Here is a 54556-nt window from a genome sequence, read left to right as displayed (position 1 = left end):
CAGCGGCCTGAACGGCGGAGATGTGTACGAACACGTCCTTCGCGCCGCCATCCGGCGTGATGAAGCCGAAGCCCTTGTCCTGGTTGAAGAATTTTACGATGCCCTTGGTGGCCATGGAAGAAGTCCTTTTCCTTCAGTCAATTTGCGTTGCCCGCGCCCCCGAGGGGATGTGGGCATCTCGTCTTCCGCTTGCAAGCGGAAAGGCGTCGAGTGGTCACGATTCGGGGAAAAGACGTCTACGGTGCCGATGCCGGCGGTCCCGGCACGAGGCCGGGCGCAGTGGAAAGTCCAGTCTCCGGGATAGAAATCGCCCGAACGGCGCAAGAAGTGACAGGATTTGCAGAAAAAGGCAAGCGCCTTGTGCGACGCATCAAGGCACGGAGTGTCAGGCTTTGCAAGGCTTTGGCCGGTTCTCGCCACTCCATTCACGCCTCCGGCAGAAAAATCGGGGACGGTCCGTTTCTCGACACAATTTCGTCCCGACCGCGACCGAACGTGCGCGCCGCCGACGAGGCCGGTCGCGGATCTCAGTGGATGACTGTCTCAACGGGGCACCGCGTGCCCGAGGCTTGCACATCTTCGGGATAACGCGCAGGCTTTACCGAAGGTTGGTTCCGTCTTCGCTGGCGATGGCGTAGCCACTGGCAAAGGCGACGGGCCGACATTCCGCATGGAGCGGACGAAGGTCGCCTAGCCTGGACGACTAAGTCGCCTTGGCCGGGCGAATAACCGGGAAGACTGGGCGAAGTGTCGCCCAGAGAATGCGCCGGCTGGCTCGACCGGGTGGCGGAAATGACAGACGAAGTGGGGACAGCGTGATCGACCCTTACGAATTGCTTGGACTGGAACGCGACGCCGACAATCAGGCGATCCGCAGCGCCTATCGCAAGGCGGCGAAATCGGCGCATCCGGATTCCGGCGGCGATCCCGAACAGTTTGCGCGGCTGCAGGTGGCCTATGAGCTGCTCAAGGATCCGGTGCGCCGCAAGGTCTATGACGACACCGGCTACGATCCGCAGCTTGCCGATCCGCGCGACCTCAAGGGGCTGATGATGCTGGAAACGCTGGTCAACGAGTTCATTCTCGACGAGCGCGAGCCGGGTACTTTCGATCCTGTCGCCGCCATGCGGCGCAAGCTCTCCGACGATATCGTCAAGAGCCGCTTCCATATTCTCGAGCTCGAGCGCCACCGCGCCCGCGTGCGCAAGCACCTGGACCGTCTCGGCCGCCGGCCGGAGACCGACGTGCTCGGCTCGATGCTGCGCGCCCGCTCGCGGTCGATCGCCGAGGCAATCAAGAATGCCGACGAGCAGATCAAGACGATCGAGCAGGCCTATGAGATGCTGGAAGGCTACAGCTACGAGCTGGAGGCGCTGGAGATTAAGGCGCACGCGGCCGAATAGCGCCCTCCCGCCTCGCGTGATCGCCGTCCCCGCTGACGGCATTCGCCTTCGCGGCGCCGCTGTGCAGCGGCCCCAGTCGGTGTCATAGTCTCCGTCTGTCCCGGCGGGCGCGGGACCTCCGTTGAGCCTGAGCGAAGGAGAGTGGCATGAGCCGTCGCTTGAACATGCGCGTTGCCTTTCTTCTTCTGGGGATCGTGCTCGCCGCCTACCTCGCGGTCAGCTATTTCCTGGTCCCGGAGCTATGGCTCTTCCACGATGACCGCCGGAAGGTTCCGCTCAATCCCATGGTGACATCCACGGAGCAGGGCATTCCCGGTGATCCGATCAATGTCGGGCTGGTCGGCTCCAAGGAGCAGATCATCCGCGCCTTTAACGCCGCAGGCTGGGATGCCGCCGACAAGGTCACGCTGCGATCGTCCGTCGACATCGGCCTCAGCGTCGTGCTCGACCGCCCGGATCTCGATGCGCCTGTCAGTCCGCTGTTCTACGAGGGGCGCAAGCAGGATCTGGCCTTCGAGAAGCCGGTCGGCCGCAGCGCCGACCAGCGCAACCATGTGCGCTTCTGGCAGACCCCGACGCCTGCCGAGGGCGATGGCCCGCTCTGGCTCGGTTCGGCGAGCTTCGACCGCGGCGTGGGATTGAGCCACGACACCGGCCAGATCACCCACCACATCGGTCCCGATCTCGATGCCGAACGCGATCTGGTGATCGGCGACCTCAAGAAGGCGGGGCAGGTTTCGTCGACCTACGAAGTCCCCGGCGTCGGTGCCACCAAGACCGGCCGCAACGGCGGCGGCGATCCCTATTTCACCGACGGCAAGGCTTTGGTTGGGGTGCTCAGACCGGCAGCAGTGGGCAGCGGCGCGGGGATTGCCAAGTGAGGCTCGGCGGCTCGTGCTGCCTCGCCTTGGGGAGCCAAGCCCCCAGCGCGCCTTTCGACTTACGCCGGCTGCCCCATGAACTGCGACAGCGATGCGAAATCGTCGTGCAGGTGGCCGGCCTCGATCGCCCGGCGGAAGATCGCCTCGTATCCCCCAGTGATCGTGCGGTCGATGCCGCGGGCTTCCATCAGGTCGACCAAATGGTGAAACGCGCTGTAATGCGGCGATACGGACGAGAGCGTTTCGGCATCAGCGTCATAGCGCCCGGCGGCGCTGCGTTTGATGAGGTCGGAGACGAGCCCCTCAACCACCGGCGCCGTCGCCGTCCATTGTCTTGCCAGCACGCCGAGATCGATCGCCTCGGCCCGGCAAACGGCGATCGACTGCAGCGCGCCGAACAATGCGCCCCACATCAGCGCCAGCACGGCGCTGTCGAGCGCATTGGCGAGGCCCGGATCCTCGCCGATGAACTGGACATTGCCGCCGAGGGCGCCGAGCACGTTACGGCTTTCCTCGAAAACACCTGAAGGGCCGGAGACAAGCAGCGTGCCCGCCTCGGTGCCGATGAAGTCCGGCGTCGCCAGGATCGCGCCGTCGAGATAGCGGGCACCCTGCCGCTGCGCCCAGCCGTGCGCCTCGCGGCCACCATCGGGCGTGCCTGACGTGAGTTCGATGATCAGTCTGCCCTCGAGGGCACCGGCGACCTCCTTGTCGCGCAGAAGGCTTTGCGTCGCCTGGTAGTCGCTGACATTGACGATGACGACCTCAGATGCGGCGACCGCATTGCGCACGCTTGCCGCCACCTCGGCCCCGGCGGCAGCGAGCGGCGCCGCCTTTGCCGGCGTGCGGTTCCACACCGTCGTCGGGTGCCCGGCCTTGAGAAGCGCATACGCCAGCGCCGTTCCCATGCGCCCCATTCCCAATACGCTGATTGCAGGTTGCATTCCCAGTCTCCATATCCATGGCGCGGGAAGGGCGCCTGCACCCTTATCCCGCCCTGATTTCCACAGCGACGCGGTTGTCGTCGCGGTTCAGACGTAAGGTGGGCGGCCCGGGTCGCAATACGCACCGGATGGTAAGTGCTTACCGCGACGTAAGGGAGGATGACGTGACGACACCAATGGAAAACTGCGGCTTTGCCACCGCGCTCAGGGCGATCGAGGGAAAGTGGAAGGTCGATATTCTCTGCGAACTCGGCAAGGCCGCCCGCCGCTTCGGCCGCCTGCGCCAGGCGATCCCTTTAATCAGCGAGAAGATGCTGGCGCAGCAGTTGCGTGAATTGGAGGCCGACGGCCTCGTCAGCCGCACCACCTATCCGGAAATCCCGCCAAAGGTGGTGTACGCGCTGACCGAACGCGGCGCGGCGCTGAACGTGGCGGCGGCGGCTCTCTGCAAGTGGGGCGAGGAGTTTGGCGGCGATGACGAGGTGCGGCCGGAGGCGAGGGTGGTTGCTGCGGGCTGACCGGCGGTAGCGTCGCCCGGGTGAAACAGTAGCGGCACCCGCAAACGCGCGCGCCTTTGGGCACGCCCTTATGACCGCGCCCTTATGACCGCGCGCTTGTGTCCACGCCCCTGAGCACCTCCCTCCGGAGCGGCGATCTTAGCGGTCACAGCCCGCTCGCCCCTCATCTCTGTGCTTGTCACAGAGATCTAGCAGCCGCACGTCCGCGCGGCGGGGTATGCCGAGCCGGCACGCTGGGTGCTTGCGCATTCGGGGCAACGCATCCCCTCGCGCCGCCGACGCGGCGCGGCTGGATTCCTGTGACAAGCACAGGAATGAGCGAGGTGGTGACGCGGCCGCGGCACTTCGTCAGATGCCGTTGTGACGCCGAATCTTGTGGCTCCGGGTGCCCGAGATTTCCTGCGCCTGCGGAATTTTCATCCCTGGAATCCGGTTCCCTTGGGGCAACGATCTTCGTAGCGGCAATCCTGTCCACCCTCATCTCTGTGCTTGTCACAGAGATCCAGCCGCCGCGCGTCCGCGCGGCGAGAGATCCCGAGCCATAACGAAGACTTTCTCGTATCGGTCGGCGCATCCCCCGCCGCAGCGCGGCAGGGGGATGCCTGTGACAGGCATGGGAATGCGCGCGGTGGGACGCGTGATCGCCGCGCTACTTCACCACGGCATGGCGCTTGCGGCCAAGCGAGAGCCGAACCGGATGCTCGCCGAGTGAGACGATTGTCTCCGCATCCTCAACGACTTCTCCGTCCAGGCGGACACCGCGCCCGGCGATTGCCCGCCGTGCCTCGCCCTTCGATGAGGCCAGTCCTGCCCGCACCACGAGGTCAACGAGACCTATGCCCTTCAGGCGCTCGGCATCACTCAGCACGACCGTCGGCAGCCCCTCGGCCGCTTCACCTTCGCCGAATGCCTGCCGCGCCGTCGTCTGCGCCCGCCGGGCTGCCTCCGGCCCATGCGCCAGCGTCGTTGCCTCACTGGCGAGGCGCTCCTTCACCGCGTTGAGGGCCGCGCCCTCGGTGCGACCCAGCCTTTCGATCTCGTCGAGCGGAAGATCGGTGAACAGTTTGAGGAAGCGCACCACATCGGCATCCTCGGCGTTGCGCCAGAACTGCCAGTAGTCGTAGGGCGATAGGCGGTCCTCGTTCACCCAGATGGCTCCGGCCGCCGTCTTGCCCATCTTGACGCCCGAGGCCGTCGTCAGAAGCGGCGTGGTCATGCCGAAGACCTCCGCGCCCTCGATGCGGCGCACCAGGTCGACGCCACCGACGATGTTGCCCCACTGGTCGCCGCCGCCGAGCTGCAGCCGGCAGCCGGTGCGGCGGAACAGTTCGAGGTAATCGACCGCCTGCAGGATCATGTAGTTGAACTCGAGAAAGCTCAGGTTCTCCTGCTGCTCCAGCCGCGTCTTGACGCTGTCGAAGGAGAGCATGCGGTTGACGGAGAAATGTTTGCCGACGTCCCGCAGCATGTTGATCCAGGCCATCCGGTCCAGCCAGTCGGCATTGTTGACCATGAGAGCATCGCTCGGCCCGTCGCCGAAGGTCAGCAGCCGCTCGAACACTTTGCGGATGCCGGCGACATTGGCTGATATCTCCTCCTCCGACAGCATAGGCCGCGCCGCCGAGCGAAAACTCGGATCGCCGATCCGCGTGGTGCCGCTGCCGATCAGCACGATCGGCTTGTGGCCCGCCTGCTGCAGCCGCCGAAGCGCCATGATCGGCATGAGATGGCCGACATGCAGACTGTCCGCCGTCGCATCGAAGCCGGCATAAACCGGCACGATCCCGGCCGCAAAAGCGCTGTCGACGCCCGCAAGGTCGGTCACCTGGTTGACATAACCGCGCTCGACCAGCGTCCGGGTGATCGCCGAACGCGGCTGAAAGGCATCGGTGGGGCTGTCGGAATGGGTCATTAGGGCTCTCCATGGCATTGCCGCCAGGGAGCACTGAACAAAACAAAGCCGCCTGACGGCGGCTTGTTTCAAGGCATGATCGAAACGCGCCGCTCCCTATGGAGACGTCGCATAATAGGTGGCAGCGATGAGCGCGGTCTTGATCATCGTTTGGTTGTAGCGGGGAATGGGGGAGGCGGCAAGGGTGGGTGGCCATCGTTAGCCGCTTCAAAGACTTAACCACGCAATGCCCGCTACAACCGGAGGCCGACGCTCTCGTCTGTGGCGGTCTTCATTGGCGCAGGTGCGCTATTTGCTATCTTGGATGTCGGTTTAACACTTCCGGAGCATGTTGGACGAAGAAGTTGAGCGCTAGACGTTCGCAATAAAGTTCGGCCAATTCAGGTTGCGACAGGGCCTTTAAATCGACTGCGTACGAACCGACACTCATAAACTCCAGCAATTTTTCCCTAGTCGACTTCGAGTATGTCTTCAGAAGAAATTCAAATAATTGCAGTGGGTCCTCGATATTGCCGCCGTTCGAGCTTTGCTCTCCGAAAAACAGATCAGGAAACTTTCGGTAGTCGTCCAACTGTTCGCCGGTTAGTTTCTGGGAAAGAATCATATTTTTCCCATCCAGTGTGGTCACGGCCACCATCGCCTCAGATTTGTCTTCATTCACGGCCGCGGCGGTTACCGTGCCAATGGTGCCAGGCGGCTCGCCTAAATCTGAGAACAAATAACTTTCGCCAATCTTGATGTTGAGACCGCTTTCGTCGGAACGAAGCGAACCATCGAATGTATCCGGAAACACCGGATAATCACGGATGGCTCCCATGATTTCATGCCCATCAATGTGCTTCTGCTTAAGATGATAGGTTTCCCTGAGCGATCTGGTGGCCGGCTTACTGAAATCAGATATCCCAAGGCCATAGGCAAGAGCTTGCCTAGCGATGGAAGTTGCTCCCAAATATCTATGAAACGGAAGGTTCGTAACAAAAACGTAGGCGTCGTGGCCTTCCTTTAAATCCCTTTCTTTCGCATCCAAGCGCTTAACAGCCTTGTTAAACCAGTCAGGTAAGGAATCTGGGTTCACTATTTCGGCGTTGAGGTCAATGAAGATCAATCTTTGATCGTAAGCCGGTTTCTGCAATGCAGAGTTCAAGTGCGTCGTTAGATTTCGCGTCGCGTCTCGATCTGTGGCCTTTACTCCATCATTTTTTGACTTCCCCAATATACCCTCGACGGATCGCATCTTGGCCTCGACCCAGTATTTCTGTCCGGTCGTTTGCGATACTGCGGAGAACTCGCAATGCTTCGTGGCATTGTTGGCTTCGTCCTCGAGTTCGAGACGGAAACCGGCGCGCAGCAGAATTCCGGCAACAATGAGTTCGTAGTATGTTCCTTGAAAGTTCTTTTTATCAAGCAGCCTCTTGATGTAGCGCTCTTGAAGTTCAGCGTTGTGTTCAAGAAGATAAAGATTATATGCGGTTCCCATAAAGCATATTATAGCTCCATTCATCAAATATGACTTCACCACCCCTGCCTGACACCCCTTCCTTTCAAGGGATTGGGTCTTGGCTACGGCGTCATACCACTGCATGATTGGGTGGCGTTGAGAGAGTTCTCTTTTTAGTTCTTCATTTGCCCAGTCAGTGCCTAGTTTGATCCTCATGTAGTCAAACAGGAAGTCTAAGAACGTCTTCCACTTAGGAGACTGCAGAAGTTTGTTCCCGACTGCTACGAATCGGCGGTCCCCCAACTTTGCTGAAATAATTCCTTTTCCGCGCCCCTGTTGGCGCTCGCGAAGCTTTTGCTTGGCGGCGGTTCGCCGTGCAGCTTCTGCAGCCACATGAGACGCCTTGCTTGACCCAAGCGAGTCGGGTGCTTCATACGAACCGTGGCACCGCTTGAACTTCTTGCCGCTGCCACACAGACATGGGTGATTTCGCCCGATCTTCACTAAACGCCCACTGTGATCCCATTTCGGTGGCTGAATCGGTGCAGCCTCACGTTGATTCTCGATGCGATAATGTTACCTGTGTATGCGGTGAATAAGAAGAACGATAGCGAAGTATACTCAGCCGCCACCTGCGCGTCGCCTACCGCCCCGGCCGCCCCGTTTTCCCCTTCGTCCGGCCCTTCTGTCGCTTCTCGTCCGCCGGATCCTCGTACGATCCGACGCCCGGCTTTGCCCGCGTGAGGATCGGTTTTTCGGGGACGTGACCGATGACAGGCTTTTCGGTGCGGCCAACGGTCATTTCGTCCAGGGTGTTCCGGCGGAACAGCGACCGGTCCGCGCCGGCGGGTGTCGCGACGTCGCGGCCCATGTCATCGAGGTGGGGTTTCTGGAAGAGGGACTTTTCGTTTTGTTCTGTGCTCACGGCCGCACCGCCCTTTGGGCTGGCCTCCGCACGGGGCGCCGGACGACCGGCGGCGGACGCTTGTCCGCTGCGCTTCGCTCTGTCCGTTCCTTCCTGCGACCTTGCCTCTTCCCGTGCCATCGGGTCGTCCATCGCAGCCAGTTCGGCGGCCTTGAGGCGTTTGATCTCGTCGCGCAGGCGGGCGGCCTTTTCGAAGTCGAGGTCGGCGGCGGCGTCGCGCATCTGTTTTTCGAGCGCGTTGAGGTGTGCCTGCAGGTTGTTGCCGACGAGGTGGCCGGCGTCGGCAAAGCCCTTGCCGGCGACGCCGGAGATGTCGGCGCGGACGTGGTCCTTCTCGTAGACCGAGTCGAGGATGTCGGAGATCTTAGCCTTTACCGATTCCGGGGTGATGCCGTTGGCCTCGTTGAAGGCCATCTGCTTTTCGCGGCGGCGGCTGGTCTCGTCCATGGCGCGCTGCATCGAGCCGGTGATCTGGTCGGCATAGAGGATGACCTTGCCGTCGACGTTACGGGCAGCGCGGCCGATGGTCTGCACCAGCGAGGTCTCGGAGCGCAGGAAGCCTTCCTTGTCGGCATCGAGAATGGCGACGAAGCCGCATTCGGGAATGTCGAGGCCCTCGCGCAACAGGTTGATGCCGACGAGCACGTCGAAAGCGCCGAGGCGCAGGTCGCGGATGATCTCGATGCGTTCCAGCGTGTCGATGTCGGAGTGCATGTAGCGCACGCGAATGCCCTGTTCGTGCAGGTATTCGGTGAGGTCTTCGGCCATGCGCTTGGTGAGCACGGTGACGAGCGTGCGGTAGCCGGCGGCGGCGGTCTCGCGGATTTCGCCCAAGACGTCGTCGACCTGGGTTTTCGCCGAGCGCACTTCCACCGGCGGGTCGATCAGGCCGGTCGGGCGGATGACCTGTTCGGCAAAGACGCCGCCGGATTGTTCCAGTTCCCATGAGCCGGGGGTGGCCGAAACAGCGATCGTGTCCGGGCGCATCGCGTCCCATTCCTCGAAGCGCAAGGGGCGGTTGTCCATGCAGGAAGGCAGGCGGAAGCCGTATTCGGCCAGCGTCGCCTTGCGGCGGAAGTCGCCGCGATACATGCCGCCGATCTGGCTGACGGAGACGTGGCTCTCGTCGATGAACAGCAGCGCGTTGTCGGGGATGTATTCGAACAGCGTCGGCGGCGGCTCGCCGGGATTGCGGCCGGTGAGGTAGCGCGAATAGTTCTCGATGCCGGCGCAGGAGCCGGTCGCCTCCAGCATCTCGATGTCATAGCGGGTGCGCTGTTCCAGCCGCTGCGCTTCGAGCAGACGGCCGCCCTTTTCCAGTTCGGCGAGGCGGTGCACCAGCTCTTCCTTGATCGCCTTGATGGCGCCGTTCAGCGTCGGGCGCGGGGTGACATAGTGCGAGTTGGCGTAGATCTTCACCGATTTCAGATCACCGGTCTTCTGGCCGGTCAGCGGGTCGAATTCGGTGATCGCGTCGATCTCGTCGCCGAACATGGAGATGCGCCAGGCGGCATCCTCCAAGTGGGCCGGGAAAATCTCGATGGTATCCCCGCGCACGCGAAAAGAGCCGCGCTGGAAATCCATGTCGCGGCGCTTGTACTGCTGCGCCACCAGGTCGGCGAGCAGTTGCCGCTGGTCGAGCCGGTCGCCGACGCTCATCTGGAAGGTCATGGCGGTATAGGTCTCGACCGAGCCGATACCGTAGATGCACGAGACAGACGCGACGATGATGCAGTCGTCGCGCTCCAGCAGCGAGCGGGTGGCCGAGTGGCGCATGCGGTCGATCTGTTCGTTGATCGAGGATTCCTTCTCGATGAAGGTATCCGAACGCGGCACATAGGCTTCCGGCTGGTAGTAGTCGTAGTAGGAAACGAAATATTCGACCGCGTTGTTGGGGAAGAAGTTCTTGAACTCGGAATAGAGCTGGGCGGCGAGCGTCTTGTTCGGCGCCAGGATGACGGCGGGACGTTGCGTCGCCTCGATCACCTTGGCCATGGTGAAGGTCTTGCCCGAGCCGGTGACACCGAGCAGCACCTGGCTGCGCTCGCCGGAGGTCAGGCCCTCGACCAGATCGGCAATCGCCGTCGGCTGGTCGCCGGCGGGTTCGTAGTCCGAGACCATCTGGATCTCGACGCCGCCTTCGGATTTCGGCGGCCGGGCCGGGCGGTGTGGCGTCCAGAGCTTGCCGTCCTTGAACAGCGGGTTGCCGCTTTCGATCAGCGCCGAAAGCGCCTCCACCGTGGCGGTGACGCCGGACTTGGCCGTCAGCCTGTCGGCATCTTCCAGCGACACGTCGAGGCCGGCGACCGGGTTGAGGCCGGCGGCGGCGCGGGTCTTCGGGTCGGTCGAGCCGCCCATCGACGTGCCGCGCGCGGACTTGCTGCCGACGATCTCGACCTTGCTCTTCTTCCCGGCCTTCTTCGGCTGTGCTTCGTCATCTGCGCCCGCGGCCTTGCGCGCCGCCTTGGAGGCGGCGATCTCTACCGTCTTGCGGTGCTTGCCGGCCTTGGAGGCGATCTGACGCTGGGTTTCGAAAGCGGAGGCTTCCGCATCCGCCTCGAGCTGCTTCACCCAATCCGAGACGTTGCCGCTGAGCGGGGTGCCGGACAAGGGCGCCTGCGGCGCTTCTTCGAAACCGGACGGCGTGGAGGGCTTCGGCGGGGCATTCTTCGGAGCTTTGGTCATGGCGGGGAATATGGCGAGAGTCCGGTCGAAAGAAAAGGGGCGAGTGAGTACAAAAAGGCAACATTTCGCAGTGCTTCGGCGACAACTTTGCACGCGAAACGGCAGGGGCGTGGCGTTGAATTTGCGGACGACTGGGCGCCCAACGAGTGGCAGCGCCACCACTCGGGCCGACGGCCGGGTCACGCTTGCCTCAACCGCGACGAGCCGGACTGGCTCGTTGATATAACTCTTACGGTTGCGATGTGCCGTTACGTTACTCCAATTGGGCGACAAGACATAAATCCCTGCAGCGTGATAACAATAACACTTTGGAGGGTGCCATGTTCTACTTGCGTGGCGCCGCACTCATCTCGATTTGTGCTGCGTTTTGCCAACCGCTTCCTGTCAGCGCTGCCGAACCTGTCGGCCAGGCGGTGCAGATTCGCACGTCAGTCAGCGGCGCACGCGGTCCGATCGCGGTCAAGGACCCGGTCTACAAGGACGAACGGATTTCGACATCGAAGTCCGGTCTCGGCCAGTTCGTCTTCCAGGATGGCACCAAGCTTGCGGTCGGCTGGGGTTCGTCCGTGGTCATCGACAAATTCGTCTACGATGATGCCAAGTCGGTGAAGAAGCTGACGATCATGGCCGCCAAGGGCACGTTCCGCTGGATCAGCGGCAAGTCCGGGCACTCCGCCTATGAAATCGTCACGCCGGCCGGCACGATCGGCGTTCGCGGCACCGCCTTCGATTTTTATGTCGGCCGCGACGGCACGACCGCTGTCGTGCTGCTCAGCGGCGCCGCAAGCTTCTGTGGCGCCGGCGGCTGCCGGCAATTGACGCAGCGTTGCGACTGCGTCGTCGCCAAGCCGGGCGGCGGCATCAGCGATCCGAGAAGGGTCAGTCGCAATACATTGAAATCGCTAGGCAATGCACAAGCCCTTCCTTTCCTCTCCGGTGGGCAACGACTGTCCGGAGCGCTGGGCTGGGCGGGGGGCGGCTGCAGCCTTGCGGCGGTGTTCCAGGAGGATCTCGAACGCCAACCGCGAACTGTGCAACCCCCCGCCGTCGAAGAAAGGCCTCCCGAGGAAAAACCGAAGCCCGAGGAGAGGCCGCACAAGCCGGAGGAGAAACCTCAGAAGCCGGAGGAAAAACCTCAGAAGCCTGTGCAGGAAGAAGGCTACCGCAATCGCCACTGGGAGATGAAACATCCGGATATCCGCGGCGAGGATGCCAACCACAAGGATGTGCTCGAACATGCCAACGACCATCAGAACAAGGGCCATCAGAAGGGGCGCAGTCATCACAATGACTGACGAACCGGCAGGCCGCCTGACGCTCGGTACCTTTCGCGCACGCCGCCGATTGCCTCCAATGGCCGCGACTGGGCAAGCGGCCATGACCACCTAACTCTTACGATTGCGGCATGGCCTTACCCCGATTGGGCGACAAGACATAAATCCCTGTGACGTGATAACAATAGCACTTTGGAGGGTGCCATGTTCTGCTTGCGTGGTGCCGCACTCATCGCGTTTTGTGCCGTGACATTCAGTCCGACCATCGCCGCCGAACCTGTCGGCCAGGCGGTGCAGATTCGCACGTCAGTCAGCGGCGCACGCGGTCCGATCGCGGTCAAGGACCCGGTCTACAAGGACGAACGGATTTCGACATCGAAGTCCGGTCTCGGCCAGTTCGTCTTCCAGGATGGCACCAAGCTTGCGGTCGGCTGGGGCTCGTCGGTGGTCATCGACAAGTTCGTCTATGACGATGCCAAGTCGGTGAAGAAACTGACGATCATGGCCGCGAAGGGCACGTTCCGCTGGATCAGCGGCAAGTCCGGGCACTCCGCCTATCAAATCGTCACGCCGGCCGGCACGATCGGCGTTCGCGGCACCGCCTTCGATTTTTATGTCGGCCGCGACGGCACCACCGCCGTCGTGCTGCTCAGCGGCGCCGCAAGCTTCTGTGGCGCCGGCGGCTGCCGGCAATTGACGCAGCGTTGCGACTGCGTCGTCGCCAAGCCTGGCGGCGGCATCAGCGATCCGAGAAGAGTCAGTCGCAATACATTGAAATCACTAGGCAATGCGCAAGCCCTTCCTTTCCTCTCCGGTGGGCAACGACTGTCCGGAGCGCTGGGCTGGGCGGGGGGTGGCTGCAGCCTTGCGGCGGTGTTCCAGGAGGATCTCGAACGCCAACCGCAAACTGTGCAACCCCCCGCCGTCGAGCAGCGTCAACCAATACCGCTGATACCCAGGACGCAGCGCCAGGAACAAAGGCAGCGGCAGCAGCAGAGCGGACAGAGCCAGCGGCAGCGGCAGGAGCAGCGCCAGGAACAGGGACAAGGACAGGGTGGCCAACGGCAGGAACAGTCCCAGCGGCAGGAGCAGGAACAAGGGCAGGGCCAGGGCAGCCAACGCCAGGAACAGGAACAGCGGCAGGAACAGTCGCAACAGGGCGGTGGAACGCAGCGCCAGGAACAGAGCCAAAGCCAGAGCCAGACCCAAAGCCAGAATTGAGCGCCGACCGTGTGCGCCGCTGACGGCCTGTCGTTTGCCAACGCTTTCGGCGCAGCGTTCGCGATGCGTCGGCAACGACCTGTCGCTAGGCACAAGCGGGCCGGCGCTCAACCAACGACAAATCAAAGCTTTGCGAACGATCCGAGAGCCCAGGTCGAGGCGATGTGCCGGTCGGTCGTCTGCGGCTGAGGTCCGGCACGTTTCACTCCGCCGGGCGCTTGGCGTCTTCGACCGGCGTTTCGGCGAAATGCTCCGATCGGCGCGACATCCGGGCGTAGAAGCCGACCAGGCCCGGTGCCAGGGCGGCAGACTTCAGCTTCGCTGCGTTGATGATGCTGCGGCTCGAGGTCGCGCGCGTGCGTAGCACCGAGACGAGCCGGTCATGCAGCAGCCGCAATTCCGCGAAGGCGGGCGAGGCGGCGAGGTTCTCGTCTCCGGCGACCGCGAAAAGCCGGGTTCGCGTCGTCTTTCCCTTGAGGCCCAGGCTTCCCGCATCCAGCAGCGCGCAATTCGGCAATGCCTCAGCCGTCGCTTCCGACACGAGCACGTCGAAGTTGACGTCCTTGCAGGCCGCTTCGATGCGGGCCGCGATGTTGACGGTGTCGCCGACCGCCGAATAGTTGAAGCGGGTTTCGGCACCCATGTTGCCGACGCAGGCGAGCCCGGTATGGATGCCGATGCCGATGCGCACCTCATGGCCGGAGCCGAAACCGAATGCGTCTTCGGCATTCAGCCGGGCCAGGGTCTCGCGCATGCCGAGCGCGGCGCGAAGTGCCTTTTGCGGATGGTTGACCACATCGACCGGGGCGTTCCAGAAGGCCATGATGGAATCGCCGATGAACTTGTCGAGCGTGCCCTCATTGGCGAGCACATGGCGGCTCAGCGCGTCGAGCAGCGTGTTGAGGAAGGCGACGACCTCGGTCGGCGTCATGCGCTCGCTCATCTCGGTGAAGCTGCGCACGTCGACGAACATCACCGTCAGCTCGCGGTCGTCGCCGCCAAGGCTCAGCGCATTGCGCGTGTGCTCGATGCGATAGAGCAGCGATGGCGAGAGATAGCGCCCGAAGGCCTGGCGGACCTCGCGTCGTTCGCGATCCGTCACCAGGAAGCGATAGGCGGTGGCGGAGAAATGGGTGATCGAGGCGGCGAGGATCGGCGCCAGCGGATCGACGAGCAGCCCGCCATAGTAGAAGGCGAGCCAGGAGGCTGCGAGCCCCAACACCGTGACCGCGAGGCCGCAGACCAGCGCCACCACGGGGCTGACGAAAGTGGTCAACAGCACGAGCAGCGTGCCGGCCAGTGCGATCGAGAGGATTTCGAGCCCGTCGGCCCAGTCTGGACGCGACAGATAGCGGCCGGAGAGGATCTGCTCGACGATCTGGGCATGGATGGAGACGCCGGGCACGTTCTGCCCGAGCGCGGTGGTGCGCACGTCCTGCAGTCCGGCAGCCGACGTGCCGATGAAGACGATGCTGCCTTCGATCGCGGCGCGAACGTCCGGAGAGGAGGCTTCGTCCGTGAGAACCCGCCGGGCGGAAATGTAGCGCTCCGTCGTGTCCGGCGTGACGTAGAGCCAGAGTTCGCCGGTCGAGGTGAGCGGCACGACGAAGTCGCCGATCTTGACGGCGGTGAGCGTGTTGGCGACGTTGGGTGCTGCGGCGAGCACATAGGTCGAGGCGCCCTGCGCCACGCGCAGCGCCTCCAGGGCGAGGCTCGGGTAGAACTGCTGCCCGTCGCTGAGGAACAGCGGTGCGGCCCGCACCACCGCGGAGGAGGAGCCGGGATTGAGGCTGATATGGCCGAGCCCGGCGGCGTTGGCTTCGAGCTGGGGCCGTAGCGGCGTTGCGGCGTGCAGGCGCGGCGGCGCCTCGGCAGCGGTTTCGCCGGTGAAGGCAAAGCCCGCCTTGACCGACGGCAGGTAACTGCCGTCGTTGGTGAGGCCGAAACCGAGCACGACCGGCTTGTCTTGAATCGCCTGGGCAAAGATCTCGTCATTATCGGGCAGGGTTGCGACGAAGGATGGATCGACGCCGCCGACGTCGCGCACGACCGTGCGCGGCGACAGGCGGTCGGGCTCGGCAAAGAGCACGTCGAAGGCAATCGCTGCCGCGCCCATCTCGGTCAGCCGGTTGGTCAAATTCGCCAGGCGGTCGCGCGGCCAGGGCCATTGGCCGAATTCACGCAGCGACGCCTCGTCGATATCGATCACCTTGACCGGCATGGTCTCGAAGCCGCGCGGCGCGATCCGCTGGTATTCGTCGAAGGTGACGTCGCGCGCCTGCCTCAGAAGCTGCGGATCGTTTGCGCGCAGGACCGTGAAGAACGCCACCACTGTGAGGCCGATGAGAACGCCGAACAGCTGGGCTCGTGTCATGGCGGCCTACGGGACGATGGGCAGGCCCGCCTTGACGAGCCCGTCTTTGAAATGTGCGTGGTCGGCAGGGTCGACATAGCCGGTGAAGAAGCGCCAGTAGCGCGGTAAATCGACAGGCGCGTTGGCGACGGCCTCGGGAACGATCCTGCGGGCTTCCTCGTTGCGGTCGAGCTGGCCAAGGCAGGCGAGCAGAATGACCAGGTTGAAATAGGTGCGGCGCAGGAGCAGCGCCCGTTCGGCGTGACGCAGCGCTTCCTCGTAATTGCCGAGGTGGTAGTGGGCGAGAGCGATGCGGTTGAAGAAGAGGTAGGTCAGCGGATCGTGCGGGCTCAGCCTCAGCGCCTTGTGCAGCGGGTCCAATGCCTCGGCGAAACGGCCGATATAGATGCGCGCCCAACCGAGCGCCATGTGAGCGAGCGCAAAATTGGGGTTGAGATCGATCGCCTGTTGCGCTTCCTGGACCGCGGCATGCGGCCGCCGGGCAGCGAAATTGGCGAGGCACATGACATAGTGGCAATAGGGATCGTGATCCTCGATCACGACGGCGCGCGCAGCCTCCGCCGCCAACTCCGCGCTATCCCGGTCAATGTCGTCGCTGAAGCCGAAATAGCAGCGGGCAAACAGCGAGCGGGCCAGCATCATGTGCGCGCGGCCGAATTCGGGGTCGAGGGCGATCGCGCGGCGTTGCCACTCGATCGCGTCGTCGAAGTGCGCGGCGGAGTCCTGCGCATTATGCAGCAGCGTGCCGCGCATGTGGCATTCGTAGGCGTCGAGATTGTCGCTGCCGCGTAGCAGCGCCCGGCGGTTTTCGCCAATCAGGATCTCCGGCTCGATCGCCGCGACCACATGTTGGGTGATCTCATCCTGGATGGCGAAAATGTCGGCGAATTCGCGCTCGTAGCGCTGCGCCCAGAGATGGATGCCGGTTTCCGCCTCGATCAACTGTCCGGTGACGCGCACGCGCGAGCCTGAGCGGCGCACGCTGCCCTCGACGATGTAGCGCACGCCGAGGTCGCGGCCGATCTGTTTGACGTCGACGGCGCGGCCCTTGTAGGCGAAAGAGGAGTTGCGGGCGATGACGAAGAACCAGCGGTAGAGCGACAACGCCGTGATGATGTCCTCGGTCAGACCGTCGGCGAAGAAGTCCTGTTCGGGGTCGCCGGACATGTTGACGAAGGGCAGAACGGCGATCGACGGCTTGTCGGGCAGGGCAAGCGGCATGCCGGGCAGATCCGGCCTCACCGGGTCCTCATGCCAGTCGACGCGGTGCACCGGCACCGGGCGCGGCATGTTCTTGAGCGCGCGATCGCCAAGCCGGTGCACGGGAAACTCCAGCTTGCCGACGATCTGGTCGTGCAACGCACCGGAGATGCAGATGTCGGCCGGCTTCGCCACCTGCTGCAGCCGCGCCGCCACATTCACCCCGTCGCCGAGCAGGTTGCCGCCGTCGACCACGACGTCGCCGAGATTGAGGCCGATGCGGAACTCCATGCGCCGCTCCGGCGCGAGGTCGGCGTTTCTCCGCTGCAGGGTCCGCTGGATGGCGACCGCTGCCCGAACCGCCTGCACTGCACTCTGGAATTCCGCGACAAGGCTATCGCCAGCGGCGCCGAAGATGCGCCCGCCATGCTCGGTCACAAGGCTTGAAATCGTTGCACAATAGGTGGCAAGCGTTGCGAGCGCACCTTCCTCGTCAATCGCGACAAGGCGACTGTAGCCAGCGACATCGGCAGCAAGGATCACGGCGAGCTTCCGTTCCAAGAGGGCAGCCCCTCCCGCGGCATCTGGTCAGAAGGAAAATAAGCGTAACTTAAATTAGAAAAGTCGAGAAGCATAAATTGCCCCGATTTGTGTCCATTGCTGGGCCGGAGGCGCAAATAGACGGTTCGTGTGGCCTCTACGACAGATTGTGTCCGGCGACGCTTCCCGGCGTGCGGCGATTGTGCAAGTTTCGCAAAGTCAGAACCGCGCGGTCAGGCGTTCGTCATTCAAAGGCCGCGAATTGATCATCGCCTGCCTGCATACGGCCGACAGCAACGTCGCCGTTTTCGAGAATGCTGCGCGCGAACTTGGATTGTCCTCCGCGAACTAGCGCCATACGGTCCGCGCCGATCTGCTGCGCGCGGCGGAGGAAGCGGGCGGCCTGACCGAGGACATCACGCAGCAGACCGCGGCGGTTCTCTCGGCGCTGGCGGCGAAGGCCGACGCCGTGCTGCTGACCTGCTCGACGCTCGGGCCGAGCGTTGTGAGGGCCGGGGTGGCCACTGCCGTCCCGATCCTGCGCGTCGATGCGGCGCTGGCGGAGAAAGCGGCCGCGACCGGCGGCAAGCTGGTAGCGCTTTGCGCGGTGGAAACAACGGTCGCACCAACCACGGCGTTTTTCGCCGCGGCGGCGCATCGTTCCGGCGCTGCCCTCGAGGTTCGCCTTGTCGAGGGTGCTTGGGCGTGTTCAAGGCGGGAAGCCGTGACGGTTACCTTGCCAGAATCGCCCAGGCGGCAGAAGCGGCCTATGAGGATGGAGCCTCCATCGTTGCGCTGGCCCAGGCGTCCATGGCCGGCACCGCCGATCATGTCCGCAACGGACCGCAGCCGCTGTCGAGTCCGGCGGCCGGGCTTGAGCAGGCCATGAATATGATCGCTGACTAGCGATATTCCGTTATCCGGCTAATGATTCTCGGGATTTTGAAGGGCGGCAGCGAACTTCGCGCATCCCCTATGACGGCCTGCGCTGTAGGATGCGGTCGCTATGACCCTGATTCGACCCACACGTGAAGACGATACAGCTTTGCTGCCCGACATAGAGCGCTCCTCCGGCGCGCTTTTTCGCACCATCCCCGACCTGGCCTGGATTGCCGACGACGATGTCCAGTCCGCGGAAGCTCATGTCGACTTCCTGCGCACCGGCCTGTCCCTGGTGGCCGTCGACGAGCAGGATCGACCGCTCGGCTTCCTTTGTGCCGCGAGCGCAGAGGGCGCGCTGCACATCTGGCAGCTTGCCGTGTTGGAGGAAAGCCAGGGCCGGGGGCTTGGGCGCGCCATGATGCTGGCTGCGATCGCGCATGCGCGCGCCCGTTCGCTTGCCACGGTAACGCTGACGACGTTCCGCGATCTCAAATGGAACGAGCACTTCTATCTGACACTCGGCTTCGCTACGCTTGCCGGGGACGAACTCGACGCGCGTCTCGCGCAGATCCTTGCAAACGAGGGCGCTCACGGCATTCCGCCAGAGCGGCGCTGTGCAATGCGCCTGACGCTTGTGTGAGGACGCGCGTCAGCGATCCGCCCGATGCGGCGATGCTGATCTCTGGTCCGGGTTGGGCTTTAGGCCCTCCGGCACAAGGCCTGGTGCGAAGTGGTTCCTCGCCCTTGGCTTGCCGCTCCAGAGCGCCGTGCGTTCAGATGAACGCACTAGGGTCGCTCTAGCACATTGTTTCTAGAGCATCTTTCCGCTTCAAGTGATTCCACTTGAAGCGGGATGCTCTAGCGCCGGACGCCGACGACCTGGCCCCGGGCGAACTGCGAGACCCTGACGCCGCCGGACTGATTGCCGCCGATCAACTGGGCCGTCGACTTCGACATCGCGGACAGGATGCCGACGTGGTAGCCACGACCGGTGCGCACGACGACAATATCGCCGGCGCGCGCATAGGCGAGCTTCACCGGTGCACCGAACCGAAGCCACGAGCGGGCGAAGCCGAAGCTCTGCGGTGGACTGCGGCCGGACTTGCGGGCAACCATGCCCATGAAATGGCCGCACCAGGGGGTACGTGCCGGGTTGATGCCGAGCGCTGCGCGAAGGGTCTTGTTGTTCTTCACCTCGTGCAGGCCTTTGTATTGCTGCGCCTGGGCAAGCATGCCCGCGCTGGCAAGAGATGGCGATAGGAGCGCGACATAGGCAGCCGCAAGAAACGCCAGGACCTTCATGGTCAGGTCTCCTTGACAAGTTGCTGGGTGCGAACGGTCGGGGCGGCCTGGCGATCGCCGGCATGGCACCCGGTTGCTCAACTGTTTCCAATGTTCCCATGGGAAATTTCAGCGGACATGCGCGTGCCCAGCGTCTGATACGCAGCATCGGCGTGTCGGCGAACCGCGCGCAAGGCGCGGAGCCAACTTCACGGCAACCGCCGTTTCGAAGTGTGGTATTCCCCTGCCTGTCCCGTCGGACAGTCGAGCGACATTGCTCATGCGCCAGTACAAAATTGTGGCAAAACCCGTAAAATATTGGGGCATGACTTGCTAAATGACGGAAAAAATGCCGGTTCGTCGTCGATTCGACACCCTGACCGGCAGAAAATCCCGTATCGGCTCGCTCCGAGGCGTCACTTGAGCCAATGGAAGGCCGGCAGGACTTGCGCCCGGGCGGGGCTGCGGGGCATCGTCGGAGCATGATTCGCGCCCCGAGGTTCTCTATGTCCTTCACTCTCTCTCCGGCCTATCTCTGGCCGATTCTTCTGCTCCTGTTTTCCAACGTCTTCATGACCTTCGCCTGGTATGGGCATCTGAAATACACGTCGTCACCGCTCTACATGGCGATCGTGGCAAGCTGGGGCATTGCCTTCTTCGAATATTGCCTGGCGGTGCCGGCCAACCGCATCGGCCATCAGGTCTATTCCGCCGCACAGCTGAAGACGATGCAGGAGGTGATCACGCTTCTGGTCTTTGCCGCCTTCTCAGTTTTCTGGCTGAAGGAGTCGATCGGCTGGAACCATCTGGTCGGTTTCGCCCTGATCGCCTTAGGCGCCTCGTTCATCTTCAAGGGCTAAGAGGCGTCCGGCCGCTGTAGCGGTTAAGACCGCTGCAAACAAAAAGGCAGGGCCCAAGCCCTGCCTTTTGCATTGTTAACGGTCTGCAGCGCGTCGCGCTGGCGTCAGACCATGGCTGCCACGGCCGGCGCGACGTGCGGCCAGACCTCGACCCAGCCGCGATAGATCATGTCGAGCGCGACATAGAGGATGATTGCGAGGCCGATATAGGCGATCCAGTGATAACGGTTGAGCAGCCGGGCGATGAAACCGGCTGCCACGCCCATCATCGCAATCGAAAGCGCAAGGCCGATAACCAGAATCGTCGGATGTTCGCGGGCGGCGCCTGCGACGGCCAGCACGTTGTCGAGCGACATCGAGATGTCGGCGATGACGATCTGGATGGCCGCCTGCATGAAGGTCTTCTGGGGCGCGTTGCTGGCAGCGCCGCCTTCGCCTGCCGCGTTAGCTGCCTGCTGCTCGCGGATTTCGCGCCACATCTTCCAGCAGACCCACAGCAGCAAAATGCCACCGGCGAGCAAAAGGCCGATGATTTCCAGGAGCTGGACCGTGACGCTGGCGAGCGCGATGCGCAGCACGGTTGCCGCGATGATGCCGACGAGGATGACCTTCTTGCGCTGCTCCGTCGGCAGCCCGGCCGCGGCAAGGCCGATGACGACGGCGTTGTCGCCGGCGAGAACGAGGTCGATGACGATGACTTGCAGAAGCGCTGCCAGACCGGCGGCGGTAAAGATTTCCATGATGCGACAGTCCCCCGACGTGCCATGATGCGAGATTCAAATATGTCTAACGGATAAAGCATCGCCTCGCCTCGGGATCAAGGGGCGAGGTGCACCCCCAGGCGGAAAACCTCCGCAGACGATCCGATCGACGGTCTCAATCCAGCAGGTCGAAGGCCCGATACATCCAGAGAAGCTGATAGGCGACCGCAGCGACAACGAAGGCGGCATGGAAGCGCCGATTCGCCGTCCAGGCGGCGGCGATACAGAAGAGGATATAGGCGGTGTTGCGGGCGGGGTATTCGAGACCGTAGGAGGCAAAATACTGCTTGCCCTTCAGCGCGGTGTCGACGAGGTCGACGGCAAAGGCAAGCGCGAGGAAACCGAAGAACCAGGCACGGCGCGACATGAAATAGTGTTCGTAGTCGCTATAGTCCTCGAGCGTCGTCGGGAACAGCATCACGCAGAGGAAGAAGAAGACGCAGCAATAGAGGATGACGAACAGGTAGACACTGACGTCGATCACGGCGAGCGAATGCAGGTGGAACTCCCACCACCAGAAATGCACGAGGAACACGAACATGAACAGGACCCAGCCGAGGTGGATCCAATAGACGCGCGTCTTGCCGGGGTGCTGCACGAAAAGCGCCAGTCCGCTGAGCAGTCTCGCCAGGCTCAGGCTGACGACCATGCCCATGACGGTGCGGATATGCGGGAAGATTTCCGGGTTGGTCGGAACCTGATCCACGGCCGCCGCTCCTATTCCTCCGCCGGCACCGGCTTGGGCTTGCCGTTTTCGTCGAGCGCGACCATGACGAAGATCGCATCCGTCACTTTTTCCATGCGATGCGAAGAGAGATAGCGCTGGGCCCAGGCCTCGACCTTGAGCGTCATCGAGGTGCGGCCGACCTTGACGACATCGGTATAGATGCAGAGCGTGTCGCCGATCTTGACCGGAAGCGCGAAGGCCATCTCCTTGACTGCCGCGGTAACCACACGGCCGCGAGCGCGCTCGGCCGCACGGATACCGCAGGAAAGGTCCATCTGTGCCATCACCCAGCCGCCGAAGATATCGCCGGCCGCATTGGCGTCGCCGGGCATGGCGAGCGTGCGCAAGGTCAGCTCGCCGGTCGGTTTGGTCTGTTCGGTCATGCGGCCTGTCTCCCTGTTGGATGAAAGATGTAACCCGACCGCGCTTGCCGAGGGAAGGCCCGCCGCCGCACAAATGCGAGCAGCATCCCACCGTGCCGTCGCCTTAGACTTTCGAAGGGGTGCTTGAGAAATGTGAAATTTAGGGATCGGTTGTTAGGGGCTTTGCAAAGACCTTTCCTTATCCTGCAGGCTCTTGGAGTGCGGCCGGCCATGCCAGCTGCGGCCAGGTTGCGAAGGGGCGGCGCCGGGAGCGCCGAAGGGGCAGGGGATTGGCAATGAAGAAATTCAGGATCTCGGCGCGTCTCTACGCGCTGGTGGCATTTGCGCTTTTGACCATGGCAGCAGCGCTGACATTCGGTCTGTTTCAGGCGCAGGACAAGCTCGTTGGCGAGCGCAAGGCGATGCTCGCGGCAATGGACGAGAACGCTATCGCGGTGTTCGACGCCTATCACAAGCAGGAGGTGGCCGGCACGCTTTCGCGTGAGGAGGCGCAGAAGCGCGCGCTCGAGGCGATCAAGGCGATGCGCTACCAGGGCAACGGCTATTTCTGGGTCAACGACATGCATCCGACCATGGTGATGCATCCGATCAAACCGGAGCTCGACGGCAAGGACCTCACTGAAAACAAGGATCCGAACGGCAAGCACCTCTTCGTCGAGTTCGTCAAGACCGTCGAAAAGAGCGGCCAGGGCTTCGTCGACTACTACTGGCCGAAGCCGGGCGCTGACGCGCCGGTGCTGAAATATTCGCACGTTGCCGGCTTCAAGCCCTGGGGCTGGGTGGTCGGTACCGGCGTCTATGCCGACGATCTGGCGGCGATGTTCCGCGAACGCGCCTGGCAGGTCGCAGGCATCCTCGCCGCCGCTGCACTCGCCATTCTGATGGCGGCGCTTGCGATCGTGCGCAGCGTCGTGAAGCCGGTCGAGAAGCTGAAGGCCTCGATGCGGGCGATCGCCGATGAGGATCTTTCGTCCGAGGTGCCGGAGACGGACCGCGGCGACGAGATCGGCCAGATGGCCAAGGTGCTGGTGGTGCTGCGCGATTCCGTTCGCGAACGGCTGGAACTGCGTTCACGCGAGGCCGAGCAGCAGGAGCGGCTTAGTTCCGAGCGGCGCGGCAACGAGCAGCGCCAGCGGGCAACGGCGGAAGCGCAAGCGGATGCGATGGAGACCGTCGGTGCCGCGCTCGAGCTCTTGGCAAGCGGCGACCTTACCGCCGAGATCGGCCATATCGCGCCGGAATACGGCAAGCTGAGAGAGGACTTCAATACGGCCGTTGCCGCGCTTCGCGATGTCATCGGCTCCATCTCGCACTCGACCGAGATCGTCACCGCCAGCGCCGGCGACATTTCGGAAGCGGCGAACAATCTCTCGCGCCGGACGGAGCAGCAGGCAGCGGCCCTCGAAGAGACGGCGGCAGCACTTGACGAGATCACTTCGACGGTCCGCCACGCTTCCGAGCGGGCGAACGAGGCGCGCGACATGGTCAACGAGACCAAGGCGAGCGCTGCCAAGTCCGGCGGCATCGTGCGCAATGCCATCGACGCCATGGGGCGGATCGAAGGCTCGTCCGGCCGGATCGGCCAGATCATCGGGGTGATCGACGAGATCGCCTTCCAGACGAACCTGCTGGCGCTCAACGCCGGCGTCGAGGCAGCGCGCGCCGGCGAGGCCGGCCGTGGCTTTGCCGTCGTCGCGCAGGAGGTGCGTGAACTGGCGCAGCGCTCGGCGGGTGCCGCCAAGGAGATCAAGGAACTGATCGGCGCCTCGGTGCGCGAGGTCGGTGCCGGTGTCCAGCTGGTCCGGTCGACCGGCGAAGCGCTGACGGAGATCGAGACGCTGGTCAATCGGGTCAACGAACAGGTGGCCTCCATCGCGACCGCAGCACGGGAACAGGCGACCGGTTTGCAGGAGGTCAATGTCGCCGTCAACAGCATGGACCAAATGACCCAGCAGAACGCCGCGATGGTCGAGGAAACGACTGCCGCAAGCCAGACGCTGGCTGCAGAGAGCCGGGAACTGAAGTCGTTGCTGACAAAGTTCCGGCTGCAGTCCTCGGCAACGCATTCGGCTTACGGCCGCGCCGCCTGATCGCTATAGTCTGGAATTGCACAAGGCCGGCGTGGCATTGCCACGCCGGCCTTGTGCGCTGAAAAGAAGAAATGTCGCGCGGCTGCAACCGAGCTCCACATCGATCCGTGAGCCGGGCATGCCCCCGCCACCTGCGCCCGTGATTGCCGTGCAAAGCAGGCCGCACAGTCTTGACCTTAGGATCGCTGCGGATAGATACGCGAGATGCGGGAGGTGGTTGATGGGGCGTCGCTCCGGTTGCTGACCGTTGCTTTAGAGGGGACATCCATGGCACTTCTCAAACTTCTTCTGACGCGCCCGATCGCCGTGCTGATGCTGGCGCTCGGCTTCCTCTCCGCCTGTACGGTGGTCGTCGACGAGCCGCGTCCAGGCCCGAGGCCGACCCGCCCGCCGGTCTGCACGATGGAATATGCGCCCGTGTGCGGCGAGCGTGGCAATCGCATGCGCACCTTCCCGAATTCCTGCCAGGCAAGGGCCGACGGTTTCAATGTGATCCACCGTGGCGAATGCCGTCCGGACTATCGCCCGCCGGATCGTGAACCGCAGGCCTGCACCATGGAGTACAATCCGGTGTGCGGCCAGCGCGGACGGCGCACGCAGACCTTCTCGAACGCCTGCCAGGCGCGCTCGGAGGGCTTCCAGGTGATCGGCCGCGGCGAATGCCGTCGCGACGATGACCGTCCCTCCGAAGGCCAGTTCTGCACCCGCGAATTCGCGCCGGTCTGCGGCCAGCGCGGCGGCCGCGTGCAAACCTTCTCGAACGCCTGCGAGGCTGGCGGTGCTGGCTTCCGGGTCGTGCATCGCGGCGAGTGCCGCTGATATCCAGCGAATCCGTAGCTGAAAACTTGAAGCCCGCGTCTGACGAAGACGCGGGCTTCTTGCTATCGGCGGTCAGTCGCAACGGCAAGCACCCGCACCCTTGATCGCGGGTATCGGACGCAAGGCTTCGTTTACCGTATTTGAATAAAATGCCCCCGAAATCAGGTCTTTCGACAGCTGTGCCCGGTTTGCGACACAGGCGAAAGGCAGCAATTCGAAGTGCTGCAGCGATCCTTGCGTGCCTCTGGGTACGCCGTTGCGGGGGCGGTGGGGTGATGAGTGGTGGTCTGCTGACCGCCCGAAGGAAGGCGCAGTCCGGTATGGCGTATGTTACTCGTCTCCATCGCCCGCTGACGGCACTCGTTCTGACACTATCGCTTGTCGCCTGTTCGACCGACGACGCGCTTTCGCCGCCGGGCCGCATCGATGGCGGCTCCCGGGTCGGTTCGATCGGGCCCGTGCCGGTCGACGCGGTGCCGCAAGACGAGGTGGCGGCCTATCCCGCTGCAACATCGGCTTCGACGGGCAACGGCAATCCGGACTATGTTGCACCGGCGCAGGCGGCGCCTCAACAAACGCGGCGCTCGCTGCCGATGATCGATAGCGACGAGGCGGTCTCCTCCGGTGCGCAGCCGGCGAATGCGGGTTCCACGGCCATTCCCGATGAAGGCGTCAACATGGATGCCATGCTCGGCGTCGAGCAGCCGGTCGTCGGCCTGGCGCAAGAGCAGAGCAACGAGATCGCCGAGGGCAATGCCAGCCAGCCGGTCGTCGACGGCATCGGCGAAGACAATGTGCGCCAGCTCGGCGGGGCGTCCGGGGCTGCGCCTGCGGACGAGGCGAACCTTGGCTACGATCCGGACCTGCCGCCGCTTTCTCCCGAGAAGGCTGCAGCCGAAGATGCGCAGCGTGCACGCGCCATGGAAGAGCGACGCGCCATTCAGCGGACCCAGGAGCCGGAGCAGGTCGCCTTCCTGCCGCGCGTGCGCAATCCGATGTCGGCGCCCGACTACACCGGCGAAATGCCGGCTTCCGAGATTGCCTGCCGCCAGCGCCTGAAGAAACTCGGCGTGGTGTTCCGTGATATTCCGCGCATCAGCAACGGGCCGTCCTGCGGCATCGACTACCCGATCGAGCTCAGCGGTCTCTCCGGCGGTATTGGCGTGAAGCCGGCGGTCAAGCTCAATTGCGAGGTGACGGAAGCCTTCGCCAAGTGGGTGAAGTACGAACTCGCGCCGTCGTCCCGCTACCGCTACTGGTCGGGCGTCAAGACGATCAAGCCGCTCGGCGGCTATTCCTGCCGCACGATGAATTCCCGCCGCGGCAATCCGATGTCCGAACATGCGCACGGCAACGCCATCGATGTCGGCAAGTTCGTCTTGAAGAACGGCAAGGAAATCGATGTCCGCAAGAAGGGCTTCTTCGCGTTTCGCGAACGCGGCCTCCTGAAGGCTGTGCGCTCCGATAGCTGCAAATATTTCAACACCGTGCTCGGGCCGGGCAGCGACCCGTTCCACAAGGACCATTTCCACTTCGATCTGAGAACCCGCAAGACCGGCTACCGTCACTGCGACTGACGTGGGGTCCGGGACCTTCCTGCTGGCGGCTGCGAAAATGGCATGCGGCAAAAAAAGAGGCCGGCGGGGAGGCCGGCCCAACAACCGGAGCAAAAGGGGGAGTCTCCGGCGTGCAAATCACGAGCGCAAATCAAAAGGGCGATATCGCGCCGCGCGAGCAAATTGCTCGAAGACCATCACCGTTTCGTGACAAGGGAACGGGATTGGTGACGATTCATTCGCAGATCTTTCGCCGGATAACGGATGATGCCTGCATTTGCCCCGGCGCTTAGCCTCCGTCGAAACGCGGTTTCGGGCCTTCGGGCCGGGGGGGCCGAAGTGTCGTCGCTGGCTCGTATTTGCGTTTACTATACCAGAAGTTTTACTGCTGCCTGAGATAGTCCGGGCGGTTGCCCCAAATATGGCGTTTTCATCCCTGTTGCGGTCTCGTTGTAACGATCTGAATTTTCTATATGATTTGACAGTCAACGGACAGGCTAGGGGCGCTAGGGCTGATCGCGCTGTCTTGTTTCGTCTGGTTTATTAATAAGTAATACGATAATATATTACTTCGTATAACAATCACGGATAGTAGTCGGCAAACCGCAGCAAGCATTGGGGCTCCACTCACTCCTAGGGCAACGACAGGAGGAAGTTATGGGAACTGTTATGCAATTTCCGGGGGTGCGCACGGATATGGCCGTGCACGCTGCCGAAGTTTCGAAAATACTGAGAACTCTCGCCAATCGAAATCGTCTGTTGATCGTGAGTGCTTTGCTGGAGGGTGAGCACTCGGTGGCGGCACTCGAAGAGAGCCTGAGCATTCGCCAGCCGACCCTCTCGCAGCAATTGACGGTGTTGCGTGATGCCGGCATTGTCTCGACCCGTCGGCAGGCCAAGCAAGTGTTCTATCGGCTTAGTCACGACAAGGTGGCGCGTCTGGTTGGCGCGCTCTATCAGATCTTCTGTCGGGATGGTTCCAAAACATGAATGAATACGAGAATGCGCTGGCGGGTGGGCTGTTGATTGGCCTTTCGGCAGCGATCCTGATGGTGGCCAATGGCCGGGTGGCCGGGATCAGCGGTATCGTCGGACGTCTGCTGCAGGGCGCGCAGGTTCCTACCGGCATGTTGTTTGTTTTGGGACTGATGGCGGGGCCGCTGCTTTTTCGCCTCGTCGTTGGCGCCTGGCCGGTGGTGACGGTCACAACCTCTTGGCCGCTTCTGGTGGCTGGCGGGCTGCTGGTCGGCTTCGGGTCCCGCATGGGCTCCGGCTGCACCAGCGGCCACGGCGTCGTCGGTCTTGCAAGGCTGTCGCGACGTTCGATTGCGGCGGTTGCGACCTTCATGACCGCGGCGATCGTCACGGTCTTTGTCATGGGCTTGCTTGCATGAACGGCGTCTTCTTCCGCCTCGCGGCGACGCTCGTCTCCGGCCTCGTGTTCGGTTTTGGCCTTTCGCTGTCCGGCATGCTCGATCCTGCACGCGTGCGGGCGTTTCTGGATATCACCGGCAACTGGAACCCGAGCCTTGCCTTCGTGCTCGGCGGCGCTGTCTTTGTTTCCGCGCTTGGTGTCTTGCTGACGCGCCAGCTTACGCGTCCTTTGTTCGACGAAACCTACCATTTGCCGGACAATCAGGTCATCGACAGGCGACTGATTGTCGCCGCGTCAATCTTCGGCGTCGGCTGGGGGCTGGTGGGGCTTTGCCCGGGCCCGGCGCTCGCTTCGCTGTCGCTCGGTTTGCCGCCGACGATCCTTTTCGTCGCGGCGATGGTTGCGGGCATGCTCATCCATGACCGGCTGGTGGCGCGCAAACCTTCGCAAATGAGCGGCGGCGCGGGGACGGAGGCTCGCCTGTCGCAGCCGCATTGACAAAGCGTCACCTTGTTTTTTCCATCCGGTAGGCTGCAAATCGCAATCAATTGTCCCATATAGGCGAAACCTGCCGACTTTGCCCCCCGCATCCGGATCTGCTTCATGGCGCCTATCGTTTCCGTTTCCAATCTGTCGAAGACCTATGCCTCCGGCTTTCAGGCGCTGAAGGGCGTCAGCCTCGATATCGAGGAAGGCGAGATCCTGGCGCTGCTCGGGCCGAACGGCGCCGGCAAGACGACGCTGATCTCGATCATCTGCGGCATCGTCAATCCGAGCGGCGGAACGGTGACGGTCGGCGGCAATGACGTGGTGCGCGAGTTTCGCGAGACGCGCGCGATGATCGGGCTCGTGCCCCAGGAACTGACCACTGACGCCTTCGAAACCGTGTGGAACACGGTCTCCTTCTCCCGCGGCCTGCACGGCAAGAAGCCGAACCCCGCCCATATCGAGAAGGTGCTGAAGGACCTGTCGCTCTGGGACAAAAAGGACAACATGCTGCGCGAACTCTCCGGCGGCATGAAACGGCGCGTGCTGATCGCCAAGGCGCTGTCGCACGAACCGCGGGTGCTTTTCCTCGACGAACCGACGGCCGGCGTCGACGTCAACCTGCGCAAGAGCATGTGGGAGGTTGTCGAGCGGCTGCGCGCTTCCGGCGTCACCATCATCCTGACGACGCATTACATCGAAGAGGCGGAGGAAATCGCCGACCGCATCGGCGTCATCAACGGCGGCAAGATCCTGCTGGTCGAGGACAAGGCGGCACTGATGTCGAAGCTCGGGCGCAAGCAGTTGCGGGTCGATCTCGCCAATCCACTGGATGGCGTTCCCGAAACGCTGTCGAGCTACAATCTGACGCTCGAGGGTGATGGTCACTGTCTGATCTACGATTACGACACGAGCGCCGAACGCACCGGCATTACCACTCTGCTGGCGGCCTTGGCCGAAGCCGGTATCCGGCTCAAGGACATTTCCACGCGGCAGAGCTCGCTGGAAGACATCTTCGTCGAAATCGTGGGGGCAGGGCGATGAATATCGAAGCGATCAAGTCGATCTATTTCTTCGAGATGGCGCGTACCCGCCGCACCCTGTTGCAGAGCGTGGTGTCGCCAGTCATCTCCACTTCTCTCTATTTCATCGTCTTCGGCGCCGCGATCGGCGGACGCATCCAGGAGATCGACGGCGTTTCCTACGGCGCGTTCATCACGCCGGGCCTGATGATGCTGACGCTCTTGACGCAGTGCATCGGCAACGGCTCCTTCGGCATCTATTTCCCGAAATTCACCGGCACGATCTATGAGGTTCTGTCCTCGCCGGTCTCCATGGTCGAGATCGTGCTCGGCTATGTCGGCGCGGCGGCGACCAAGGGGCTGATGATCGGGACGATCATCCTTTTGACGGCCTCGCTGTTCGTCGACCTGACGATCGCGCATCCGTTCGTGATGGTGTTCTTCTTCGTGTTGACGGCCATTTCCTTCAGCCTGTTCGGCTTCATTATCGGCATCTGGGCCAAGGACTTCGAGCAGCTGAACCTGATCCCGATGCTGGTGATCCCGCCGCTCGTCTTCCTCGGCGGCAGCTTCTATTCGGTGAAGATGCTGCCACCCTTCTGGCAGGCGGTCAGTCACTTCAATCCGGTGCTCTATCTGATCAGCGGTTTCCGCTGGAGCTTCTTCGAGGTTTCCGACGTCAACCCGATCTTCAGCGCCGTGATCATCCTCGCCTTCCTGACGGCCAGCATGTCGATCCTCGCCTGGATCTTCCGCACCGGCTACCGGCTCAGAAACTGACGGCAGGCGCCGCTGCGGTTTGTTCTGACGCCTGTGGCTCAGTCGCGCAGGCGCAGCTCGTCGGTGCGCATCTGCAGCATCTCCAGCGTCGACAGGAAACTCATGCCGAGCAGGCTCTGGTCGAGCCGCCCCTTGGCGGCCACGGTCGCGCCGATGTTGCGCCGGGTGATCGGGCCGACGGAGATTTCCTGGAGCATGACGGGTGCCGCCTGCGCCCGGCCGTTCGCCGTCATGACGGTGACGATGTAGCTGAGGTTTTCCGGATCAAGGCCGATCCGCTCGGCATCCTCGTAGGTCAGCGCGATGCTGCTGGCGCCGGTATCGACCAGCATGTTGATGTCCTTGCCGTTGACCGTCACGCCGGTTTCGAAATGGCCGTTCAGCATCTTGTGCAGCACCACTTCCTGCTGGCCCTCGCTGTCGGTGATCACGGTCGCGCGGCCGGGGACGAGGCCGGCGAGCAGGCGATTGCCGAAGCCATGCAATTCGAAGCGGTAGACATAGGCCGAGACGAGGGCGAGCGTGATGAGGAGCCAGATGGCGACCTGGCGCAGCCCTTCGCCGAAACGGCGGCGGCTTTGCAGGACCCCGGCGCCGATCAGCGTGGCGATCGCACCCAACGAGACCAGCCGGCCGAAATCGTCGTTGGCAAGGCCCATGGTGCGGCCGGCATCGTGGTTGACGATCAGCAGGATGAGCCCAATGGCCAGGATCGAGAGCAGGATGGCGAGACGGGTCATGCTTCTCCGCGTTCCCTCGCCATGCGGCTGCGGCGCGTTTCGCGCCGAGGCTTGCGTTCGACCGTCTCTAGCCGGTCGGGCAGCGTGGTCATGATCGCCCGGCGTTCGGCGTCGGTGTAGAGCGTCCAGCGGCCTATCTCGTCACGCGTGCGGCCGCAGCCGAAACAATAGCCGGTGTTGTCATCGATGGAACAGACGAGAATGCAGGGAGATTCCATGGCGTTGCCCAGTTTTTCCCGGAATATATCGATCTTTCAAACCGTCAGCGCAAGGGCGCCGAGCACTGCGATTTCCGTGAGCTGCTGCGTGGCACCGATCGTGTCACCCGTATGTCCCCCGATCTTGGCGGCTGCGAGCCGGCCGAAGCCTTTGACAGTGGCAAGGAAGGCGAGGAGTGTTGCGATCAGGCCGAAGGCCGGTACCTTGGCGAAATAGAAGAGCAGCATTGCGGCGAGAAGACCAAAGCCGAGGGCGAAGCGGCCAGCTCCCGGCTCCGGTACGCCGGCGGAAGCTGCAACACCGCCACTGCGTGCCGGCGGCAGGCTGGACCAGTGCCAGACCATGGCGGCGCGGCTGAGCGCTGCAGCACCAAGGATCACCATGCCGGCGCCAAGCGGCGTGAACAGCGGCAGGATGGAGGCGAACGCCGAGACGCGCAGGCCAAAGGAGAGAATGAGCGCGACGGCGCCATAGGTACCGATGCGGCTGTCCTTCATGATCGCGAGCGCCGCGTCGCGGTCGCGTCCACCGCCGAAGCCGTCGGCCGTGTCGCCGAGTCCGTCCTCGTGCAGTGCGCCGGTCAGCAGCGCCTGGATGGCGACGACGACGAAGGCGGCAAAAAGCGAACTCACATGCAGCGCGATCATCGCGCTGGCAGCGGCTGCGGAGGGCAGGACGATCACGATGCCGGCGAGCGGGAAGGCGCGCACGGCCCGGTCCAGCCGTCCGTCATATCCGACGAAGTGGCGTCCCGGCATGGGAATGCGGCTCAGGAAGCCGATCGAGCGCGCCACGTCGTCACAGAAATCGCCCAGAAAGCCCATGGCTCCTCCAAAGATCCGGCCCTCAGCCGCAATCGCAGATGTCACCGCCGCCCGCAAGTGAGAGCAGGGTGAGCATGCAAAACGCCGTGCGTCGAATCGTCCGTCCCGTGACGGATCATGCTCCGGCGACGCCGATTGGCGCAAATGCCGTTGCCCGAATATTCGACGCCCTCTATGAGGAGCGTAGATTCACGATATGCAAGGATTCCCAGCATGAGTGCCAGCGGTCTGCCGTTTGATGATTTCCGCGAATTGTTGCGTAACCTGCCGGGGCCGGATGCGGCAGCGCTGGTCGCGGCGCGCGAGCGGGACGCACAGCTGACGAAGCCGCCGGGCGCGCTCGGACGTCTCGAAGAGATCGCCTTCTGGCTCGCCGCCTGGACCGGCAAGGCGCCGGCGGTCAACCGGCCGCTGGTGGCGATCTTCGCCGGCAATCACGGCGTCACCCGTCAGGGCGTCACCCCGTTCCCGTCGTCCGTTACCGCCCAGATGGTCGAGAATTTCGCCGCCGGTGGTGCTGCGATCAACCAGATCTGCGTCAGCCACGACCTCGGCCTCAAGGTCTTCGACCTGGCGCTCGAATATCCGACCGGCGACATCACCGAGGAAGCGGCACTTTCGGAGCGGGATTGCGCGGCCACAATGGCTTTCGGCATGGAGGCGATCGCCGGCGGCACGGATCTGCTGTGCATCGGCGAGATGGGCATCGGTAACACCACCATTGCGGCGGCGATCAATCTTGGCCTCTACGGTGGCACCGCCGAGGAATGGGTCGGTCCGGGTACCGGTTCCGAAGGCGAGGTACTGAAGCGCAAGATCGCCGCTGTCGAGAAGGCGGTGGCGCTGCATCGCGATCACCTTTCCGATCCGCTCGAGCTGATGCGCCGCCTCGGTGGTCGCGAGATCGCGGCGATGGCGGGCGCGATCCTCGCAGCCCGCGTGCAGAAGGTGCCCGTCATCATCGATGGCTACGTGGCGACTGCGGCAGCGGCAATCCTGAAGGCGGCCAATCCGTCAGCCCTCGACCACTGCCTGATCGGCCACGTCTCGGGCGAACCGGGCCATATCCGCGCGATCGAGAAGCTCGGCAAGACGCCGCTGCTGGCGCTCGGCATGCGGCTGGGCGAGGGCACGGGTGCGGCCCTTGCCGCCGGCATCGTCAAGGCGGCGGCCGCCTGCCACAGCGGCATGGCGACCTTCGCGCAGGCTGGCGTCAGCAACAAGGAATAATCAAGATACGGCCGGCTTTCACGGCAAAGCCGGCCGATTGCTGTCCAAAGCCTGTCGCGGGCGCTATTCCCGCGTGTGGCGGGCCTTGATGGCCGCGTGCTTCTCGCCTATCCAAAGCGCACATGCAGCCCTAACTATTGTCTGACAGCGCCGCGCGTCTCGTCAGACGCGCAAAGGTCGCTGCAGCACTTTGAAGTGCTGCATGTTTTCATCCTTAAGTCGGATGGAATTTAAGGAAACATGCAGCAGACGCCTGCAACCGGCAAACGCCTTGCATTCGCCTCATTCACGATGTCGAAGCAAGCGCAGTTTCAAGCCTTGTCGAGAAGAAATGGACGCCAAGAACACCACGCACCGCATTGGACAGACGAGTCCCGTCGAGAAGCAGACCGGCATTCGGCATCTCTTCGCTGCCGCCAGCTATTCGCTGGGCGGCGCGAAACGGCTGATCAGCGAGGCTGCTTTCCGCCATGAGCTGATCGCTTTCGGCATCGCCATGGTTGCCTTCGCCATCGTCGGCGCGACCTTTTTCCAGTTCGTGGCGATGGCGATCCTGTTCCTGCTGATGATGGCCTTCGAGGCGATCAACACGGCGATCGAGGAAATCGTCGATCGGGTCTCGCCGGAAATCTCGGAAATGGGCAAGAACGCCAAGGATCTCGGCTCCTTCGCCTGCCTCTGCCTGATCATCGCCAACGGCGTCTATGCCGGCTACGTCGTGATCTTCGACGGTTTCATGAACTGATCCGTTACCGCCGATCGTTCGGCGCGATCCGATAGAGCACGTGCGGGCGCAGCGGGTTGCCCTCTGGCACCGTCACGTCATCGAAATCCTCCGCCGGATCCGAGCGCATGCCGAGCTTTTCCATAAGCGCGCGTGATGGTTCGTTGATGCGCGAGGTATAGCCGATAACCTCGGCAAGCGCGAGCGCCGACCAGGCATGGTGCAGACAGGCGCTTGCCGCTTCGAGCGCATATCCTTGCCGCCAGTAGGGGCGGGCGAGGATCCAGCCGATTTCGACATGCGGGCCACCGGGGATTTCGTCTCCGGCATGCGAAAGGCCGAGACCGCCGATGAGCGCTCCGTCAGCCTTGCGCTCGACGGCCACAAAGCCGAAGCCGTGTCTGCGCAGGTGCCGGTCGCAGTCGGCGATCATCGCCGCGGTATCCTCTCGCGTCAGAATGTCAGGAAAATAGTAGCGGCGCACGTCCGGATCGGCATTGGCGACGGCAAAGGGCGCGACGTCGCGCTGCTCCCAGGGCCGAAGCCTCAAGCGTTGCGTTTCGATGAACATGGATCAGGCGAAACTCTTGCGACGACGGATCGGGGCTGCCACGTCCTCGACTGCCGGCAGGCTCTCGAGCACGCGGCGGGCCGGCAGGATGGCGATCGCCTCGGTGCCTTCCCGAAGCTTGGAGCGCAGGATGAATTCGCCATTGTGCTTGGCGAGAATGGCCTGGACGATGGGCAGGCCGAGGCCGGTGCCCTGCTCGGCGCTCTTGATGGCGATCGAGCCCTGACCGAAGGCCGACAGAACGATCGGGATTTCCTCTTCCGGGATGCCCGGACCGTTGTCCTTGATCGAGAGATATTGTCCGCCGCCGGCCGTCCAGCCGACCTTGAAGGTGACTTCGCCGCCCGAATTGGTGAATTTCACGGCGTTGGACAGCAGATTGAGGATGACCTGCCGCATTGCCTTCTCGTCGACCCAGACCGAGGGCATGCCAAGTTCGAACTGCGAGTGGATGGTAATGTTCTTGGCGCGCGCCCTCAGTTGCACCATGCCGACGCAGTCCTCGGCGATCTCGACGAGGCTGACCGCATCCTCGTTCAGGTCGTAGCGGCCTGCTTCGATGCGCGACAGGTCGAGGATCTCGTTGATCAGGTTCAGCAGATGCTCGCCGGAACGATGGATATCGTTGGTGTATTCCTTGTAGGTCGGGTTGCTGAGCGGACCCAGAACCTCCGTCGACATGACCTCGGAGAAGCCGAGAATGGCATTCAGCGGCGTGCGCAATTCATGCGACATGGAGGCCAGGAAGCGCGACTTGGCGAGGTTCGCTTCCTCCGCCCGACGCCGTGCCTCGTCCGACATCGATTTTGCCACTTCGAGCTCGGCGATCAGGTCATCCTTCTCCGATTGAACCGAGAGGATGTGGACATTGGCACGGTTCATGCGATCGGTCATGAACACGAGGAAGAGCAGCGCCAGCGAGATGATGCCCGTGAGGCCGATATAGATCGGATTGCCAGTCGTCAGCGAGACAAAGGCCAGTGCGGCGACCACGGGCGTGAAGGTGCAGAGCAGGGCATTGCGCAGCAGGAACGTGCCCATGGCAGTGGCCGCAAGCGCGAAAAGCAGGGCAGTGCCCTCGAAGAAACCGAAGCGGACATCACCGCACGACGCGCAATCCTGCGCAACGAAGGCTGCCCAGCAGAGGCCAATCAACAGCTGGCCGAGCAGGAAGCGCCGGCGCCAGACCGGGACCTTTTCGGCAACGATGTCCTTCTTGCACGCCTTCCTCGCTAGCACCAGCGTCACCGCATGCGCCGAAAGGGTCATGACGGCCCAGACGATGATGCTGAGATTGCCGGAGAGATAGACCCCGACGGCGGCAATCAGGGCGACGAGCACCGGTATGGCGATGGCGCCGTGCAGGGCCGAATCGATGTAAAGATTGAGCATTTCGCGCTCGAAGCCCGAAGGCACGGACGAGCCCGTTTGCAGCCGCTCTCGCGTCGCGCGAACCGTCCTCGAAACGGCCTTGTTTCGATGGTTTCGCGACTTGTCGACAATGATCTTATCTGTCGAGGTGCTGGCAGCGATACTCATGCTCTTATGCGAAGGTTATGGTTTCCTTGCAGTCTAGTGAGCAATCCTTAAGAAGTTGCTGCCGTGTGTGAAGGATTCGACAACCATTATGGCGCGGTGGTGTCCTTGGCCAAAAGTTGAGAGCCGGCACATGAGATTCCGCCTCTAAGTTTTTGGAATCGTCGATGTTTGTGATGCGGTCCCGGTTCGATCAGGGAGCGCGCGTAGCGATAAAGGTGCAGGAAACGTGAAATCAGGCCGGGCGAGATACCGCTTCACCGGCGGGCGAGGCGGAGGGTCTTCGGGCCGGTCGCGATCGGCCGGTCGTGGCGGCATGCTCGGCGGATGGATCATTCTTCTGTTGCTTTCGATCGTTGCCTACTACGCCGACAAGCTGCCCGTGGGGGAGCGTGCGGCGACCGGGGAGGCGCGTGGAGCGGCGTCGGCGAGCGACGGCGACAGTCTTCGCCTTGACGGCAAGCGCATCCGCATCGAGGGGATCGATGCGCCGGAACTCGACCAGAGCTGCGAGCGCGATGGCGAGACCTGGGATTGCGGCCGCCAGGCGCGCGATCGCCTGAGAGCGCTGATTTCCGCCGGCGATGTCCGCTGCCGCTTTCATGGCCGCGATCGGTACGGTCGCGATCTCGGCACATGCGAAGCGGGCGGGCGGGACATTGGCCGTGAGATGGTGCTCTCCGGCTATGCGGTCAGCTACGGGCGCTATCAAGCGGAAGAGGCGCGGGCAGAGAAAGAGCGGCGCGGCATCTGGGTCGGCACGTTCACGACCCCGCAGGAATGGCGCCGCACGAATGACCATCCGGACGAGGGGCCGCATCTGGTCGATGGTTGGCTCGAGACCATAAGGCGCTGGCTCATGGAGCGGCTGACCGCCTTGTTTGCGGGTATCGGCAATGCCTGAGAACGATGTCCCGGACCTGGAGCGGCTGAGAGCAGAAATTGCCGCCTGCCGCATCTGCCGCGACAGTCCGCTGTGTGGCGACGACGACCGCCTGCCGCATGAGCCGCGACCGGTGGCGGTGATCTCGACCACGGCACGCATCCTGATCGCAGGACAGGCGCCCGGGCTTCGTGTGCATGACAGCGGGTTGCCGTTCAACGATGCATCCGGCGATCGGCTCCGCCAATGGCTGGGGGTGGACCGCGAGAGCTTCTACGATCCGGCGAAATTCGCGATCGTGCCGATGGGCTTCTGCTTTCCCGGTTATGACGCCCATGGCAGCGACCTGCCGCCGCGTCGGGAATGCGCGCCGCTCTGGCGGCAGCGGGTGATGGATCAGATGCCGCAGGTCGAGCTGGTGCTGACGATCGGGCATTATGCGCAGCGCTGGCATATCGGTCCGGAATGCCCGAAATCGATGACGGAGACGGTAAAGGACTGGCGGCGCTACGCGATGCGCAATGCGGATCCCGCCATTCTGCCGCTGCCGCATCCGAGCTGGCGCAACACCGGCTGGCTGAAGCGCAATCCCTGGTTCGAGGCCGATGTTCTGCCGTTCCTGCGGGAGCGGGTTCTTATGCTCACAACCTGAAACAATTTTCTTTATCTTCACCAATTTCGCGCTATAGAGGGAAAAATAATTCGAGAGGGACTTTCATGGACCGCCTAGACCGCAAAATCCTGCGCCTGTTGCAGGAGGATTCCACGCTGGCCGTTGCCGACCTTGCCAAGAAGGTGGGACTTTCGACCACGCCGTGCTGGCGGCGCATCCAGAAGATGGAAGAGGACGGCGTCATCCGCCGCCGTGTCGCCCTTCTCGATCCGGTGAAGATCAACACCAAGGTCACGGTGTTCGTGTCGATCCGCACAAACTCGCACTCGATGGAATGGCTTCGCCGCTTCTCCGAAGTGGTGTCCGAGTTTCCCGAGGTGGTCGAATTCTACCGCATGAGCGGCGACGTCGACTATCTTCTGCGCGTGGTCGTGCCTGACATTGCCGCCTACGACGCGTTCTACAAGCGCATGATTGCCAAGATCGAGATCCGTGACGTCTCTTCTGCCTTCGCCATGGAGCAGATCAAGTACACGACCGAGCTTCCGCTCGATTACATGATGATCGACCAGGCGAAATCCGCCGAGGATTGAGGCGCCTGCGCTAGCGGGCTCAGCTTTGATCGAGACCAAGCCGCGCGAGCACCTTGTCGCTCTTAAGTTCGCGAACCGCGTCCTTGCCCGTCCAGCGGGCGGCGCGGTTTGCGCTTTCGGCCAGGCGCTCTGCGAGCGCCAGTGCAGGACCATGGCAGGCGGAATTGCGCTTGCCGATCTGTCGGAGCGCCCAGTTGACCGCCTTCTTCACGAAGTTCCGCTCGTCGGTTGCGTGCCGCTCGATCAGCGGCAACCAGTTCAGGAGCGTCGCGTCCGGTTCCTTCTTCAGGTGGACCGCAGCGGTCGCAATCATCGCGAAGGCGATGCGCCGGACGAATTCACGTTCGTCGGCCGCGAATTCCGGGATCAGTTCGCGCTCGAAGCGGGCGGCGATGAAAAGGTCGGCAACGGTGTCGACCACTTCCCACGAATTGCAATCGTCGCCCCAGCGGCGCGCCTCTTCCAGCGTCAGTTCTTTCGGGTCGGCGGTAAACGCGGCCAGGATGCGCGCCTCGCGGATGCCGGACTGCCAAAGCTTCAGCGCGCGGCGGTGATCCACCTTCACCTGCCGCGTCACCTTGTGCAGCTCGACATTGGAGAGCCCGAGGGCGGCTTCGGTGACGATGCCGAAGCGCGCCATGCCGGCGAGATTGTCTTCAGAGCCGAGCGACCGCAGGTGAGCGATGATCTCGTCTGCGGTCGAGGACGGGCCGAGGCTCATTTTTCGAGGCGGGCGAGCAACGAGGACGTATCCCAGCGGTTGCCGCCCATTTCCTGGACATCGCCGTAGAACTGGTCGACGAGAGCGGTCACCGGCAGCTTGGCACCGTTGCGGCGGGCCTCCGCCAGCACGATGTCGAGATCCTTGCGCATCCAGTCGACCGCAAAGCCGAAGTCATATTTGCCGGCGTTCATCGTCTTGTGGCGGTTTTCCATCTGCCAGGAGCCGGCAGCACCCTTGGAGATGACGTCCACAACCTTCTCGATGTCGAGCCCGGCCTTCTTGCCGAAGTGGATGCCTTCGGCCAGTCCCTGGACGAGGCCGGCGATGCAGATCTGGTTGATCATCTTGGTGATCTGGCCGGCGCCGGCCGGGCCCATCAGGCCAACCATGCGGGCAAAACCTTCGATGACCGGCTTGGCGCGATCGAAAGCCGGTTCATCGCCGCCGCACATGACGGTCAGTACGCCGTTTTCGGCGCCGGCCTGGCCGCCGGAGACCGGCGCATCGATGAAGTGAGCGTTGCGCGCCTTCGCTGCCGCATAGAGTTCGCGGGCGACTTCGGCCGAAGCGGTGGTGTTGTCGATGAAGACGGCGTCGGCCTTCAGCGTTTCGAAGGCGCCGTCCTTGCCGGTCGTTACCGAGCGCAGGTCGTCGTCATTGCCGACGCAAGAGAAGACGAACTCGGCGCCATCGGCGGCTTCGGCCGGTGTCCGCGCTGCGCGGCCGCCGAACTCGGCCGCCCATTTCTCGGCCTTGGCGAAGGTACGGTTGTAGACCGTCAGCTCGTGTCCGCCGCGGACCTTGAGGTGGCCGGCCATGGGATAGCCCATGACGCCGAGACCGATGAATGCGACCTTTGCCATTTTCCGAATACTCCCATTGCTTTCGCTTTGGTGTAGCCGATGGAACGGGAGCGGAAAAGAGTGCTGTTATGTGGCACAGGCCAGCGGTGGCGTGGCAGTTGCGTACCGCGAACATTCACCAGGCGCCTCAACTGCCGCGAAAACCCACCCGCCGTACATTCTGGTACACATCTGCGCTCGCCAAACACACGCCGTATACATGGAGCCGCTCTAATCCAGCGACGTTGGCCCCGAAGTTGAAGTCCAACGCGCCCTTCCAGGCACAGTTCGCTCAATTGCTAGGTCGTTCAAGAGCCGACTTCCAATCTGGAAAAGGTGTTTGTCAAACACATGCATGGCGGACCGTGAAGGGAAGCACTAGCGTCCGAAAAACCAATGAGGCTGGACTATGGACAAGAGTTTTTACATAGGCGTTCTTGCCGCACTCTTCGCGGCCTTCGCCTTTTCGCTCAACTTCGTTGTGCCTTTCATCATCGGCGACTACTCCACCTTTGATTTTGCTCTTGTCCGTCATGTGGTCTCGGCTCTGGTCGGCCTCTGCATTCTGTTTTCGGATAGAGGGGTGATACAACACCTGACGCTCCGAAACTGGCTTTCAGCAATCTGGCTCGCCTTCATCGGCTACGTCGGCTACTTCCTGACGGTGACAGGAGCTGCCATCTTTGCTGGGCCGGTGATTGCTCCCGCCTTTCTCGGTTTGGTTCCGCTCGTTCTGATGGTGGTCGGCAACCAGCGGCAGGGATCGGTGTCATGGCAATCCCTGACGGGGCCTCTCATGCTGGTGCTGCTCGGTCTTGTTTTCGTCAATGGCACAGCGTTCACGGCAGAGGGACTGGAATCCGTCCGTTCCTTCTGGATCGGTGTTCCGCTGGCGCTTGCGGCGGTGGCATTGTGGGTCTGGTTTGCGATTGCCAATCAGGCCGCATTGGCCGCCCGACCTGAAATGCCCTCTGGAGTGTGGTCCGCGCTTATACTCGTTGGCGGAGGTGTCTTGATGCTGGCCTTCTACCCGGCTGGAGCAGCGATGGGTCTCTTTCAGCTTCCAAAACTCGGTTTTGGGTGGCACGCCGCCGGCTCACTCTATCTTTGGGGTACATCCTTCGCGCTTCTGGCAACCGTATGCGGAGTGTGGGCGTGGAATGTCGCGTCTCGAAGCTTGCCCGTTGCTCTGGCCGCGCAATTGATCGTTTCGGAAACTGCATTTGGGGTCATCGGCGGTCTCGTCGTTCATGCGCGATGGCCGACCGCGATGGAAGCTGCAGGGATCGCGATCCTCATTGGCGGCGTCGTTCTGTCCGTCCGGATTTTCTACGAAAGGCAGTTTTCATTGGGCAAGACGGCGCTGGCGCACCAGTAAGGGCTCCGCGCCCGATCTTTGTCGGCGCCCCCAGTCGCTATGGGCCAAAAGGTGCGACTGGTGGCACCTGTTAGATAGCTCTCGAAAAGAGGGAAGGGCGCAAAGTGGGATGCGCCCTTTTCATGCGGCCATGCCGCGCCGCCTTCAGCGCCGCGGCACCCTATTTTTATCCTTACATAGCAGACGACTTAAGGAAGCTGCAGGTGATCAGGGCTTGAAGCGGGCGACCACCAGATGGCCGGCGATCGGTTCGCCTTCTTCCAGACGCACGGTGATGTCGCCGACTTCGACGATCTCGAAACCTGTGGCGGCGAGACGGTTGCGGAGATAGCTCTCGGCGTGGGCGAAGCGCTGGTGCGGGCCGACCATGAAATCGCGGCCGGCGAAGGTCTCGGTGGGCAGGGTCTCGCTGGAGAAGATCAGGAGGCCCCCGGGCACCATGTTGTCGACGGCGCCGAAGAACAGCGCTTCGAGCGCGCCCATGTAGGGAAGCACGTCGGTCGCAACGATCAGATCAAAGGGCTCGTCGTCGTTGTCGTCGAGATAATCGACCGCTTCGGCGACGTAGAGCGTCTCGTAGAGATCCTTCTCATGCGCGATCTCGACCATGTTTTCCGAGAGGTCGATGCCGGTGATGTCGTCGGCCATATCACGGAGCGCGCCGCCGGTGAGCCCCGTGCCGCAGCCGAGATCGAGCACACGATCGAACGGGCCAAGCTCAAGCGCCTGCAGCCGCTGGCGCACGAGGAGCGGCACGCAGTAGCCGAGCTGGTCGACGAGCACGTTGTCGAACACTTCGGCATGCTGGTCGAAGAGGGTGGCGACATAGGCGTCAGGCGCCTTCACCGGCGTCTCGCCGCGTCCCATCGAGGCCAGGCGCACGGCAGCGCCGCCGTGGTCTTCCGGGTCGAGCGCCAGCACTTCGGCATAGGCATCGGCGGCGGCATCGAACTTGCCGGATTTTTCCAGGGAGAGGGCGCGGTTATAGGCTTCCGCCAGCGCTTCCTCGTCGATTTTCGTGCTCTTCTGGGTCATGGGCGCTTCTTACGTCCGCAGAGGCGCTTTGGCAATCGCCGTCGGCGATCGTTTACCGGAGCGGATTAATCGGTATCCGGACGACAAATAGGTTTTCATTGGCCTTTTGAACGAAAAACGGCGCCCTGCGACGCCGTCGGGATTTATCGGCGAGAGGAAAGGAGTCATCATCGCAAGCATAAGAAAAGACGGGAGGAACGCCGATGTCCGCCGAGCTCGGTCCGCTGATCATCAGTGGGGAGATCAAGGAGCCGAAGGGGCCGCCGCTGCCGCAAACATCCCAAGAGCAGATCAACGCGGTCGTGCATTATTACCGCGGTGAAATGGGCCGCATGGCCGGCTGGCGCGACCGTATCGACCGAACCTCGAACTGGGCTATCACTGTGGTTGCGGCGCTGCTTTCGGTATCGCTGTCGACGCCGACGTCACATCACGGCGTGCTGCTCTTCGCGATGCTGCTGATTACGCTGCTGCTCTTGATCGAGGCGCGGCGTTACCGCTTCTTCGATGTCTATCGCGCCCGCGTGCGGCAGTTGGAACGCGGATACTTCGCGCAAATCCTGGCGCCGGACGGCGCGCCGAACTTCAATTGGGCGGCGGCGATCGCCAAGAGCCTGCGCAAGCCGGCATTTCTGATGACCTATCGCGAGGCGCTCTGTCGGCGGCTGCAGCGCAACTATTGCTGGATGTATCTGATCCTGCTGCTGGCCTGGGCGCTGAAGATCTCCTCGCCGAAGATGTCGGCCAATGGCGAACCCTTCGGGCATGTGCGGTCCTGGACCGATGTCGCCGAGAATGCCGCACTCGGCCCTTTGCCTGGCTGGCCGGTGGTCCTGGGCGTTCTGCTGTTCTATGCGCTTGTCCTTTACGGCTCGCTGCACAGGGAGCCGCGTGAAGGCGAACTGGCGCATGGCGAGGTGCATGTCTGAGAGCGCATCGGCTGCAGCGTCCGCAACGCTGAGCGATCGCGGTTATCAGGGCTTGCCGATCGCAACGCCGGTAGCCTGACCGAAGGCCACCTTAGGCTCCTCGGTTTCGATCGGCGGTTCAGTGCAGAATGAACTCGCCTTTGAGCGCGCGCCATTCCGTCGCCGAGATCAGCTTGCGATGCACATAGCGCACCGAATGCAGCGGTCCATCCAGTTTCTCTTCCCAGAATTTCAGGAAGCTGCGCATTTCCGGAAAGTCCGGTGCCAGGTCGTAGTGCTGCCACACATAGGTCTGGAGGAAGGTTGGATGATCCGGCATGTGGTAGAGGATCTGAGCGGTCGTCAGGCCGTAGCCCTTCAGTTGCAGTTCCATTTCGTTCGTCATTAGGACCTCACTTCTCGCAAAGGTTGGTCTCTATGATGAAACGCCCGATTTCTTAATCAAGGGCTAATATTTGCCCTGAAATGAAACTTTCGTAAGAAATAACAAAAGCTTGGCAGCATCTCGCGGAGAGTGCTGCCAAGCTTTGCTCGTCGGTGATTTCCGGAATCAGCGCTTGAGGTGACGGGTTAGCCGCGCTTCCAGCATGCTCCAGATGTTGCGCAGGATCTCGACCATGATCAGGTAGAGAATGGCCGCCCAGATATACATCTGGAAGTCGAAGGTGCGGGAAAAGGCGTAACGGGTTTCGCCCATCAGGTCGAAGACGGTGACGATCGCGACGATCGCCGAGCCCTTGATCATCAGGATGATTTCATTGCCGTAGGGGCGCAGCGCCACGATCATCGCCTGCGGCAGGATGATCTTCCAGAAAGCGACGCGCTCGGGCAGGCCAAGGGCGGCGGCACCTTCACGCTGTCCGCGCGGCACGCTCCCGATTGCGCCACGCAGGATTTCCGCCTGGTAGGCTGCGGTGTTGAGCGTGAAGGCGAAGAGCGCGCAGTTCCACGCATCGCGGAAAAACCACCACAGGCCGACCGTTTCGAGCTGCGGGCGGAAACTGCCGAGGCCGTAATAGATCAGGAAGAGCTGCGCGAGCAGCGGCGTGCCGCGGAAGAAATAGACATAGCCGTAGGCGAGCCACGACCAGAGCTTGTTCTTCGACATGCGGGCAAACGCGATCGGCAGCGACAGAAGGGCGCCGAGGACAATCGAGATCGAGACCAGCATCAGCGTGACGCCGAGGCCGGAGAGGAAGCGCGGTCCGTATTTCGCGAATTTCTCCGGGTCCCAGCCATTGACGACGGTCAGGAAGATGCCGACGCCAAGCGCCAGCCAGACGCCGAGCGCGACACTGCCGACGAAGCGGGTCAGGGTATAGGGCCTTGGCGGAACCGGAGGCGGGGCCTGCGGCGGGATCATCGTTGCAACAGCGCTCATCGGCCCATCTCCGCACGTTTGGTCCAGCGTTCCAGGTTCGCAAAGACGATCGAGGAAATCATCGCGAGGATCAGGAAGAGCACGCAGGCGACACCATAGAATTCAAAGGCTTGCTTGGTAACGCGGGCGGCTACGCCGGTCTGGCGCAGGATGTCGGTCAGGCCCACCACCGAGACGAGGGCGGTGTCCTTGAGCAGCGCCATCCAGAGATTGCCGAGTCCGGGCAGCGCGATGCGCACGAGCTGCGGCAGGATGATGAGGCGCATGGTCCTGCCGCGATGCAAGCCAAGGGCATCGCCGGCCTCGTATTGTCCATGCGGAATGGCCTTGAAGGCCGAGAGCAGCACTTCGGAACAATAGGCGGAGAACACGACGCCGAGCGCGATCATGCCGGCGAAGAAGGCGTTGATCTCCACCGGCCCCTCGTAGCCGAGCGTCGCCAGCAACTGCTGAACGAGGATCTGCAGGCCGTAATAGACGATGAAGAGCGTCAGCAGTTCGGGCAGGCCGCGGAAGATCGTCGTGTAGATATTGGCGGCCAACCGTATGGTGCGCTCTTCGGACTGCTTTCCGAGGGCGATGAAAAAGCCGATCAGCAGGCCGACGGGCAGCGTCGCGATGGCAAGGCTCGCGGTAACCACGAAGCCGTAGGCGATATCGTCGCCCCAGCCTGTATCGCCGCAGGCCAGCAAGGTGCCGGGCGCCAGCCAACGAAAGACCCCGACGGGGCCGCAGAATGGATCGACGATCGATCCGATCCAGGAAAGGATGGAATAGAAGCCGGTAAACAACCCGCTCATGTCAGAAGTTTCCCCTTTGCGCCGTTTTTGTGTGTATCGATCGCGCTTTGTTTTAGGCTCTTGTCAAACAAAAACGGCGGAAGGGCAAGCCGTCCGCCGTTGCATTTTTCGCATGAACTGACGTTTCTCCGGCATGATTCACTAGGAAATCGCGCCGGATCCCGTCAATCAGCTGCCATAAACGTCGAACGGGAAGTACTTTTCGTTGATTTCCTTGTACTTGCCGTTGGCGCGGATCGCTTCGATCGCCTTGTTGAACTTTTCGCGCAGCGCGTCGTCGCCCTTGCGCACGGCAATGCCGGCGCCTTCACCGTTGATGACGGGGTCGATCGGCAGCGTGCCGAGCAGCTTGCAGCAGGCGCCGTCTGTCGACTTCAGCCATTCGGAGAGCACGACGACGTCGTCGATGACGGCGTCGATACGGCCGTTGGCGATGTCGAGCTTGTATTCGTCAGCCGTCGGATAGAGCTTGATGTCGGCACCCTTCATATGCGCTTCGGCATAGTTGGAATGGGTGGTGGAGCCCTGCGCGCCGAGCGTCTTGCCCGCAAGCGCTGCCTCGGTCGCCTCGGTGATCGGCGAATCCTTCGGCACGACGATTGCCGGCGGCGTGTTGTAGTACTTGTTGGTAAAGTCGACCTTTTCCTTGCGCTCGGCAGTGATCGACATGGATGCGATGATGGCGTCGAACTTCTTGGCGATCAGCGCCGGAATGATGCCGTCCCAGTCCTGCGTGACGAAGGTGCATTCGGCCTTCATTTCCGTGCACAGTGCCTTGGCGATGTCGATGTCGAAGCCCGTCAGCGTGCCATCCGCTGCAAGGTTGTTGAAGGGCGGGTAGGCGCCTTCCGTGCCGATAACGACCTTTTCGCCGTCGGCCATGGCCGAGCCTGCCATGAGCACGAAAACGGCAGCCGATGCGGCGGCTGCCAGCCGCTTGGAAATACGCATGATAGTCCTCTCTGTTGGCCGACATCCGGTTTTTTGTTTTTCACGGATGCCAATTTCTGCCGGAGCGTTTGCCTCCGGTTGCGGCGATATTCGTACTCTTTTCCTGTAAAAATCAACAGGAAAGCGAAGGTGCTCACCGGGAAAAGGATTTCGACCGCAGATTGTGGTGGCGGGTCGCGCAATGAACATGAACGGTGCGTTCAGCGCCGGTTAATCTTGCCTCCGCTAGCCCTTATCAAGGAACCGGCGCGTGGCTCGGGCATTGCACTTGACGGCGCGTGTCGTTGGCAACACAAAAAAGCCGGAACCTTGGGTCAAGGCCCCGTGAGTATTCGCGTTCGCACCCATTCTTAGCCGTGTCATACGCTGGGAAGAGGATGCGGGACCAGGACCTCCCAAGAAGAGGAAGGAAGACAAATGTCGATTCGATCCAAGCTGTTTGCAACCGTCGCGCTGCCGGTGCTGTCGGTGTCCGTCGCGGTTCCGCCCGCTGTCGCCGACAACCTGATGAAGCCATTCGAGGTTGCACAGGAGGGTGGCGGTCAGTCTGAGGAAGAGCTGCTGCTGCAGAAGCAGCGCCAGGCCGAAGAAGAGGCAGCACGCCAGGCGGCCGAACAGCAGAAGGCGGCCGAAGAAGAGGCTGCGCGCCAGGCTGCTGAGCAACAGAAGGCTGCCGAAGAAGAGGCTGCCCGCCAGGCCGCCGAACAGCAGAAGGCCGCTGAGGAAGAGGCTGCCCGCCAAGCCGCTGAACAGCAGAAGGCCGCTGAGGAAGAGGCTGCCCGCGCGGCGGCTGAACAACAGAAGGCTGCCGAGGAAGAGGCTGCCCGCGCGGCGGCTGAACAACAGAAGGCTGCCGAGGAAGAGGCTGCCCGTGCAGCCGCTGAACAGCAGAAGGCGGCTGAGGAAGAAGCTGCCCGCCAGGCGGCCGAGCAGCAGAAGGCCGCTGACGAACAGAAGGCAGCCGAAGAGCAGAAGGCTGCCGAAGAGCAACAGAAAGCCGCTGAACAGCAGAAGGCTGCTGAAGAGGAAGCTGCCCGCCAGGCTGCCGAACAGCAGAAGGCAGCTGAAGAACAGCAGAAAGCTGCGGAACAGGCTCAGCCCGGTACCTGCGTCGTACCGGAAGGTCAGGATGCATCGACCGCTTGCCCGCCGGAAGGCGGCAAGGCAGCCGAACAGCCTGCGACCACCGAGGAGCAGAAGGCCGGCGAGCAGCCGCCCGTGACCGAGGAGCAGAAGGCCGGCGAACAACCCGCGCCGACCGAAACGGCGCCGGGCACGGAGCCGCAACCCCAGACTGGCGAAGGCCAGCCAGTACCTGGCACGGAGCAGCCGCAGACCGGCGAGGGCCAGCCTGTGCCGAGCACCGAGCAGCCGCAGACCGGCGAAGGTCAGCCCGTCCCGGGGACCGAGCAGCCGGCGACCGCCGAGCAGCAGCCGCAGGTGCAGCAGCCGGTTCCGGAAGTGGTCGACACCCGCACCGAAGAAGAAAAGGTGAAGATCGCCGAAGACCCGGCGGCGACCGACGAGACCGTCGTTCTGCCGGTTGAAAACGGTGCGGCCGTGCTCGACAGCGACAAGGACGCCGACAATGCCGGCGGCAACCAGGCGCGCGAAGAGCGCCAGAAGCTGCGCGAGGAGCTGCGCGCCAAGGAAGAAGACGCGCCGGCGCCGGCAGACGATGCCGCATCCCAGGCTGCCATCACCGCCGAGACCCCGGCCGACCTGACGCAGAAGATCGAGGCGAACCTCAACGAAAAGGGCACGCGCGTCGATGAGGCGCCGGTCTTCGTGGTTCCGGAGACGACCAACATCGTCAACAACACCGTCATCAACAACACGGTGATCAACAACAACACGACCGTCAACAACGTCACCAACAACATCACCGAGGTGAAGGTCGTCGAGCAGGTCGACAACCGCGTGATCCTCGGCGTTGGCGACCAGATCTTCGTGCGTGGCGACGATCGTCCGCGCCTGCGCCACGATGCGGAAGAGACCTATTACGACGAACTTCCGCGCGGTCGTACCCGCGAAACCATCCTGCGTCCGGGCGGCTATCGGATCGTCACCGTCTACAACCGTTACGGCGACATCCTGCAGCGCTCGCGCGTTGACCGCGACGGCAACGAATATCTGATGATCTATGCGCCTGAGCGTGACGAAGGTCCGCGTCCGGCGATCATCGACGTCGGCTACGAACTGCCGCCGATGCGCCTGCGCATCCCGGTGAGTGATTATATTGCCGACGTTTCCGACGACCCGGACCGTGACTACTACGAGTTCCTGGCCGAGCCGCCGGTCGAGCGTGTCGAGCGCGTCTACACGATGGACGAGGTGCGTCATTCGGCTCGCCTGCGCGACAAGGTTCGCCGTATCGATCTCGATACGATCACCTTCCCGACGGGCAGCGCCGAAGTGTCGATGTCGCAGGCGAAAACCATGCGCAAGGTCGCGGCCGCAATGGAGAAGGTTCTGGCGAAGGATCCGGGTGAAACCTTCTTCATCGAAGGCCACACTGATGCCGTCGGCTCGGACCGCTCGAACCTCGTGCTTTCGGACAAGCGCGCCGAATCGGTCGCCTCCCTGCTGACCGAGGTCTACGGCATCCCGCCGGAAAACCTGGTGACCCAGGGCTACGGTGAGCGCTTCCTCAAGGTGCGGACTGAGGAGGCCGAACAGCAGAACCGCCGCGTCACCATTCGCCGCGTCACGCCGCTGGTCCGTCCGGTCGCGCAGCGCTAACAAAGTCGCCCAGCGCTGATAAAAGTCGCACTGCGCTGATCAAGCTTCGGGCAGGAATGTCCGAATAGCTCTAGGAAACCCGCCTCGCAAAAGGCGGGTTTCCGTCGTTTCACAGATCTCCAGCCTCATTAATTTCCGGATTGCCATGAAAGCCGTTGCCCTGCCGTTCCTCGCCTTCGCCATGCTCACCCAATCGGCTGTCGCAGCACCGGGGCTCGTGGAGCCGGATCTGCGGCTGCCGGCCAATCCAGATGGAAAGAGCGGGGCGCCGCGCGTCGCCCTGACGCTCGATGCCTGCAGCGGCGCGACCGACATGCGCATCCTCGGCACCCTGATCGAGAACCACATTCCGGCGACGATCTTCGTGACCGCGCGCTGGCTGAAGCGCAACGGCCTCGTCGTCGAGGTGATGAAGGCGCATCCGGATCTGTTCGAGATCGAGGATCACGGCGCGATGCATGTGCCGCCGATCGACGTGAAGGTCTCGGTCTATGGTCTGGCGGCGGCCGGATCGGAGGCTGCGGTTGCGGCCGAAGTCGATGGCGGTGCGACGGCGATCAAGGCGCATGGCCTGCCGGCGCCGCACTGGTTCCGTGGGGCAACCGCCAAATATACCCATTCGTCGATGCGCCAGATCCGCGCCATGGGTTATCGCATCGCCGGCTACTCGGTGAACGGCGACGGCGGCTCGCTGCTCGGCGCAGCCGTCGCCGAAAAGCGGATTCGCGCAGCGAAGGACGGCGACGTCATCATCGCCCATATCAACCAGCCGACCCATTCCGCCGGCGCCGGCGTCGCGCGCGGCATCCTCGACCTCAAGGCGAAGGGCTACAGCTTCGTCCGGTTGAACGACATTCCGGATGAAATGACGGTCGGCGCGACGAATTGACGGTCTTTGGCGGCTGGCTGCGGAAAATGTCCGTCAGGAAATGGTCAACGCCGGAAAATGTCTGCGTCGAGTGATATCTCCCCGAGCGCGGCGACGTTCCATATCCCATATCGCGTGGTGGATTGTGCGTGCTCGACCAAGCCGTTTCTCTCATGACAGTTGCAAGGCCGCTGCTCGACGCAAAGTAGCGGCTTGTCGAATTCCATTTTCCGTTGCCGGCAGCTCCCCCTTAGGCTTGTCGAGCTATGCGTCTGGCTCTGGAGGAGTGGATGAAGCGTATCGTTATCGGGTTCGTTATCGCGCTGCTATCGCAGGCATTCGCGTCGCCTGCGCGCGCGGATGGTGCGAGTGCGCCATTGCAGCCGTTCGAGCAAGTGCTGGAGCGCGCCGAGAAAGGCGATGTCGAGGCTGAGATCGATATCGGCATACGCTACCAGACAGGTGAGGGTGTTGCGCGTGACGTTTTGAAAGCCATCGGCTGGTATCGGGGGCCGGCCGAGAAGGGTAACGCGAAAGCGCAATTCCTGCTTGGCACTATCTATTTCAACGGTGCCGAGGGCGTGAGGCAGAACTATGCCGAGGCGCTACGCTGGTATCGGCTTTCAGCCGAGCAGAAGATGCCGGCCGCCCAATTCAGTCTCGGGGTTCACTACGAACGCGGCTTGGGTGTCGCGAAGGACGAGGCGCAGGCTATCGTCTACTATCGGTTGGCTGCGGAACAAGGTTACGCCACCGCCCAATACAACCTGGGCTACCTGCTCCAGGAGGGGCGTGGAACGAAGCGCGACCTTGCTGAGGCCTTCGAATGGTATCGCAAGGCGGCAGAGCAGGGGCTGGTTGCGGCCATGCACAATCTCGCCGTCGCCTACTTGCAGGGCAACGGCACGCTGAGAAATGACGCAGCGGCCTACCGATGGGAGTCGCGCGCCGCGATCGGCGGGGAACCCCGCGCTCAGTTCAATCTCGGTGTCATGTACGAGAGAGGCACCGGTGTCGAACGTAGCGTTCCCGAGGCGCTCAACTGGTATGTGCGAGCAGCCGAGCAGGGGAACATCGAAGGACAAACGAATGCCGGCAGGCTCTATTTCAACAGCGAGGCCGGGCGGGTCGATACCAAGGAGGGGGATCGCTGGCTGCGGCTTGCTGCGCGTGCCGGAAATGGGCAGGCACAAAATCTCCTCTGCACCATCTACGTGCGCGCATTCGGCGTCGGGCGTGACGATCGGGAAGCGGTAAAGTGGTGCCGCTTGGCGGCCGACCGGGGAATGGCCTCGGCGCAGGTGGATCTGGCAATCTTCTACATGCTGGGTCGCGGCGTCGAGAAGGACGAGGCTCAGGCATTCGAGCTGTTCCTGAAGGCGGCAAAACAGGGGAACCCGCAAGCCCAGATGAATGTCGGCGCCATGTACCTGACGGGTGCCGGCGTTAATGAAAACTACGCGGAGGCGCACCGCTGGTTCCTGATGCTTGCTGATCGCGGAGATCCCAAGGGGCAATTCAACCTGGCGGTCATGTATGCGAACGGCCAAGGTATAGAGAAGAACGTGAAGGAAGCGGCGCGGCTCTACAAGCTTTCGGCTGACCAGGGTTATGCCTTGGCGCAGTTCAATCTCGCCATGGCCTATCTGAACGGCATCGGCGTGGAGATTGACGCTCCGGCTGCCGTCCGGTGGTTCCGCAAGGCGGCGGAGCAAGGAAATGCCGACGCGCAATTCTTTCTCGGTATCGCCTATGCGAGAGGCGATGGGGTGGAGCAGGACCTTTCAGCCGCGGCCGAATGGTATGCCAAGGCCGCCGCGCAGGGGATGCGGAAGGCGCAGGAGTTGCTGGCGAAGCTGCCCGAAGAGTATCGCCGCGCCTCGCAGCGTTGAGCCTGCAGCGCCTTCGCGCCTTTCAGACGCCTTTGCGCTGCAACCCTGTGACCTTCTCCACGAAATCGGCGATCGCGATGGTGTCGTCGAGGTCGAAAAGCGGAAGATCGGCATTGGCAACCGGGTGATCGGCAGCGATCGCGCAGATGTGCGGATCGGTGGGGGCCAGCGGCTCTCGGTTCGCCGATTCCAGGCGCCGGGCCTCGATTTTCGGGATCGGTTCGCGCTTGTAGCCTTCGACGAGCACAAGATCGCAAGGGGCAAGCCGCGCAAGGATGTTCTCGAAGGACGGTTCCGGTGCGCCGCGCAATTCGTGCATGATCGCAAACCGCGTGCCGGAGACGATCGTCACCTCGTGGGCGCCAGCCTCGCGATGGCGGTAGCTGTCGGCGCCGACCTTGTCGATGTCGAAGTCGTGGTGCGCGTGCTTGACGGTGGAAACCACGTAGCCGCGCTGCGTCAATTCGGTGACGAGCCGCACCATCAGTCCGGTCTTGCCGGAATTCTTCCAGCCGGCGATGCCGAAGATCTTCATGGCGTTCATGCTCTGCTGTCCTCGAAAAAGCTCAACCATTCCTTCGCCTCGGTGAGATCCGCAGGAGTGTTGACGTTGAAGAAGGGATCGAATGCGCCCTTCGGCGTCATGGTGACAGGAAAGTCGACCGTTACCGAGGCATGGCGTTCGATGAAGGCACGGACGCGGCGCTTCGGGTCGCTCGTCAGCCAGGTCTCCAGCTCGTCGGCGAGCGCAACTGGCCAGAGCGCAAACAGTGGATGCATCTGGCCGACGGATGCCGCCACGGCAATCTGTTGACGTTGGGTCAAGGCGGCGATCAGTCGCGCGACGAGGTCATCGGGAAAGAAGGGCGTGTCGGTGGGAACGACCAAGACATGGGATGCTTCCGGCGTAGCCCCTGCCACATGGCGCATGGCCGTCAGCACGCCGGCGAGCGGTCCGAGAAAACCCGGAACCGTATCGGCAATGACGGGCGTATTTCCGTCGACGGCGTCTGCCGGTTCGGCGTTGAGGTTGACGGCTATGCTGGTGACCTGGGGACGAAGCCGCTCGATGATGTGCGAAAGCATCGTGCGGCCACCCAGGTGAAGGTCGGGCTTGGGGCTTCCCATGCGGCGCGACAGTCCGCCTGCGAGGATGACGGCGGGTAGCGGTTCGCTGATCAGACGGCGTGAGGTGTCCGGCATCGCGCGGCTCCTATTCCAAAGGGCCGGTCAGCGAGCGCTGGGCGACCGCTTTTCGGCCGCGCAGGGTCTCGCGGTAGAAGGTGTAGAGGCCCGAACCGATAATGACCGCAACGCCGACCAGCATCCAGGTATCGGGCACTTCCGTAAAGAAGAAGATGCCGATCGCGATCGACCAGATCAGGCTGGTGTAGCGGAAGGGCGCAATGACCGAGATATCGCCGGCGCGCATTGCCAGCACGATCGTCTGGTAACCGAGCATCAGCAGGATGCTCGCGGCGGCGATGTGGCTGAAGGTCGTCGCCGACATTGGCTGCCAGCCGCCCATCGGCTGGATGAGGACGGCACCGACGATGGTTGTGACAAGGGAGGTCGACACGGTGATGTAAAGCGAGGGCACGTCATGGCCGATGCGGCGGGTGCAGAGATCGCGGGTTGCCGTGACGAACACGCAGGCGACGACGGTCAGTGCCGCCGGCGTGAAGCCCTCGGGACCGGGCCGAAGCACGATCAGCACGCCGATGAAGCCGGCGATGATCGCCGTCCAGCGCCGCCAGCCGACTGGCTCGCCGAGGAACAGGGCGGCGCCGAGCGTGACGGCCAAGGGCAGCGCCTGCATGATCGCCGAGGCATTGGCGAGCGGGATCTGGCCGAGGGCGGAGATATAGGTGACCGAGGCGAGCGCCTCCATGGCGATGCGCAGCAGGATCACCGGCTTCATCAGGGTTCGGAGCGGCCGAAAGGCGCGAAACTGCCAGGCGGCCAGCACCACCATCAGCGTCGTCAGCAGCCCGCGCACGAAGATGATCTGGCCGACATTCATCGCGCCGGTGACGGATTTGACCAGCGCGTCGTTGCAGGAGAACGTGACCATCGCCAGGCACATGAAAAGAATGCCGCGGAAATTGGTGGAGGCTTGCATGCTGGCTGTCCTGCGGCGCCGGAAAGCGGGCTACGCTGTCGACGAATGGGGAGGCGAATCCACGGGATGGATCGCCTAATGTTTAAGCATTGGCTGCCGGCTTGTGCAAACGGGATCGCATGCGGCGGCCGTTTTTCTTTCAGCGCAAGTAGAACGGTTCGCCCCAGCCGAGTTCAATTGCCCGGAAGACTGTGGCAGGCCGCTAGAGCGTTTCCCTGACTGATTGAATCATTTGGGCTTTGCAAATCAGATGGGTTCTGATTCAAACTTTCTGCCGATGGAGGTCGGCAGATAATGTCGAAAGCCCTTTCCGTTGATCTTCGCGCACGTGTTCTTGCCGCCGTCTCAGCCGGAGCGTCGCACCGGGAGGCTGCCGAGCGCTTTGGCGTCAGTGCGGCCAGCGTGAGCCGGTGGCGAAACCTGCAAGTCCGTCAGGGCCATGTTCGACCGGGTCCGCTGGGTGGAGACCGTCATTCGTACAAAACCGAAGCCAACGCCGACGCGATCATGTCGTGGCTTGAGGAACACCGGGACGGCACCTTGTTCGAACTTCGTGATGCCCTTGCAGCTCAGGGCATCGCCATCAGCAAGTCGGCGCTGCACCGTTTCCTTGTCCGGCACA

At 62.8% G+C, this 54556-nt stretch carries 54 protein-coding genes and 1 pseudogene (1 of these 55 cut by a window edge); 27 read left to right on the top strand and 28 right to left on the bottom strand.

Annotated features, from left to right (window positions below; translation table 11 throughout):
* Window positions 1-115 carry the 5' portion of a cold-shock protein gene (locus ACTJKM_RS29925; RefSeq protein WP_034788487.1) on the bottom strand. Its footprint begins 98 nt before the window's first position, so 115 of the gene's 213 nt are visible here — the first part of the coding sequence; its start codon is at window positions 113-115; its stop codon lies beyond the left edge, outside the window.
* 646 nt (window positions 116-761) lie between these two features.
* On the opposite strand from ACTJKM_RS29925, the gene ACTJKM_RS29920 reads away from it, so the two are divergent.
* Window positions 762-1403 carry a J domain-containing protein gene (locus tag ACTJKM_RS29920; protein ID WP_156436965.1) on the top strand — a complete coding sequence of 214 codons (642 nt, stop codon included), beginning with the start codon at window positions 762-764 and terminating at the stop codon, window positions 1401-1403.
* 146 nt (window positions 1404-1549) lie between these two features.
* Window positions 1550-2284 carry an LssY C-terminal domain-containing protein gene (locus ACTJKM_RS29915; RefSeq protein ID WP_058328720.1) on the top strand — a complete coding sequence of 245 codons (735 nt, stop codon included), beginning with the start codon at window positions 1550-1552 and terminating at the stop codon, window positions 2282-2284.
* A 59-nt stretch (window positions 2285-2343) separates the two neighbouring features.
* On the opposite strand, the gene ACTJKM_RS29910 is transcribed toward ACTJKM_RS29915, so the two are convergent.
* Complete coding sequence (locus tag ACTJKM_RS29910) at window positions 2344-3228, bottom strand: NAD(P)-dependent oxidoreductase (RefSeq protein ID WP_063893400.1); 885 nt, start codon at window positions 3226-3228, stop codon at window positions 2344-2346.
* A 164-nt stretch (window positions 3229-3392) separates the two neighbouring features.
* Between ACTJKM_RS29910 and ACTJKM_RS29905 the strand changes: the two genes are divergently transcribed.
* Window positions 3393-3746, top strand: a complete 354-nt coding sequence (locus tag ACTJKM_RS29905) for a winged helix-turn-helix transcriptional regulator (RefSeq protein WP_280938121.1) — start codon at window positions 3393-3395, stop codon at window positions 3744-3746.
* A gap of 649 nt (window positions 3747-4395) precedes the next feature.
* Here ACTJKM_RS29905 and tyrS read toward each other — a convergent pair.
* From tyrS to uvrB, 4 genes and pseudogenes are all read right to left on the bottom strand, one after another.
* On the bottom strand, window positions 4396-5658 hold the full coding sequence (tyrS, locus tag ACTJKM_RS29900; RefSeq protein ID WP_440661547.1) for a tyrosine--tRNA ligase: 1263 nt from the start codon (window positions 5656-5658) through the stop codon (window positions 4396-4398).
* A gap of 295 nt (window positions 5659-5953) precedes the next feature.
* The gene (locus ACTJKM_RS29895; RefSeq protein ID WP_245296205.1) at window positions 5954-7489 is read right to left on the bottom strand and encodes a hypothetical protein; all 1536 of its coding nucleotides are present in this window, start codon (window positions 7487-7489) and stop codon (window positions 5954-5956) included.
* A 45-nt stretch (window positions 7490-7534) separates the two neighbouring features.
* Window positions 7535-7600, bottom strand: a pseudogene (locus ACTJKM_RS29890) (SEC-C metal-binding domain-containing protein); the annotation flags it as partial.
* A gap of 139 nt (window positions 7601-7739) precedes the next feature.
* Window positions 7740-10706: an excinuclease ABC subunit UvrB gene (gene uvrB, locus ACTJKM_RS29885; RefSeq protein WP_058328717.1), complete on the bottom strand. Its 2967-nt coding sequence runs from the start codon at window positions 10704-10706 to the stop codon at window positions 7740-7742.
* Between the two features lie 320 nt (window positions 10707-11026).
* Here uvrB and ACTJKM_RS29880 point away from each other — a divergent pair, with 320 nt between their 5' ends.
* Both ACTJKM_RS29880 and ACTJKM_RS29875 read left to right on the top strand, forming a co-directional pair.
* Window positions 11027-12001: a FecR family protein gene (locus ACTJKM_RS29880; RefSeq protein WP_058324037.1), complete on the top strand. Its 975-nt coding sequence runs from the start codon at window positions 11027-11029 to the stop codon at window positions 11999-12001.
* Between the two features lie 183 nt (window positions 12002-12184).
* Entirely contained in the window at window positions 12185-13201 is a 1017-nt protein-coding gene (locus tag ACTJKM_RS29875; protein WP_440661546.1) for a FecR family protein, read from the top strand.
* 202 nt (window positions 13202-13403) lie between these two features.
* Here ACTJKM_RS29875 and ACTJKM_RS29870 read toward each other — a convergent pair whose 3' ends face one another.
* The 3 genes from ACTJKM_RS29870 to ACTJKM_RS29860 form a co-directional block, all read right to left on the bottom strand.
* Window positions 13404-15575, bottom strand: a complete 2172-nt coding sequence (locus ACTJKM_RS29870; RefSeq protein ID WP_057248809.1) for a CHASE2 domain-containing protein — start codon at window positions 15573-15575, stop codon at window positions 13404-13406.
* Window positions 15576-15581: 6 nt separating this feature from the next.
* The gene (locus tag ACTJKM_RS29865; protein WP_058328866.1) at window positions 15582-17336 is read right to left on the bottom strand and encodes an adenylate/guanylate cyclase domain-containing protein; all 1755 of its coding nucleotides are present in this window, start codon (window positions 17334-17336) and stop codon (window positions 15582-15584) included.
* Window positions 17337-17559: 223 nt separating this feature from the next.
* Window positions 17560-17973, bottom strand: coding sequence for a hypothetical protein (locus ACTJKM_RS29860; protein WP_245296222.1), 414 nt, complete (start codon window positions 17971-17973; stop codon window positions 17560-17562).
* 41 nt (window positions 17974-18014) lie between these two features.
* Between ACTJKM_RS29860 and ACTJKM_RS29855 the strand changes: the two genes are divergently transcribed.
* Together ACTJKM_RS29855 and ACTJKM_RS29850 are read left to right on the top strand one after the other, a co-directional pair.
* Window positions 18015-18221, top strand: coding sequence for a hypothetical protein (locus ACTJKM_RS29855; RefSeq protein ID WP_245296221.1), 207 nt, complete (start codon window positions 18015-18017; stop codon window positions 18219-18221).
* Window positions 18222-18321: 100 nt separating this feature from the next.
* A complete protein-coding gene (locus ACTJKM_RS29850; protein WP_058328865.1) occupies window positions 18322-18837 on the top strand; it encodes a GNAT family N-acetyltransferase in 516 nt (171 codons plus the stop codon).
* A gap of 218 nt (window positions 18838-19055) precedes the next feature.
* Here the strand turns inward: ACTJKM_RS29850 and ACTJKM_RS29845 are convergent, their stop codons facing one another.
* Window positions 19056-19499 (bottom strand): TIGR02594 family protein, encoded by a 444-nt coding sequence (locus ACTJKM_RS29845; RefSeq protein ID WP_057248812.1) that lies wholly within the window; start codon window positions 19497-19499, stop codon window positions 19056-19058.
* A gap of 485 nt (window positions 19500-19984) precedes the next feature.
* Here ACTJKM_RS29845 and ACTJKM_RS29840 point away from each other — a divergent pair, with 485 nt between their 5' ends.
* Entirely contained in the window at window positions 19985-20338 is a 354-nt protein-coding gene (locus tag ACTJKM_RS29840; protein WP_057248813.1) for a DMT family protein, read from the top strand.
* A 104-nt stretch (window positions 20339-20442) separates the two neighbouring features.
* Here the strand turns inward: ACTJKM_RS29840 and ACTJKM_RS29835 are convergent, their stop codons facing one another.
* The 3 genes from ACTJKM_RS29835 to ACTJKM_RS29825 all read right to left on the bottom strand — a co-directional run bounded on the left by ACTJKM_RS29835 (window position 20443) and on the right by ACTJKM_RS29825 (window position 22209).
* Window positions 20443-21078 carry a TerC family protein gene (locus ACTJKM_RS29835; RefSeq protein ID WP_058328864.1) on the bottom strand — a complete coding sequence of 212 codons (636 nt, stop codon included), beginning with the start codon at window positions 21076-21078 and terminating at the stop codon, window positions 20443-20445.
* Between the two features lie 136 nt (window positions 21079-21214).
* The gene (locus ACTJKM_RS29830) at window positions 21215-21748 is read right to left on the bottom strand and encodes a hypothetical protein (protein WP_210334465.1); all 534 of its coding nucleotides are present in this window, start codon (window positions 21746-21748) and stop codon (window positions 21215-21217) included.
* Between the two features lie 68 nt (window positions 21749-21816).
* Entirely contained in the window at window positions 21817-22209 is a 393-nt protein-coding gene (locus ACTJKM_RS29825) for an acyl-CoA thioesterase (RefSeq protein WP_057248816.1), read from the bottom strand.
* A gap of 275 nt (window positions 22210-22484) precedes the next feature.
* Here ACTJKM_RS29825 and ACTJKM_RS29820 point away from each other — a divergent pair, with 275 nt between their 5' ends.
* From ACTJKM_RS29820 to ACTJKM_RS29785, 8 genes are all read left to right on the top strand, one after another.
* Window positions 22485-24299 carry a methyl-accepting chemotaxis protein gene (locus ACTJKM_RS29820; RefSeq protein ID WP_058328863.1) on the top strand — a complete coding sequence of 605 codons (1815 nt, stop codon included), beginning with the start codon at window positions 22485-22487 and terminating at the stop codon, window positions 24297-24299.
* A 267-nt stretch (window positions 24300-24566) separates the two neighbouring features.
* Complete coding sequence (locus tag ACTJKM_RS29815; RefSeq protein WP_057248818.1) at window positions 24567-25118, top strand: Kazal-type serine protease inhibitor family protein; 552 nt, start codon at window positions 24567-24569, stop codon at window positions 25116-25118.
* Window positions 25119-25438: 320 nt separating this feature from the next.
* Window positions 25439-26695 (top strand): extensin-like domain-containing protein, encoded by a 1257-nt coding sequence (locus ACTJKM_RS29810; protein WP_058328862.1) that lies wholly within the window; start codon window positions 25439-25441, stop codon window positions 26693-26695.
* Window positions 26696-27331: 636 nt separating this feature from the next.
* Window positions 27332-27664, top strand: coding sequence for an ArsR/SmtB family transcription factor (locus tag ACTJKM_RS29805; protein WP_057248820.1), 333 nt, complete (start codon window positions 27332-27334; stop codon window positions 27662-27664).
* Complete coding sequence (locus ACTJKM_RS29800; protein ID WP_058328861.1) at window positions 27661-28068, top strand: YeeE/YedE family protein; 408 nt, start codon at window positions 27661-27663, stop codon at window positions 28066-28068. The genes ACTJKM_RS29805 and ACTJKM_RS29800 overlap by 4 nt, the downstream gene beginning before the upstream one ends.
* Window positions 28065-28547 (top strand): YeeE/YedE family protein, encoded by a 483-nt coding sequence (locus ACTJKM_RS29795; protein WP_058328860.1) that lies wholly within the window; start codon window positions 28065-28067, stop codon window positions 28545-28547. Before ACTJKM_RS29800 ends, ACTJKM_RS29795 begins: the two co-directional genes overlap by 4 nt.
* A gap of 105 nt (window positions 28548-28652) precedes the next feature.
* Window positions 28653-29579 carry an ABC transporter ATP-binding protein gene (locus tag ACTJKM_RS29790; RefSeq protein WP_057248823.1) on the top strand — a complete coding sequence of 309 codons (927 nt, stop codon included), beginning with the start codon at window positions 28653-28655 and terminating at the stop codon, window positions 29577-29579.
* Window positions 29576-30337 carry an ABC transporter permease gene (locus ACTJKM_RS29785; RefSeq protein ID WP_440661542.1) on the top strand — a complete coding sequence of 254 codons (762 nt, stop codon included), beginning with the start codon at window positions 29576-29578 and terminating at the stop codon, window positions 30335-30337. Before ACTJKM_RS29790 ends, ACTJKM_RS29785 begins: the two co-directional genes overlap by 4 nt.
* A 38-nt stretch (window positions 30338-30375) precedes the next feature.
* Here the strand turns inward: ACTJKM_RS29785 and ACTJKM_RS29780 are convergent, their stop codons facing one another.
* From ACTJKM_RS29780 to ACTJKM_RS29770, 3 genes are read right to left on the bottom strand one after another with little or no spacing between them, the layout of a single operon-like run.
* On the bottom strand, window positions 30376-31077 hold the full coding sequence (locus ACTJKM_RS29780) for a retropepsin-like aspartic protease family protein (RefSeq protein WP_058324048.1): 702 nt from the start codon (window positions 31075-31077) through the stop codon (window positions 30376-30378).
* Window positions 31074-31295, bottom strand: a complete 222-nt coding sequence (locus ACTJKM_RS29775; RefSeq protein ID WP_058324049.1) for a DUF1289 domain-containing protein — start codon at window positions 31293-31295, stop codon at window positions 31074-31076. The genes ACTJKM_RS29780 and ACTJKM_RS29775 overlap by 4 nt, the downstream gene beginning before the upstream one ends.
* Window positions 31296-31331: 36 nt before the next feature.
* Complete coding sequence (locus ACTJKM_RS29770; RefSeq protein WP_440661540.1) at window positions 31332-32120, bottom strand: adenosylcobinamide-GDP ribazoletransferase; 789 nt, start codon at window positions 32118-32120, stop codon at window positions 31332-31334.
* Window positions 32121-32333: 213 nt separating this feature from the next.
* On the opposite strand from ACTJKM_RS29770, the gene cobT reads away from it, so the two are divergent.
* The gene (gene cobT, locus ACTJKM_RS29765) at window positions 32334-33350 is read left to right on the top strand and encodes a nicotinate-nucleotide--dimethylbenzimidazole phosphoribosyltransferase (protein ID WP_057248828.1); all 1017 of its coding nucleotides are present in this window, start codon (window positions 32334-32336) and stop codon (window positions 33348-33350) included.
* A gap of 331 nt (window positions 33351-33681) precedes the next feature.
* Complete coding sequence (locus tag ACTJKM_RS29760; RefSeq protein ID WP_058324051.1) at window positions 33682-34095, top strand: diacylglycerol kinase; 414 nt, start codon at window positions 33682-33684, stop codon at window positions 34093-34095.
* A gap of 4 nt (window positions 34096-34099) precedes the next feature.
* Here the strand turns inward: ACTJKM_RS29760 and ACTJKM_RS29755 are convergent, their stop codons facing one another.
* Both ACTJKM_RS29755 and ACTJKM_RS29750 read right to left on the bottom strand, forming a co-directional pair.
* Window positions 34100-34645, bottom strand: a complete 546-nt coding sequence (locus ACTJKM_RS29755) for a GNAT family N-acetyltransferase (RefSeq protein ID WP_058328858.1) — start codon at window positions 34643-34645, stop codon at window positions 34100-34102.
* Between the two features lie 3 nt (window positions 34646-34648).
* Window positions 34649-36184 carry a sensor histidine kinase gene (locus tag ACTJKM_RS29750; protein ID WP_058328857.1) on the bottom strand — a complete coding sequence of 512 codons (1536 nt, stop codon included), beginning with the start codon at window positions 36182-36184 and terminating at the stop codon, window positions 34649-34651.
* 226 nt (window positions 36185-36410) lie between these two features.
* Here ACTJKM_RS29750 and ACTJKM_RS29745 point away from each other — a divergent pair, with 226 nt between their 5' ends.
* The 3 genes from ACTJKM_RS29745 (at window position 36411) to ACTJKM_RS29735 (ending at window position 38270) form a co-directional block, all read left to right on the top strand.
* Window positions 36411-37085 carry a thermonuclease family protein gene (locus ACTJKM_RS29745; RefSeq protein WP_245296220.1) on the top strand — a complete coding sequence of 225 codons (675 nt, stop codon included), beginning with the start codon at window positions 36411-36413 and terminating at the stop codon, window positions 37083-37085.
* Complete coding sequence (locus ACTJKM_RS29740) at window positions 37078-37716, top strand: uracil-DNA glycosylase family protein (protein WP_058328855.1); 639 nt, start codon at window positions 37078-37080, stop codon at window positions 37714-37716. Before ACTJKM_RS29745 ends, ACTJKM_RS29740 begins: the two co-directional genes overlap by 8 nt.
* 65 nt (window positions 37717-37781) lie before the next feature.
* Window positions 37782-38270 (top strand): Lrp/AsnC family transcriptional regulator, encoded by a 489-nt coding sequence (locus ACTJKM_RS29735; protein ID WP_057248834.1) that lies wholly within the window; start codon window positions 37782-37784, stop codon window positions 38268-38270.
* Window positions 38271-38289: 19 nt separating this feature from the next.
* Here ACTJKM_RS29735 and ACTJKM_RS29730 read toward each other — a convergent pair whose 3' ends face one another.
* Both ACTJKM_RS29730 and ACTJKM_RS29725 read right to left on the bottom strand, forming a co-directional pair.
* Window positions 38290-38991: a DNA alkylation repair protein gene (locus ACTJKM_RS29730; RefSeq protein ID WP_058324056.1), complete on the bottom strand. Its 702-nt coding sequence runs from the start codon at window positions 38989-38991 to the stop codon at window positions 38290-38292.
* A complete protein-coding gene (locus tag ACTJKM_RS29725; protein ID WP_058328854.1) occupies window positions 38988-39857 on the bottom strand; it encodes an NAD(P)-dependent oxidoreductase in 870 nt (289 codons plus the stop codon). Before ACTJKM_RS29725 ends, ACTJKM_RS29730 begins: the two co-directional genes overlap by 4 nt.
* Window positions 39858-40245: 388 nt before the next feature.
* Here ACTJKM_RS29725 and ACTJKM_RS29720 point away from each other — a divergent pair, with 388 nt between their 5' ends.
* The gene (locus tag ACTJKM_RS29720; protein ID WP_058328853.1) at window positions 40246-41214 is read left to right on the top strand and encodes a DMT family transporter; all 969 of its coding nucleotides are present in this window, start codon (window positions 40246-40248) and stop codon (window positions 41212-41214) included.
* Between the two features lie 207 nt (window positions 41215-41421).
* Here the strand turns inward: ACTJKM_RS29720 and ACTJKM_RS29715 are convergent, their stop codons facing one another.
* Window positions 41422-42249: a class I SAM-dependent DNA methyltransferase gene (locus ACTJKM_RS29715; protein WP_058328852.1), complete on the bottom strand. Its 828-nt coding sequence runs from the start codon at window positions 42247-42249 to the stop codon at window positions 41422-41424.
* Window positions 42250-42452: 203 nt separating this feature from the next.
* Between ACTJKM_RS29715 and ACTJKM_RS29710 the strand changes: the two genes are divergently transcribed.
* A complete protein-coding gene (locus ACTJKM_RS29710; RefSeq protein ID WP_058328851.1) occupies window positions 42453-43178 on the top strand; it encodes a DUF2270 domain-containing protein in 726 nt (241 codons plus the stop codon).
* A 118-nt stretch (window positions 43179-43296) separates the two neighbouring features.
* On the opposite strand, the gene ACTJKM_RS29705 is transcribed toward ACTJKM_RS29710, so the two are convergent.
* From ACTJKM_RS29705 to ACTJKM_RS29690, 4 genes are all read right to left on the bottom strand, one after another.
* Window positions 43297-43563, bottom strand: a complete 267-nt coding sequence (locus ACTJKM_RS29705; protein WP_057248840.1) for an usg protein — start codon at window positions 43561-43563, stop codon at window positions 43297-43299.
* A gap of 165 nt (window positions 43564-43728) precedes the next feature.
* Window positions 43729-44559 (bottom strand): ABC transporter permease, encoded by an 831-nt coding sequence (locus ACTJKM_RS29700; protein ID WP_058328850.1) that lies wholly within the window; start codon window positions 44557-44559, stop codon window positions 43729-43731.
* Window positions 44556-45359 (bottom strand): ABC transporter permease, encoded by an 804-nt coding sequence (locus ACTJKM_RS29695; RefSeq protein ID WP_058328849.1) that lies wholly within the window; start codon window positions 45357-45359, stop codon window positions 44556-44558. The genes ACTJKM_RS29700 and ACTJKM_RS29695 overlap by 4 nt, the downstream gene beginning before the upstream one ends.
* Window positions 45360-45527: 168 nt before the next feature.
* Complete coding sequence (locus tag ACTJKM_RS29690) at window positions 45528-46310, bottom strand: ABC transporter substrate-binding protein (protein WP_057248843.1); 783 nt, start codon at window positions 46308-46310, stop codon at window positions 45528-45530.
* A gap of 417 nt (window positions 46311-46727) precedes the next feature.
* Between ACTJKM_RS29690 and ACTJKM_RS29685 the strand changes: the two genes are divergently transcribed.
* The 3 genes from ACTJKM_RS29685 to ACTJKM_RS29675 all read left to right on the top strand — a co-directional run bounded on the left by ACTJKM_RS29685 (window position 46728) and on the right by ACTJKM_RS29675 (window position 51812).
* Window positions 46728-49052 (top strand): OmpA family protein, encoded by a 2325-nt coding sequence (locus ACTJKM_RS29685; protein WP_058328848.1) that lies wholly within the window; start codon window positions 46728-46730, stop codon window positions 49050-49052.
* 145 nt (window positions 49053-49197) lie between these two features.
* Window positions 49198-49941 carry a polysaccharide deacetylase family protein gene (locus tag ACTJKM_RS29680; protein WP_057248845.1) on the top strand — a complete coding sequence of 248 codons (744 nt, stop codon included), beginning with the start codon at window positions 49198-49200 and terminating at the stop codon, window positions 49939-49941.
* Window positions 49942-50210: 269 nt separating this feature from the next.
* Window positions 50211-51812, top strand: a complete 1602-nt coding sequence (locus ACTJKM_RS29675; protein ID WP_058328847.1) for a tetratricopeptide repeat protein — start codon at window positions 50211-50213, stop codon at window positions 51810-51812.
* A 22-nt stretch (window positions 51813-51834) separates the two neighbouring features.
* On the opposite strand, the gene mobB is transcribed toward ACTJKM_RS29675, so the two are convergent.
* Genes mobB through ACTJKM_RS29660 form a run of 3 tightly spaced genes read right to left on the bottom strand, consistent with a single transcriptional unit; the run spans window position 51835 to window position 53934 of the window.
* A complete protein-coding gene (gene mobB, locus ACTJKM_RS29670; RefSeq protein ID WP_058328846.1) occupies window positions 51835-52356 on the bottom strand; it encodes a molybdopterin-guanine dinucleotide biosynthesis protein B in 522 nt (173 codons plus the stop codon).
* Complete coding sequence (gene mobA / locus ACTJKM_RS29665) at window positions 52353-53015, bottom strand: molybdenum cofactor guanylyltransferase MobA (protein WP_058328845.1); 663 nt, start codon at window positions 53013-53015, stop codon at window positions 52353-52355. Before mobA ends, mobB begins: the two co-directional genes overlap by 4 nt.
* 10 nt (window positions 53016-53025) lie before the next feature.
* Window positions 53026-53934, bottom strand: a complete 909-nt coding sequence (locus tag ACTJKM_RS29660) for a DMT family transporter (protein WP_058328844.1) — start codon at window positions 53932-53934, stop codon at window positions 53026-53028.
* A gap of 294 nt (window positions 53935-54228) precedes the next feature.
* Here ACTJKM_RS29660 and ACTJKM_RS29655 point away from each other — a divergent pair.
* Window positions 54229-54556: helix-turn-helix domain-containing protein (locus ACTJKM_RS29655; RefSeq protein WP_440639882.1), on the top strand; the 328-nt coding region annotated here is incomplete at its 3' end.

Origin of the sequence: Ensifer sp. 22460, from assembly GCF_052044935.1 — a bacterium.
GTDB lineage: Bacteria > Pseudomonadota > Alphaproteobacteria > Rhizobiales > Rhizobiaceae > Ensifer.
The sequence above is the reverse complement of the archived record's forward strand: the minus strand, read 5'-3'. Positions and strand labels throughout refer to the sequence as shown.

Excerpts from the sequence above, each read along its gene's own strand:
- ACTJKM_RS29740 (WP_058328855.1), top strand. The coding sequence starts at position 37,078 with ATGCCTGAGAACGATGTCCCGGACCTGGAGCGGCTGAGAGCAGAAATT.
- ACTJKM_RS29840 (WP_057248813.1), top strand. The coding sequence starts at position 19,985 with ATGTCCTTCACTCTCTCTCCGGCCTATCTCTGGCCGATTCTTCTGCTC.
- cobT (WP_057248828.1), top strand. The coding sequence starts at position 32,334 with ATGAGTGCCAGCGGTCTGCCGTTTGATGATTTCCGCGAATTGTTGCGT.
- ACTJKM_RS29870 (WP_057248809.1), bottom strand. The coding sequence starts at position 15,575 with ATGACACGAGCCCAGCTGTTCGGCGTTCTCATCGGCCTCACAGTGGTG.
- ACTJKM_RS29800 (WP_058328861.1), top strand. The coding sequence starts at position 27,661 with ATGAATGAATACGAGAATGCGCTGGCGGGTGGGCTGTTGATTGGCCTT.
- ACTJKM_RS29730 (WP_058324056.1), bottom strand. The coding sequence starts at position 38,991 with ATGAGCCTCGGCCCGTCCTCGACCGCAGACGAGATCATCGCTCACCTG.
- ACTJKM_RS29775 (WP_058324049.1), bottom strand. The coding sequence starts at position 31,295 with ATGGAATCTCCCTGCATTCTCGTCTGTTCCATCGATGACAACACCGGC.
- ACTJKM_RS29860 (WP_245296222.1), bottom strand. The coding sequence starts at position 17,973 with ATGCGCCGCCGCGGCGAAAAACGCCGTGGTTGGTGCGACCGTTGTTTC.
- ACTJKM_RS29685 (WP_058328848.1), top strand. The coding sequence starts at position 46,728 with ATGTCGATTCGATCCAAGCTGTTTGCAACCGTCGCGCTGCCGGTGCTG.
- ACTJKM_RS29920 (WP_156436965.1), top strand. The coding sequence starts at position 762 with ATGCGCCGGCTGGCTCGACCGGGTGGCGGAAATGACAGACGAAGTGGG.
- ACTJKM_RS29715 (WP_058328852.1), bottom strand. The coding sequence starts at position 42,249 with ATGACCCAGAAGAGCACGAAAATCGACGAGGAAGCGCTGGCGGAAGCC.
- ACTJKM_RS29795 (WP_058328860.1), top strand. The coding sequence starts at position 28,065 with ATGAACGGCGTCTTCTTCCGCCTCGCGGCGACGCTCGTCTCCGGCCTC.
- ACTJKM_RS29830 (WP_210334465.1), bottom strand. The coding sequence starts at position 21,748 with ATGGTCGTCAGCCTGAGCCTGGCGAGACTGCTCAGCGGACTGGCGCTT.
- ACTJKM_RS29805 (WP_057248820.1), top strand. The coding sequence starts at position 27,332 with ATGGGAACTGTTATGCAATTTCCGGGGGTGCGCACGGATATGGCCGTG.
- ACTJKM_RS29820 (WP_058328863.1), top strand. The coding sequence starts at position 22,485 with ATGAAGAAATTCAGGATCTCGGCGCGTCTCTACGCGCTGGTGGCATTT.
- tyrS (WP_440661547.1), bottom strand. The coding sequence starts at position 5,658 with ATGACCCATTCCGACAGCCCCACCGATGCCTTTCAGCCGCGTTCGGCG.
- ACTJKM_RS29760 (WP_058324051.1), top strand. The coding sequence starts at position 33,682 with ATGGACGCCAAGAACACCACGCACCGCATTGGACAGACGAGTCCCGTC.
- uvrB (WP_058328717.1), bottom strand. The coding sequence starts at position 10,706 with ATGACCAAAGCTCCGAAGAATGCCCCGCCGAAGCCCTCCACGCCGTCC.
- ACTJKM_RS29850 (WP_058328865.1), top strand. The coding sequence starts at position 18,322 with ATGACCCTGATTCGACCCACACGTGAAGACGATACAGCTTTGCTGCCC.
- ACTJKM_RS29680 (WP_057248845.1), top strand. The coding sequence starts at position 49,198 with ATGAAAGCCGTTGCCCTGCCGTTCCTCGCCTTCGCCATGCTCACCCAA.
- ACTJKM_RS29845 (WP_057248812.1), bottom strand. The coding sequence starts at position 19,499 with ATGAAGGTCCTGGCGTTTCTTGCGGCTGCCTATGTCGCGCTCCTATCG.
- ACTJKM_RS29690 (WP_057248843.1), bottom strand. The coding sequence starts at position 46,310 with ATGCGTATTTCCAAGCGGCTGGCAGCCGCCGCATCGGCTGCCGTTTTC.
- ACTJKM_RS29705 (WP_057248840.1), bottom strand. The coding sequence starts at position 43,563 with ATGACGAACGAAATGGAACTGCAACTGAAGGGCTACGGCCTGACGACC.
- mobA (WP_058328845.1), bottom strand. The coding sequence starts at position 53,015 with ATGCCGGACACCTCACGCCGTCTGATCAGCGAACCGCTACCCGCCGTC.
- ACTJKM_RS29835 (WP_058328864.1), bottom strand. The coding sequence starts at position 21,078 with ATGGAAATCTTTACCGCCGCCGGTCTGGCAGCGCTTCTGCAAGTCATC.
- ACTJKM_RS29725 (WP_058328854.1), bottom strand. The coding sequence starts at position 39,857 with ATGGCAAAGGTCGCATTCATCGGTCTCGGCGTCATGGGCTATCCCATG.
- ACTJKM_RS29720 (WP_058328853.1), top strand. The coding sequence starts at position 40,246 with ATGGACAAGAGTTTTTACATAGGCGTTCTTGCCGCACTCTTCGCGGCC.
- ACTJKM_RS29780 (WP_058324048.1), bottom strand. The coding sequence starts at position 31,077 with ATGACCCGTCTCGCCATCCTGCTCTCGATCCTGGCCATTGGGCTCATC.
- ACTJKM_RS29735 (WP_057248834.1), top strand. The coding sequence starts at position 37,782 with ATGGACCGCCTAGACCGCAAAATCCTGCGCCTGTTGCAGGAGGATTCC.
- ACTJKM_RS29770 (WP_440661540.1), bottom strand. The coding sequence starts at position 32,120 with ATGGGCTTTCTGGGCGATTTCTGTGACGACGTGGCGCGCTCGATCGGC.
- ACTJKM_RS29880 (WP_058324037.1), top strand. The coding sequence starts at position 11,027 with ATGTTCTACTTGCGTGGCGCCGCACTCATCTCGATTTGTGCTGCGTTT.
- ACTJKM_RS29750 (WP_058328857.1), bottom strand. The coding sequence starts at position 36,184 with ATGAGTATCGCTGCCAGCACCTCGACAGATAAGATCATTGTCGACAAG.
- ACTJKM_RS29695 (WP_058328849.1), bottom strand. The coding sequence starts at position 45,359 with ATGAGCGGGTTGTTTACCGGCTTCTATTCCATCCTTTCCTGGATCGGA.
- ACTJKM_RS29785 (WP_440661542.1), top strand. The coding sequence starts at position 29,576 with ATGAATATCGAAGCGATCAAGTCGATCTATTTCTTCGAGATGGCGCGT.
- ACTJKM_RS29815 (WP_057248818.1), top strand. The coding sequence starts at position 24,567 with ATGGCACTTCTCAAACTTCTTCTGACGCGCCCGATCGCCGTGCTGATG.
- ACTJKM_RS29710 (WP_058328851.1), top strand. The coding sequence starts at position 42,453 with ATGTCCGCCGAGCTCGGTCCGCTGATCATCAGTGGGGAGATCAAGGAG.
- ACTJKM_RS29790 (WP_057248823.1), top strand. The coding sequence starts at position 28,653 with ATGGCGCCTATCGTTTCCGTTTCCAATCTGTCGAAGACCTATGCCTCC.
- ACTJKM_RS29660 (WP_058328844.1), bottom strand. The coding sequence starts at position 53,934 with ATGCAAGCCTCCACCAATTTCCGCGGCATTCTTTTCATGTGCCTGGCG.
- ACTJKM_RS29810 (WP_058328862.1), top strand. The coding sequence starts at position 25,439 with ATGGCGTATGTTACTCGTCTCCATCGCCCGCTGACGGCACTCGTTCTG.
- ACTJKM_RS29915 (WP_058328720.1), top strand. The coding sequence starts at position 1,550 with ATGAGCCGTCGCTTGAACATGCGCGTTGCCTTTCTTCTTCTGGGGATC.
- ACTJKM_RS29675 (WP_058328847.1), top strand. The coding sequence starts at position 50,211 with ATGAAGCGTATCGTTATCGGGTTCGTTATCGCGCTGCTATCGCAGGCA.
- ACTJKM_RS29700 (WP_058328850.1), bottom strand. The coding sequence starts at position 44,559 with ATGAGCGCTGTTGCAACGATGATCCCGCCGCAGGCCCCGCCTCCGGTT.
- ACTJKM_RS29910 (WP_063893400.1), bottom strand. The coding sequence starts at position 3,228 with ATGCAACCTGCAATCAGCGTATTGGGAATGGGGCGCATGGGAACGGCG.
- ACTJKM_RS29755 (WP_058328858.1), bottom strand. The coding sequence starts at position 34,645 with ATGTTCATCGAAACGCAACGCTTGAGGCTTCGGCCCTGGGAGCAGCGC.
- ACTJKM_RS29825 (WP_057248816.1), bottom strand. The coding sequence starts at position 22,209 with ATGACCGAACAGACCAAACCGACCGGCGAGCTGACCTTGCGCACGCTC.
- ACTJKM_RS29875 (WP_440661546.1), top strand. The coding sequence starts at position 12,185 with ATGTTCTGCTTGCGTGGTGCCGCACTCATCGCGTTTTGTGCCGTGACA.
- mobB (WP_058328846.1), bottom strand. The coding sequence starts at position 52,356 with ATGAACGCCATGAAGATCTTCGGCATCGCCGGCTGGAAGAATTCCGGC.